Annotated in this window: 57 protein-coding genes (2 of these 57 cut by a window edge); 25 read left to right on the plus strand and 32 right to left on the minus strand. The window is 37.2% G+C overall.

The genetic code is table 11. The features are described 5' to 3' along the window. From ccoN to ACSV4D_RS15115, 3 genes are all read right to left on the minus strand, one after another. Positions 1 to 1,807, minus strand: the 5' portion of a protein-coding gene (ccoN, locus tag ACSV4D_RS15105) for a cytochrome-c oxidase, cbb3-type subunit I (protein WP_439228909.1). 371 nt of this gene lie to the left of the window's left edge; the window shows 1,807 of its 2,178 coding nt (coding positions 1–1,807); the start codon lies at positions 1,805 to 1,807; its stop codon lies off the left edge, out of view. A gap of 41 nt (positions 1,808 to 1,848) precedes the next feature. Beyond that, positions 1,849 to 2,052, minus strand: a complete 204-nt coding sequence (ccoS, locus tag ACSV4D_RS15110) for a cbb3-type cytochrome oxidase assembly protein CcoS (RefSeq protein ID WP_408082009.1) — start codon at positions 2,050 to 2,052, stop codon at positions 1,849 to 1,851. A gap of 106 nt (positions 2,053 to 2,158) precedes the next feature. Beyond that, the gene (locus ACSV4D_RS15115; RefSeq protein ID WP_439228910.1) at positions 2,159 to 4,567 is read right to left on the minus strand and encodes a heavy metal translocating P-type ATPase metal-binding domain-containing protein; all 2,409 of its coding nucleotides are present in this window, start codon (positions 4,565 to 4,567) and stop codon (positions 2,159 to 2,161) included. A 295-nt stretch (positions 4,568 to 4,862) separates the two neighbouring features. Here ACSV4D_RS15115 and ACSV4D_RS15120 point away from each other — a divergent pair, with 295 nt between their 5' ends. The 15 genes from ACSV4D_RS15120 to ACSV4D_RS15190 all read left to right on the plus strand — a co-directional run bounded on the left by ACSV4D_RS15120 (position 4,863) and on the right by ACSV4D_RS15190 (position 20,878). Then, complete coding sequence (locus tag ACSV4D_RS15120) at positions 4,863 to 5,540, plus strand: Crp/Fnr family transcriptional regulator (protein ID WP_439228911.1); 678 nt, start codon at positions 4,863 to 4,865, stop codon at positions 5,538 to 5,540. A gap of 510 nt (positions 5,541 to 6,050) precedes the next feature. Beyond that, positions 6,051 to 6,812 carry a DeoR/GlpR family DNA-binding transcription regulator gene (locus tag ACSV4D_RS15125; RefSeq protein WP_408082012.1) on the plus strand — a complete coding sequence of 254 codons (762 nt, stop codon included), beginning with the start codon at positions 6,051 to 6,053 and terminating at the stop codon, positions 6,810 to 6,812. 42 nt (positions 6,813 to 6,854) lie between these two features. Then, on the plus strand, positions 6,855 to 8,258 hold the full coding sequence (locus tag ACSV4D_RS15130; RefSeq protein WP_439228912.1) for an L-fucose/L-arabinose isomerase family protein: 1,404 nt from the start codon (positions 6,855 to 6,857) through the stop codon (positions 8,256 to 8,258). A gap of 11 nt (positions 8,259 to 8,269) precedes the next feature. Further along, a complete protein-coding gene (locus ACSV4D_RS15135; RefSeq protein WP_439228913.1) occupies positions 8,270 to 9,109 on the plus strand; it encodes a transketolase in 840 nt (279 codons plus the stop codon). After that, complete coding sequence (locus ACSV4D_RS15140) at positions 9,109 to 10,071, plus strand: transketolase family protein (protein WP_439228914.1); 963 nt, start codon at positions 9,109 to 9,111, stop codon at positions 10,069 to 10,071. The genes ACSV4D_RS15135 and ACSV4D_RS15140 overlap by 1 nt, the downstream gene beginning before the upstream one ends. After that, complete coding sequence (locus ACSV4D_RS15145) at positions 10,068 to 10,988, plus strand: D-ribose ABC transporter substrate-binding protein (protein WP_408082016.1); 921 nt, start codon at positions 10,068 to 10,070, stop codon at positions 10,986 to 10,988. Before ACSV4D_RS15140 ends, ACSV4D_RS15145 begins: the two co-directional genes overlap by 4 nt. A 2-nt stretch (positions 10,989 to 10,990) precedes the next feature. After that, the gene (locus ACSV4D_RS15150; protein WP_439228915.1) at positions 10,991 to 11,602 is read left to right on the plus strand and encodes a DUF2291 domain-containing protein; all 612 of its coding nucleotides are present in this window, start codon (positions 10,991 to 10,993) and stop codon (positions 11,600 to 11,602) included. Position 11,603: 1 nt separating this feature from the next. Further along, positions 11,604 to 13,094, plus strand: a complete 1,491-nt coding sequence (locus tag ACSV4D_RS15155) for a sugar ABC transporter ATP-binding protein (RefSeq protein ID WP_439228916.1) — start codon at positions 11,604 to 11,606, stop codon at positions 13,092 to 13,094. 2 nt (positions 13,095 to 13,096) lie between these two features. Then, positions 13,097 to 14,071: an ABC transporter permease gene (locus ACSV4D_RS15160; protein WP_439228917.1), complete on the plus strand. Its 975-nt coding sequence runs from the start codon at positions 13,097 to 13,099 to the stop codon at positions 14,069 to 14,071. Between the two features lie 217 nt (positions 14,072 to 14,288). After that, entirely contained in the window at positions 14,289 to 15,788 is a 1,500-nt protein-coding gene (locus ACSV4D_RS15165; RefSeq protein ID WP_439228918.1) for an FGGY family carbohydrate kinase, read from the plus strand. 256 nt (positions 15,789 to 16,044) lie between these two features. Further along, positions 16,045 to 16,749: a hypothetical protein gene (locus ACSV4D_RS15170; protein ID WP_439228920.1), complete on the plus strand. Its 705-nt coding sequence runs from the start codon at positions 16,045 to 16,047 to the stop codon at positions 16,747 to 16,749. Positions 16,750 to 17,167: 418 nt separating this feature from the next. After that, positions 17,168 to 17,725, plus strand: coding sequence for a hypothetical protein (locus ACSV4D_RS15175; protein ID WP_408082022.1), 558 nt, complete (start codon positions 17,168 to 17,170; stop codon positions 17,723 to 17,725). Between the two features lie 327 nt (positions 17,726 to 18,052). Then, positions 18,053 to 19,708, plus strand: a complete 1,656-nt coding sequence (locus ACSV4D_RS15180) for an ATP-binding protein (RefSeq protein ID WP_439228921.1) — start codon at positions 18,053 to 18,055, stop codon at positions 19,706 to 19,708. 103 nt (positions 19,709 to 19,811) lie between these two features. Then, positions 19,812 to 20,444 (plus strand): response regulator, encoded by a 633-nt coding sequence (locus ACSV4D_RS15185; RefSeq protein WP_439228922.1) that lies wholly within the window; start codon positions 19,812 to 19,814, stop codon positions 20,442 to 20,444. A gap of 113 nt (positions 20,445 to 20,557) precedes the next feature. Then, positions 20,558 to 20,878: a hypothetical protein gene (locus tag ACSV4D_RS15190; protein WP_439228923.1), complete on the plus strand. Its 321-nt coding sequence runs from the start codon at positions 20,558 to 20,560 to the stop codon at positions 20,876 to 20,878. A 94-nt stretch (positions 20,879 to 20,972) separates the two neighbouring features. Here the strand turns inward: ACSV4D_RS15190 and ACSV4D_RS15195 are convergent, their stop codons facing one another. Then, entirely contained in the window at positions 20,973 to 22,160 is a 1,188-nt protein-coding gene (locus ACSV4D_RS15195) for a transglutaminase-like domain-containing protein (protein WP_439228924.1), read from the minus strand. A gap of 621 nt (positions 22,161 to 22,781) precedes the next feature. Between ACSV4D_RS15195 and ACSV4D_RS15200 the strand changes: the two genes are divergently transcribed. The 6 genes from ACSV4D_RS15200 (at position 22,782) to ACSV4D_RS15225 (ending at position 29,080) form a co-directional block, all read left to right on the plus strand. Then, positions 22,782 to 23,621: an RteC domain-containing protein gene (locus ACSV4D_RS15200; protein WP_439228925.1), complete on the plus strand. Its 840-nt coding sequence runs from the start codon at positions 22,782 to 22,784 to the stop codon at positions 23,619 to 23,621. Positions 23,622 to 23,883: 262 nt separating this feature from the next. Further along, a complete protein-coding gene (locus tag ACSV4D_RS15205; RefSeq protein ID WP_439228926.1) occupies positions 23,884 to 24,237 on the plus strand; it encodes a helix-turn-helix domain-containing protein in 354 nt (117 codons plus the stop codon). Positions 24,238 to 24,259: 22 nt separating this feature from the next. Beyond that, the gene (locus ACSV4D_RS15210) at positions 24,260 to 24,553 is read left to right on the plus strand and encodes a helix-turn-helix domain-containing protein (RefSeq protein WP_439228928.1); all 294 of its coding nucleotides are present in this window, start codon (positions 24,260 to 24,262) and stop codon (positions 24,551 to 24,553) included. 97 nt (positions 24,554 to 24,650) lie between these two features. Further along, a complete protein-coding gene (locus tag ACSV4D_RS15215) occupies positions 24,651 to 26,111 on the plus strand; it encodes a DUF3945 domain-containing protein (protein ID WP_439228929.1) in 1,461 nt (486 codons plus the stop codon). Positions 26,112 to 26,117: 6 nt separating this feature from the next. Continuing rightward, on the plus strand, positions 26,118 to 28,202 hold the full coding sequence (locus ACSV4D_RS15220; protein WP_439228930.1) for a DNA topoisomerase 3: 2,085 nt from the start codon (positions 26,118 to 26,120) through the stop codon (positions 28,200 to 28,202). Further along, positions 28,202 to 29,080, plus strand: coding sequence for an ORF6N domain-containing protein (locus ACSV4D_RS15225; protein WP_439228931.1), 879 nt, complete (start codon positions 28,202 to 28,204; stop codon positions 29,078 to 29,080). The genes ACSV4D_RS15220 and ACSV4D_RS15225 overlap by 1 nt, the downstream gene beginning before the upstream one ends. A gap of 74 nt (positions 29,081 to 29,154) precedes the next feature. On the opposite strand, the gene ACSV4D_RS15230 is transcribed toward ACSV4D_RS15225, so the two are convergent. Genes ACSV4D_RS15230 through ACSV4D_RS15240 form a run of 3 tightly spaced genes read right to left on the minus strand, consistent with a single transcriptional unit; the run spans position 29,155 to position 32,670 of the window. Next, on the minus strand, positions 29,155 to 31,089 hold the full coding sequence (locus tag ACSV4D_RS15230) for a DUF3732 domain-containing protein (protein WP_439228932.1): 1,935 nt from the start codon (positions 31,087 to 31,089) through the stop codon (positions 29,155 to 29,157). Between the two features lie 4 nt (positions 31,090 to 31,093). Next, positions 31,094 to 31,549: a three component ABC system middle component gene (locus ACSV4D_RS15235; RefSeq protein ID WP_439228933.1), complete on the minus strand. Its 456-nt coding sequence runs from the start codon at positions 31,547 to 31,549 to the stop codon at positions 31,094 to 31,096. Further along, positions 31,546 to 32,670: a hypothetical protein gene (locus tag ACSV4D_RS15240; protein ID WP_439228934.1), complete on the minus strand. Its 1,125-nt coding sequence runs from the start codon at positions 32,668 to 32,670 to the stop codon at positions 31,546 to 31,548. Before ACSV4D_RS15240 ends, ACSV4D_RS15235 begins: the two co-directional genes overlap by 4 nt. Positions 32,671 to 32,933: 263 nt before the next feature. Here ACSV4D_RS15240 and ACSV4D_RS15245 point away from each other — a divergent pair, with 263 nt between their 5' ends. Next, positions 32,934 to 33,371, plus strand: a complete 438-nt coding sequence (locus ACSV4D_RS15245; protein ID WP_439228935.1) for a DUF1896 domain-containing protein — start codon at positions 32,934 to 32,936, stop codon at positions 33,369 to 33,371. Continuing rightward, positions 33,358 to 38,742 (plus strand): N-6 DNA methylase, encoded by a 5,385-nt coding sequence (locus tag ACSV4D_RS15250; protein ID WP_439228936.1) that lies wholly within the window; start codon positions 33,358 to 33,360, stop codon positions 38,740 to 38,742. Before ACSV4D_RS15245 ends, ACSV4D_RS15250 begins: the two co-directional genes overlap by 14 nt. 2 nt (positions 38,743 to 38,744) lie before the next feature. Here the strand turns inward: ACSV4D_RS15250 and ACSV4D_RS15255 are convergent, their stop codons facing one another. From ACSV4D_RS15255 to ACSV4D_RS15320, 14 genes are all read right to left on the minus strand, one after another. Continuing rightward, positions 38,745 to 39,584 carry an RteC domain-containing protein gene (locus ACSV4D_RS15255; protein ID WP_439228937.1) on the minus strand — a complete coding sequence of 280 codons (840 nt, stop codon included), beginning with the start codon at positions 39,582 to 39,584 and terminating at the stop codon, positions 38,745 to 38,747. A gap of 85 nt (positions 39,585 to 39,669) precedes the next feature. Beyond that, on the minus strand, positions 39,670 to 40,017 hold the full coding sequence (locus ACSV4D_RS15260; protein WP_439228938.1) for a cupin domain-containing protein: 348 nt from the start codon (positions 40,015 to 40,017) through the stop codon (positions 39,670 to 39,672). 11 nt (positions 40,018 to 40,028) lie between these two features. Beyond that, the gene (locus ACSV4D_RS15265; protein ID WP_439228939.1) at positions 40,029 to 40,580 is read right to left on the minus strand and encodes a DUF1572 domain-containing protein; all 552 of its coding nucleotides are present in this window, start codon (positions 40,578 to 40,580) and stop codon (positions 40,029 to 40,031) included. After that, on the minus strand, positions 40,565 to 41,128 hold the full coding sequence (locus ACSV4D_RS15270; RefSeq protein ID WP_439228940.1) for an AAA family ATPase: 564 nt from the start codon (positions 41,126 to 41,128) through the stop codon (positions 40,565 to 40,567). Before ACSV4D_RS15270 ends, ACSV4D_RS15265 begins: the two co-directional genes overlap by 16 nt. Further along, positions 41,118 to 41,753, minus strand: coding sequence for a cysteine hydrolase family protein (locus ACSV4D_RS15275; protein WP_439228941.1), 636 nt, complete (start codon positions 41,751 to 41,753; stop codon positions 41,118 to 41,120). The genes ACSV4D_RS15270 and ACSV4D_RS15275 overlap by 11 nt, the downstream gene beginning before the upstream one ends. Positions 41,754 to 41,764: 11 nt before the next feature. Beyond that, positions 41,765 to 42,115: a nuclear transport factor 2 family protein gene (locus ACSV4D_RS15280; protein ID WP_439228942.1), complete on the minus strand. Its 351-nt coding sequence runs from the start codon at positions 42,113 to 42,115 to the stop codon at positions 41,765 to 41,767. Between the two features lie 6 nt (positions 42,116 to 42,121). After that, a complete protein-coding gene (locus tag ACSV4D_RS15285; RefSeq protein WP_439228943.1) occupies positions 42,122 to 42,625 on the minus strand; it encodes a DinB family protein in 504 nt (167 codons plus the stop codon). 7 nt (positions 42,626 to 42,632) lie between these two features. Then, positions 42,633 to 43,079, minus strand: coding sequence for a PaaI family thioesterase (locus ACSV4D_RS15290; protein ID WP_439228944.1), 447 nt, complete (start codon positions 43,077 to 43,079; stop codon positions 42,633 to 42,635). 3 nt (positions 43,080 to 43,082) lie between these two features. Beyond that, positions 43,083 to 43,523 (minus strand): GNAT family N-acetyltransferase, encoded by a 441-nt coding sequence (locus tag ACSV4D_RS15295; RefSeq protein ID WP_439228945.1) that lies wholly within the window; start codon positions 43,521 to 43,523, stop codon positions 43,083 to 43,085. After that, positions 43,514 to 44,047, minus strand: coding sequence for a YfiT family bacillithiol transferase (locus ACSV4D_RS15300; protein ID WP_439228946.1), 534 nt, complete (start codon positions 44,045 to 44,047; stop codon positions 43,514 to 43,516). The genes ACSV4D_RS15295 and ACSV4D_RS15300 overlap by 10 nt, the downstream gene beginning before the upstream one ends. Before the next feature lie 10 nt (positions 44,048 to 44,057). Further along, the gene (locus tag ACSV4D_RS15305; RefSeq protein ID WP_439228947.1) at positions 44,058 to 45,104 is read right to left on the minus strand and encodes a branched-chain amino acid aminotransferase; all 1,047 of its coding nucleotides are present in this window, start codon (positions 45,102 to 45,104) and stop codon (positions 44,058 to 44,060) included. 13 nt (positions 45,105 to 45,117) lie between these two features. Next, positions 45,118 to 45,591 carry a GNAT family N-acetyltransferase gene (locus ACSV4D_RS15310; protein WP_439228948.1) on the minus strand — a complete coding sequence of 158 codons (474 nt, stop codon included), beginning with the start codon at positions 45,589 to 45,591 and terminating at the stop codon, positions 45,118 to 45,120. Then, positions 45,588 to 46,097: a GNAT family N-acetyltransferase gene (locus ACSV4D_RS15315; protein WP_439228949.1), complete on the minus strand. Its 510-nt coding sequence runs from the start codon at positions 46,095 to 46,097 to the stop codon at positions 45,588 to 45,590. The genes ACSV4D_RS15310 and ACSV4D_RS15315 overlap by 4 nt, the downstream gene beginning before the upstream one ends. Then, positions 46,094 to 47,002, minus strand: a complete 909-nt coding sequence (locus tag ACSV4D_RS15320; protein WP_439228950.1) for an EamA family transporter — start codon at positions 47,000 to 47,002, stop codon at positions 46,094 to 46,096. The genes ACSV4D_RS15315 and ACSV4D_RS15320 overlap by 4 nt, the downstream gene beginning before the upstream one ends. 93 nt (positions 47,003 to 47,095) lie before the next feature. On the opposite strand from ACSV4D_RS15320, the gene ACSV4D_RS15325 reads away from it, so the two are divergent. Further along, complete coding sequence (locus ACSV4D_RS15325) at positions 47,096 to 48,505, plus strand: PLP-dependent aminotransferase family protein (RefSeq protein WP_439228951.1); 1,410 nt, start codon at positions 47,096 to 47,098, stop codon at positions 48,503 to 48,505. Here ACSV4D_RS15325 and ACSV4D_RS15330 read toward each other — a convergent pair. From ACSV4D_RS15330 to ACSV4D_RS15360, 7 genes are all read right to left on the minus strand, one after another. Next, positions 48,502 to 49,206 (minus strand): type 1 glutamine amidotransferase, encoded by a 705-nt coding sequence (locus ACSV4D_RS15330; protein ID WP_439228952.1) that lies wholly within the window; start codon positions 49,204 to 49,206, stop codon positions 48,502 to 48,504. The two genes, ACSV4D_RS15325 and ACSV4D_RS15330, sit on opposite strands and share 4 nt — an antisense overlap. Further along, on the minus strand, positions 49,203 to 49,943 hold the full coding sequence (locus tag ACSV4D_RS15335) for a YggS family pyridoxal phosphate-dependent enzyme (protein WP_439228953.1): 741 nt from the start codon (positions 49,941 to 49,943) through the stop codon (positions 49,203 to 49,205). Before ACSV4D_RS15335 ends, ACSV4D_RS15330 begins: the two co-directional genes overlap by 4 nt. A 138-nt stretch (positions 49,944 to 50,081) precedes the next feature. Further along, positions 50,082 to 50,528: a GNAT family N-acetyltransferase gene (locus ACSV4D_RS15340; RefSeq protein ID WP_439228954.1), complete on the minus strand. Its 447-nt coding sequence runs from the start codon at positions 50,526 to 50,528 to the stop codon at positions 50,082 to 50,084. Between the two features lie 130 nt (positions 50,529 to 50,658). Continuing rightward, positions 50,659 to 50,991 (minus strand): 2Fe-2S iron-sulfur cluster-binding protein, encoded by a 333-nt coding sequence (locus ACSV4D_RS15345; RefSeq protein WP_439228955.1) that lies wholly within the window; start codon positions 50,989 to 50,991, stop codon positions 50,659 to 50,661. An 88-nt stretch (positions 50,992 to 51,079) separates the two neighbouring features. After that, positions 51,080 to 51,310, minus strand: a complete 231-nt coding sequence (locus ACSV4D_RS15350) for a thioredoxin family protein (RefSeq protein ID WP_407491485.1) — start codon at positions 51,308 to 51,310, stop codon at positions 51,080 to 51,082. Positions 51,311 to 51,330: 20 nt separating this feature from the next. Continuing rightward, positions 51,331 to 52,230 (minus strand): dihydrodipicolinate synthase family protein, encoded by a 900-nt coding sequence (locus tag ACSV4D_RS15355; protein ID WP_439228956.1) that lies wholly within the window; start codon positions 52,228 to 52,230, stop codon positions 51,331 to 51,333. A 21-nt stretch (positions 52,231 to 52,251) separates the two neighbouring features. Continuing rightward, complete coding sequence (locus tag ACSV4D_RS15360; RefSeq protein ID WP_159801853.1) at positions 52,252 to 52,752, minus strand: cupin domain-containing protein; 501 nt, start codon at positions 52,750 to 52,752, stop codon at positions 52,252 to 52,254. 99 nt (positions 52,753 to 52,851) lie between these two features. Between ACSV4D_RS15360 and ACSV4D_RS15365 the strand changes: the two genes are divergently transcribed. Then, complete coding sequence (locus tag ACSV4D_RS15365) at positions 52,852 to 54,273, plus strand: PLP-dependent aminotransferase family protein (RefSeq protein ID WP_275154676.1); 1,422 nt, start codon at positions 52,852 to 52,854, stop codon at positions 54,271 to 54,273. Positions 54,274 to 54,305: 32 nt separating this feature from the next. On the opposite strand, the gene ACSV4D_RS15370 is transcribed toward ACSV4D_RS15365, so the two are convergent. From ACSV4D_RS15370 to ACSV4D_RS15385, 4 genes are all read right to left on the minus strand, one after another. Next, positions 54,306 to 54,773 carry a nucleoside deaminase gene (locus tag ACSV4D_RS15370; RefSeq protein ID WP_439228957.1) on the minus strand — a complete coding sequence of 156 codons (468 nt, stop codon included), beginning with the start codon at positions 54,771 to 54,773 and terminating at the stop codon, positions 54,306 to 54,308. A 118-nt stretch (positions 54,774 to 54,891) separates the two neighbouring features. Continuing rightward, positions 54,892 to 56,892, minus strand: coding sequence for a conjugal transfer protein MobC (mobC, locus tag ACSV4D_RS15375; RefSeq protein WP_439228958.1), 2,001 nt, complete (start codon positions 56,890 to 56,892; stop codon positions 54,892 to 54,894). A gap of 159 nt (positions 56,893 to 57,051) precedes the next feature. Continuing rightward, the gene (locus tag ACSV4D_RS15380; protein WP_439228959.1) at positions 57,052 to 57,411 is read right to left on the minus strand and encodes a cupin domain-containing protein; all 360 of its coding nucleotides are present in this window, start codon (positions 57,409 to 57,411) and stop codon (positions 57,052 to 57,054) included. Between the two features lie 22 nt (positions 57,412 to 57,433). Next, a protein-coding gene (locus ACSV4D_RS15385; protein WP_439228960.1) for a tautomerase family protein crosses the window boundary here: on the minus strand, positions 57,434 to 57,671 show its 3' portion. The gene runs 155 nt beyond the window's last position; the window shows 238 of its 393 coding nt (coding positions 156–393); its start codon lies off the right edge, out of view; its stop codon occupies positions 57,434 to 57,436.

The raw sequence follows: 57,671 nt of genomic DNA on the forward strand, positions 1-57,671 counted from the left end.
TGTCGTTATACTTACCTCCCACTCTCAGCAAATCAGGACCGGTACGTTTAGACCCCCAAAGAAACGGATGATCGTAAACAAATTCACCTGCTTTAGATTGAGGACCATAACGTTCTACCTCACTTCTGAACGGACGAACCATCTGAGAGTGACATCCCACACAACCCTCACGGATGTATAAATCACGTCCTTCTAATTCCAATGGTGTATAAGGTTTTACACTTGTAATGGTAGGAATATTAGATTTTACCATAATAGTTGGAACAATTTGAATAATACCTCCAATCAAAATCGCTACCGTTGCCAGAATCGTCAATTGGATCGGCTTTCTTTCCAACCAAGGGTGGAATTTTTCTCCTTTGATTCTTCCTGCACTGATTTTTTGTAATTCGGGAGCTTCGGCTAATTCATCTTCAACAATATGATTTGCTCTAACTGTTTGATAGATATTATAAACTAAAATGAACATTCCGGCAACATACATTGTTCCGCCCACAGCTCTCATCCAGTACATTGGAATAATCTGAGTTACTGTTTCTAAGAAGTTCCCATAAGTCAAAGTTCCGTCAGGATTGAATTGTTTCCACATAGAAGCCTGAGTAAATCCGGCTACATACAATGGTAATGTGTACAGAATAATTCCTAAAGTACCCAGCCAGAAATGAGTATTAGCTAATTTTAAAGAGTACAAAGGCCCTTTAGTCATACGAGGAATCAACCAATAAATGATACCAAAAGCCATAAATCCGTTCCAGGCTAAAGCTCCTACGTGTACGTGAGCAATAATCCAATCGGTAAAGTGGGCAATAGCATTTACATTTTTAAGAGACAACATAGGTCCTTCAAAAGTAGCCATACCATAACCGGTTACTGCTACCACAAAGAATTTCAATACCGGTTCTTCACGAACTTTATCCCAGGCACCACGCAATGTCAGTAACCCGTTAATCATACCTCCCCAGGATGGCGCAATTAGCATAACAGAGAAAACCACTCCCAAATTCTGAGCCCAGTTAGGCAAAGCAGAATACAATAAATGGTGCGGACCAGCCCAGATGTATAAAAAGATTAAAGACCAAAAATGCACAATAGACAATCGGTAAGAATAGACCGGACGATTAGCCGCTTTAGGAATATAATAATACATCAATCCTAAAAAAGGCGTCGTTAAGAAAAAAGCAACTGCATTATGACCATACCACCATTGTACTAAAGCATCCTGAACTCCTGCATAAACAGAATAACTTTTCATGGCAGAAACCGGCAACGCCAAACTATTAAAAATGTGCAATACGGCTACTGTAACAAAAGTGGCAAGGTAAAACCAGATAGCCACATACAAATGACGCTCTCTTCTTTTTAAAATAGTTCCAATCATATTGATCCCAAAAACTACCCAAATCAGTGCAATTGCAACATCAATAGGCCATTCTAATTCAGCATATTCTTTAGAAGTGCTGTATCCTAAAGGAAGTGAAATAGCCGCTGCAACAATCATTAGCTGCCAGCCCCAGAAATTAAGATTACTCAAAAAATCAGAAAACATTCTTGCTTTCAGCAATCGTTGCAGAGAATAATAAATCCCGGCAAACATGGCATTTCCCACAAAGGCAAAAATAACAGCATTAGTATGCAAAGGTCTTAAGCGACCAAAACTCAGCCAGGAAATCCCGTCTGTTAAATTTGGGAATAAAAATAAAAGAGCTAACAAAAGTCCGACCGCCATACCAACTACTCCAAAAACAATGGTAGCGTAAATGAACTTTTTAACAATTTTGTTATCGTAATAAAACTGCTGCATTTCCATATATTAAAATTAAAATGTTTATGAATTGTAAAATGTTAGGGTTAAGAGTTAGAGGTTTGTTCATAGTCGCTTAACTTTTTTAGCTCCTCACTCTTAACTTTTTTGAGTTCATCATCAAAAAGCATCCGGACCGATGGTGTATAATCATCGTCAAATTGCCCATTTTTCACTGCCATAAAAAAAGCAATTAAAAAGGCGATAGCTACGAAAATGCTAATGGTGATTAATAAATAAATGACACTCATACCTTGTAAATTTATACCCCAAAAGTAGAATCCCTACTCCGGAGATTCTATGACATTTATCATGCTTTGGGATTTTATTAATGAGAAAAAATCAAATTTTCTTCCTCTATTTTCTTTTCTCTATTCTCTTGCTTCTTGCTTCTAACTTCCTTGCATAATAATTACTCATCAGCGTCACAAAACTCACAATAGTAATCGTACTCAAAGGCATTATAATAGCAGCTATCAGAGGGTCTAAGTTACCTGTTACAGCAAATGTTAATCCTACCACATTATAAAGTAAGGATAAACCAAAACTCAGCTTAATCACTAACATCGCTTTCTTAGAGAGTTTTAAGAAATAATCTAATTTTTGGAATTGCCCGGCTTCTAAAATAGCATCACAGGCCGGAGAAAAAACATTGACATTCTCCGAAATCGAAATCCCAACGTTGCTTTGTGCCAAAGCTCCCGCATCGTTTAGTCCGTCGCCTACCATCATCACATTTTTACCTGAATCCTGTAACTGTCTGATGAATTCCAGTTTTTGTTCCGGTTTTTGATTAAAAACCAATTCGGTTCCCTGCGGTAAAAGTTGTTTTAAAGCATATTTTTCCCCGGCATTATCGCCTGACAAAACTTTGATTTGGTATTTTTTATTCAATTTTTTAAATAAATTTTCTAATCCCTCCCGATATTGATTTTTAAAAACATATTTCCCCAAATACTCTCCATTAATTTGAATGTGAACGGAGGTTTGTGTTATCGAATTCTCTTCTGAATTTCCGGCAAAAGCTGCTGAACCAATTTTTATAAAATTACCTGCTGCTTCTGCCTGAATTCCTTTTCCTGCAATTTCCTCAAAATCGTTAATTTTCACTTTTCCTATTTCCGGTAAAAAATCATACAACATTCGGCTTAAAGGGTGATTCGATGCGCGAAGAATGGATTTTATCAGAATTAAATCAGGTTCAGAAAGTAACTTTCCTTCATAAGAGATATTCGACTTTTTATTGGTAGTAATTGTTCCGGTTTTATCAAAAACAAGGGTATCCACTTGTGCCAGTTGTTCGATAACTAAAACATTCTTAAGATAAAATTGCTGCTTTCCTGTAATTCGCAAAATATTTCCTAATGTAAAAGGAGCTGTTAATGCTAAAGCACAGGGACAAGCCACGATTAATACCGCCGTAAATACATTAAAAGCAGTATTCACATCTGTAAAAATCCAATAGCCAAATCCCAGAAAAGCGATCAATAATAATATAGGAGTAAAATATCTGGAAATACTGTCAGTGATGCTTTTGTGCTTCTGTTCCACTTTTTTCTGAAACACATCATTACTCCACAATTGGGTCAGATAACTTTGGGAAACCGAAAACAAGACTTCCATTTCGATCACTTTCCCTATTTGTTTTCCTCCGGCAAAAACTTTATCACCTGAAATCTTGCTGATTGGAATGGCTTCGCCTGTAACAAAACTGTAATCAATAGCGGCTTTTTCGCTAATTAAAATTCCGTCAACGGGAATTAATTCCTGATTTCGAATCAGTAGCCTGTCGCCTTTTTGAATATCATAAACCGCAACACTTTCTTCAGAAGCATCACTATTTATTCGGGTCACAGCCACCGGAAAATACGATTTAAAGTCTCTTTCGAAACTTAGAAAACTGTAGGTTTTAATCTGAAACATTTTGCCCAAAAGCATAAAGAAAATCAAGCCCGTCAGACTGTCAAAAAAACCTGAACCGTAATCCAATACAATATCAACCAGGCTGCGAATAAACATGACAATAATTCCTAAAGCGATAGGAACATCAATATTGAACATTTTAGACCTGATGCTTTTATATGCCGAAACATAATAACCACTTGCGGAATAAAAGAAAGAAGGTAAAGCCAAAGCAAAAATCAGCCACCTGAAAAACGGTTTGTAATTGTCCAGCCAGAATTCTCTGATCTCAAAATATTCGGGAAAAGAAAGCAGCATAATGTTGCCAAAACAGAAAAAAGCGACACCCAGTTTATAGGTCAGACTTCTGTCCATGTTTTGTTTTTGAGTTTCGTAATTATCTAAACTAATATACGGTTCGTAACCAATAGAACACAACAGACGAACAATTTCGCTCAGTGAAACTTCATTCGAATTATAAACAATACGTACTTTTTTCTCCGGAAAATTAACCTGAGAACTGCTTATTCCTTTTTGAAGGCGTTGTAAATTTTCCAGAATCCAAATACAAGAACTACAATGTATATGAGGAATGCTAAGTGAAACAATAGCGGTTGAATCCTCTTCAAATTCCAATAATTTTGAAACGATGTTTTCATTGTCTAAAAAATTATATTTACCCTTAATTTCCTGCGGAGTTGCTCCGGGTGATTTTTCAAAATCGTAATAGCAAGTCAAATCATTCAGACTAAAAATTTCGTACACGGTTTTACAGCCGTTGCAACAAAAAGTTTTTGCGTCAAAAATAATTTCAGCTTTTTTTACAATAGCTAAACCACAATGGAAACAGTTTTGTGTGTCCATAACTTTACTCATTTTACCTGATACAAAGCTCCTGAATGAATCTTAGGCAAAAAATGATATATATCATATAAATCATTAATTTTGTAACTCGTTGGATGGATTAATTTTGATGATTTTTTGTCAGTCCGAGTGATTCCACTTTTTGGGCGGGATCGTATTGAGAACAAGAAAAATTGCATTAAAAACGGTTCTCGATACATTTTTTGTTTCGTTTTTACTACACAAAAAAACACTCGAACTGACGTTTATTATTCCAACTAACAGTTTTTACAACGACAATTAAACTTCCTTTAAAATGAGTAAATGCGAACAATGTATCGTTAGAGAATTCAGCTCTTTAAAAGCACTAAACAAAGACGAATTAGTAAAACTTGCCGAGTGCAAGACGTCCCGTTTGGTGAAAAAAGGCGAAGTCATTTTTGAAGAAGGCGAAAATGTAAATGGTATTTTTTGTATTAAAGACGGTGTTTGTAAACTCACTAAACTAAGCCCAAACGGCAAAGACCATATTGTAAAATTAGTTACCAAAGGCGAACTTCTGGGACAACGCTCGATGATTAGTGACGAACCGGTAAACCTGAGTGCCGTAGCACTTGAGGACATGCAGGTATGTTTTGTTCCAAAAAGTGAAATCATGGGCTTTTTTGACAAAAACAATCAGTTTTCTATGAACGTGATGAGAACCATCTGCGGAGACCTGAAAGAAGCCGACAGCCAGATGGTGAATATGGCACAAAAAACCGTTAAAGAACGCCTTGCAGAAACCCTGCTCTATCTTCAGGATACTTTTGGTAAAAATGAAGATGACACACTTAAAATCCAACTCAGCCGCGACGAAATCGCCAGCATAATTGGTACCGCTACCGAAAGCTGTATCCGTTTATTATCTGAATTCAACAAATTAGGCTTAATCGAATTGAAAGGAAAAAAAATCACTCTTAAAAATATTCCTCAGCTGAAAAAGATGGCTTAAGTTTTTTATTGACTCTTTACCACAAATTATTATTTTTTTATCTTTTGCAATAAAAATAGTATTTCATAAAAAAATTGAAATTACTGGATATGATTGCTTCGTTCCTCGCAATAACATATTAAGCGGTTTAAGTCATTGCGAGCGATAGCGTAGCAATCTCACTAAACTAAGGCTATGAAAACCCGATTGCACGGATATACACCAAACGTTGATTGGAATTGACCTCTAGTGATTGCGAATTGACGAAGCAATCTGTACCCTTAACAATAAGAAAAATCGAATTTCCTTCATGAGATGCTTCCTTCGTCAGCATGACAAGTTTGCGGGAAATACTAAACAAAACCTGAAAGCTTTGCAATCTTGTAGACAATAAAAACCACTATTTTTTTCGAATAATACAATAGCTTCTTAAAATTAATATATTCTGTCAAAAATTAACGTTTATTTTCTTTTTCTTTCGTTTATTTTCTTTTATATTTGTTTTTACACTAACACTAAAGAAAACAAAACATGTTGCCAAATCAACGAAGGGAGAAAATTTTAGAACTGTTAAAAGAAGACGGATTTGCTAAAGTAATCGATCTCGCCCGCCTATTCAAAGTTACAGAAGTAACGGTACGTCAGGACCTTGAAAAATTAGAAAGTGAGGGACTCATTTTAAAAGAACACGGGGGAGCAAGTATCAAAAACGTTGAAGATCAGGTACGAAGCTTTTCATTACAACGTCAGGAAAATCTGGAACAAAAATCGGCAATTGCCCAAAAATGCTTAGAATTTATTGAAAACGGAGATACCATTATTCTGGATTCGGGTTCTACCACTACCGAAATAGCCAAAAAACTAAAAGGCTTTAAACAATTAACCGTAATTACCAATGCTTTAAATATTGCATTATTATTAGGAACTGATCCTGATATTGAAGTAATTATGACCGGAGGCGAATTCAAACCGCCAACATTGTCACTAACCGGTCAAAAAGCCGCTGATTTTTTCAAAGGTCTTAATGTACAGAAATTATTTTTGGCCACAGCCGGAATCTCATTAAAATCAGGACTTACCTATCCTAGCATCAGCGATTTAGTAGTAAAAAAAGCGATGATTGAAGCCGCAGAAGTTACTTATCTGGTTGCCGACAGTACTAAAATGGGCAAAAGTGCTTTAGCCAGTTTAGGTGCCTTATCCTTAATTGATTATATCATAACAGACAACAAGATTGAAGAAAAACACAAACAGGTATTCATGGATAACGAAATAGAAGTAATCGTATCCTAAACATAAAAATAAAAAAAGACAAAAAACCAAAGCAATAAAAAAATGACAACATCAACATTAGGAGTAATCATAGGAAACAGAGATTTTTTCCCGGACAGTTTAGTAGAAAAAGCAAGAACAGAAATTATTGAAGTTTTTGAAAAGTTAAACATCAAACCTATTTTATTAGACAGTAATGACACTAAACTGGGCGGTGTGGAAACCTATAAAGAAGCGCAAAAATGTGCCGATTTATTCAAAAAACACCAAAATGAAATCATGGGTGTGCTGGTCTTACTGCCAAATTTCGGAGATGAAAAAGGAGTAGCTGATACTTTAAAATTGGCTAATCTGAATGTTCCGGTATTAATTCAGGCGTATCCGGATGAGCTAACTAAAATGAACGTAGTAAACAGACGTGATTCCTGGTGCGGTAAAATTTCTGTTTGTAACAATTTATATCAATACGGAATTAAATATTCATTGACATCTCAACACGTAATGAGTCCGTCTAATCCAGTTTTTCATAAAGATTTACTGGATTTTACAGCCGTTTGCCGTGTAGTAAAAGGAATGCGTAATGTGCGTATCGGAGCTATCGGAGCAAGACCTGGAGCTTTTAACACCGTTCGTTATTCAGAAAAAATATTACAAAGACACGGAATTACAGTAACCACATTTGACTTATCAGAAATTTTAGGAAAAGCCAATAAATTAACAGCTGATGATGCTAAAGTAAAAGCGCATTTAGAATCTATCAATGCTTATGTGGCTCAAGGCAAAACCCCAAATGAAGCCATGATTCAAATTGCCAAACTGGATGTGGTTTTAAAAGAATACATGGAAGAATACGCGCTTGATGCTACTGCTATCCAATGTTGGACTTCCTTACAGCAAAATTATGGTTGTAATGTATGTACGAGCATGAGTATCATGAGCGAAAACATGTTACCAAGTGCCTGTGAGGTTGATGTTACCGGGACTTTGAGTATGTATGCCATGCAATTGGCTTCAGGTTCTCCAAGTGCCTTAGTAGACTGGAATAACAATTATGCCGACGATCCTGAAAAATGTGTTTTATTCCACTGTGGCAACTGGGCTAAATCATTCCTGCCGGACATTTCATTAAGCACCGCTCCTATTCTGGGAACTTCTGTGGGTGTAGAAAATACCTATGGTGCGCTGGACGGAAGAACACCTTCTATGCCACTTACTTACGGAAGAATCAGTACCGATGATCCTAAGGGAATCATCAAAGTATACATTGGCGAAGGTGAATTAACGAATGACGAACTCAATACTTTTGGGAACAGAGCCGTAGCTCAAATACCTGACTTACAAGGATTAATGCAATACGTTTGTAAAAACGGATTCGAACACCACGTAGTAATGAATGCTTCAAAAACAGCCGCTATTTTAGAGGAAGCACTTGGAAACTATATGGGTTGGGAAGTTTACAAACACTAAAAACTAAGAAAATGCAGCTAGAAGAATTAAAACGTAAATCGATCGAGAACAGAAAGAAAGTGCTCCAATACATCTACCATGCTAAGGCAGGACATACAGGAGGAAGTTTGTCTATTTTAGACATTCTGAATGTGCTGTACAATGATGTCATGAACGTTTCCCCTGAAAATTTTGATTCTAATGACAGAGACCGCTTCATTCAGAGTAAAGGTCATAGTGTGGAAGCTTTGTATGTTGTTTTAGCCGACAAAGGCTTTTTCCCTGAAGAAGATTTGCTGACTATGTGCCAATACAATTCTCCATACATAGGACATCCCACCAAATCTATTCCCGGAATTGAACAAAACACCGGCGGACTCGGACATGGTTTACCTATCTCATCCGGCGCCGCATTAGCAGCCAAAAAAGACAATTCGGCTATAAAAGTTTTTACTGTACTGGGAGATGGAGAAATGGCTGAAGGTTCTAACTGGGAAGCGATGATGTTTGCTGCTCACTATAAACTGGACAATCTGTGTACTATTTTAGATTATAATAAACTACAAATTACCGCTCCCAATGCTGATGTGATGGGCTTAGAGCCAATTGATCAAAAAATTGAAGCTTTTGGCTGGGCTGTAAAACATGTAGACGGACACAATCTGGAAGAGCTTTCAAAAACCCTTAACAGCTTGCCATTAGTAGAAGGAAAACCAACTTTTATCATTGCACATACTACAAAGGGAAAAGGAATCAGCTACATGGAAAATGTATTAAAATGGCATCATGGTGTACCTTCAGAAGAGCAATATGATTCGGCTATGAAAGAATTAGACCTGCAATTACAAGAACTAGAAACTGTCTTAAAATAATGGAAGAAACAAAAACAGCAGCTGCAGCAAATTTGGAAGTCTTTTCAGAAGTACTTCAAAATTTAGCCGCAACAGATAAAGATATTATGGTAGTTACGAGCGATTCTCGTGGCTCAGGAAAATTAGTGCCTTTTGGGCAAAAATATCCCGAACAGATTGTTGAAGTGGGTATTGCCGAACAAAACCTGGTAGGTGTTGCCGCAGGATTAGCCAGTATGGGCAAGAAAGCATTTGCGGTTTCTCCAGCCTGTTTTTTAACCGCCAGAGCCTTGGAACAAATCAAAAATGACGTGGCCTATTCTGATAATCCTGTAAAATTAATCGGGATTAGCGCCGGCGTAAGCTATGGTGCTTTAGGAACCACGCACCACAGTCTGCATGATTATGCGGTGCTCAGAGCCATCAATAATATTACCATTGTAGCTCCTGCCGATAATTTTGAAACTGCCGAAGCCATTAAAGCAGCTGCCCAAATGACAAGTCCGGTTTACATTCGTTTTGGAAAAAAAGGAATGCCGGAAAATTTGCAACAAAACCCCAATCCTTCTGATTTTAAAATCGGAAAAGGACGTGTCATTCAGGAAGGAAGTGATTTGGTATTTATTGCTACCGGAGAAGCCGTTCTGCCTTGTGTTGAAGCTGCAAAATCACTGCAAAAAGACCACCAAATCTCCTGTAAAATAATCAGTTTGCATACTATCAAGCCTTTGGATACCGAATTATTACTGGCCGCTGCTGCTACGGGAAAACCCATAATTACTGCCGAAGAACATTCTGTCAATGGCGGATTAGGCGAAGCAGTAGCATCTTTATTGTTCCAGAACAGCTGTACAAATACATTCAAAATTGTAGGCTTACCGGATGATCATACCGTTTCAGGTTCACAAATTGAAATTTTTAATCATTATGGCATTTCTGGCGAAGGATTAAAAAACACTGCTTTAAACCTAATTAAATTATGAAAATAAGATCGTTTGCTTTACTTGTTTTGACTGTAATTTTTGTTTTTGGATGTTCTTCGAAAGACAAGTCCGAAAAGCCTAAAATTGCGGTTGTGGTTTCTACTTTAAACAATCCGTGGTTTGTGATGCTCGCCGAATCAGCCGCTAAAAATGCTGAGAAACTGGGCTATGAAGCTAAAATATTCGATTCGCAAAATAACCCTGCGGTAGAATCAGACAATTTTGAAAACCTGATTTCCTCGGGTTATGATGCTATTTTGCTGAATCCAACCGATTCTGATGGTTCTATTTCGAATGTTCTAAAAGCCAAAACAGCCGGAATCCCTGTATTTTGTATGGACAGAGAAATTAATGCTGATGATGCGGCTACGAGCCAGATTCTTTCTGACAATTATTCGGGCTGCGTGGCTATAGGAATTGAATTTGTAAAAGAGCTGAAAGAAAAAGGAAATTATGTAGAAATTTTAGGTTTAGTGGGCGATAACAATACCTGGGCACGTTCGGGCGGTTTTCATTCAGTGGTGGACAAATTTCCCAATTTAAAAATGGTTGCACAGCAAAGCGGCAATTTCGACCGAAACAAAGCGATGGAAGTGCTGGAAACCATTATGCAGGCAAATCCTGATATCGATGCTGTTTTTTGTGGCAATGATGCTATGGCTATGGGTGCTTTTCAGGCTTTACAATCGGCGGGAAAAGCCTATAAAGTTAAAATATTTGGTTTTGACGGAGCCGGTGACGTAATTGAAAAAATTCGTGAAAAGAAAATTGTGGCAACAGGAATGCAGTTTCCGGTAGTAATGGCAGAAACTGCTGCTAAATACGCCGATGAATATTTTAAAGGCAGACGGGATTTTCCTCAAAGAGTACCTGTTGAAGTAGAATTAGTAAACGCAGCAAACATAAAAGACTATTAATTATGAAAAAAAGATATGCGTATATTTTAGGACTGCTGATTGTGCTCACTTTAGGATACAATTCGGTGTACTTTAAAAAACTGAGTGTGGTTAAAGCAGCAAAAAAAGAAAATTTTGACTTCAGAGCTTATGCTGATTCCATTTATTACAAAGGGATTCTGAAAAGCGAAAAAATTTCCCTGACAGATTTGAGTTCTATGATGAAAGTCAACCCTGAACCTACTTTTGAAAAGTATGGAAACCGTCTGGGAATAGGAAATTCGGCTTATTTTATGATTCAGAGTACCGGAAAAATTATCGATATTAAAGACGGACTTTACACTATTGCCGATGAAAAGAATGGTATTATTTACATTGATACCAAATACATTTTTGGAAATGCTATCCGCGATGCTTCGGGATTGGTAAAACTGACTGATTTTAAGACCAATTCAGAGTTTAATAAAGTTTCTGAATCTCTGAACGATATTATTCGAAACGAAGTCATTCCAAAAGAAATCAGCAAAGTTAAACTGGGTGACAGCATCCGCTTTAACGGAGCCATAAAACTAAGTAAAAATCAAAATTTACGAGAAAAAATAACCGTCATTCCGTCTCAAATAAAACTCCAATAAATTGTTAGAAGCAGTTAAAATATCAAAAGAATTCCCGGGTGTAAAAGTACTGAATCAGGTAAATTTCAAATTTTATCCTGCAAAAGTAAACGCTATACTGGGAGAAAATGGTGCGGGTAAATCGACCTTGCTGAAAATTTTGACAGGCGCTTACACTGAATACGATGGCGAAATAAAACTGAATGGTGAAACTGTTACTTTTTCAAGTATTAAAGAAGCTCAGCAGGCCGGAATTGCCATCATTCATCAGGAACTGAATTTAATTCCTGAGCTCAGTGTAACCGAAAATTTATTTTTAGGAAGAGAAATTTTAAACGCTTTTGGACTTCTGGATACCGCAAAAATGGAGGCAGAAGCCAGAATAATTTTCGAAAAAATTCAGCTGAATGTTTCTCCTAAAACTTTAGTTCAAAAACTAAAAGTAGGCGAACAGCAATTGGTCGAAATTGCCAAAGCTTTATTGTCGAATGCCGACATCATTCTGATGGACGAACCCACATCGGCTTTGAGTGATAAGGAAATTGAAAACCTGCACCGCATCATTGAACAATTAAAATCCGAAGGAAAAACGATTGTTTACATTTCGCATAAAATGGACGAATTATTCCGAATTGCAGAACATTACACGGTTTTAAGAGATGGAAATACCATTGATGCCGGCGAAATGAAAGCCACTACCGAACAGGATTTAATCCGCAAAATGGTAGGACGTGAAGTGCTTATTGAGAAAAAAGATACCAGCGCAGTATTCCATGATACAGTCTTAAAGGTTCAGGATTTGAATCTTAACAATCCAGTGGTCAAAAACAGAAAAATACTTGAAGACATTTCTTTCGAATTAAAAAAAGGAGAAATTCTGGGGATTTTTGGATTAATGGGAGCCGGAAGAACAGAACTTCTGGAAACTATTTTTGGCATGCATCCTAACCATAGCGAAAGTATTATCGAAATTAACGGAGTAAAAGCCATCCATAAACAACCTAAGAATGCCATTGAAAACGGATTGGCTTTTGTAACCGAAGACCGCAAAACAGAAGGATTGGTTTTAGGCATGGATATATCGTCAAATATCAGCCTTACGCAGCTTGCTTCTTTGGGACTTTTACATGCATCCAAGGAGAGGGCTTCGGCAAAAGATTATATCGAAAAATTAAGCATCAAAACGCCGTCAGAAACACAATTGTGCCAGAACCTGAGTGGCGGAAATCAACAAAAAGTAGTTTTAGCCAAATGGCTCGCAACCAATCCGCAGATTTTAATGATGGATGAGCCTACCCGAGGAATCGATATTAATGCTAAAAACGAAATTTACAACCTCATCAAAATACTTGCTGCCAACCAAATGAGTATTCTTTTAGTTTCCTCTGAAATTCCCGAAATCCTTGCGCTTTCGGATCGGATTTTAGTAATGGCCGAAGGAAAAATTAAAGCCTCCTATTTAGCCGCAGAAGCCAACGAAGATAAATTATTAAAATCAGCCTTACCTGAATAATTATGAACATCACCTTAAACCACCCCCTTGTTAAAAAATCGCAATCGTTAATTGCCTTATTCCTGCTGTGCTTATTTATTAGTCTGCTGTCTGATAAGTTCATGACGAGTACCAATCTGTGGAATGTATTACGACAGATTTCTGTCAATGTTTGCATTTCTGTAGGTATGACCTTAGTCGTTTTAATGGCAGGAATAGACCTTTCTGTAGGTTCTGTTTTAGGACTTTCAGCCGCTATTTGTGCAGGAGTATTAAAAAACGGACTCGTATTTGAATCCTTGGATTTATTTGTTGGATTTACCGTTCTGGGCGCTATTTTAGCGGCCATGCTCATCGGAATGGCGCTGGGCCTGTTCAATGGCTGGGTCATCACTAAATTTGCCATCCCGCCCTTTGTCGCCACACTCGCTATGCTGACAATTGCCCGCGGTTTGACCATGCTTTACACCGAAGGAATTCCTATTTCCAACTTAGGTCCTAAGTTTGAATTTATTGGTTCCGGCTGGATTTTAGGCATCCCCGTTCCGGTCTGGATTTCGCTCATTATGGTTTTAATTGTGGTTTTTCTAACCAATAAAACTACTTTTGGACGTTATATTTATGCTATTGGAGGGAATGAGAAAGCAGCTTTTTTATCCGGAATCAGCATCAACAAAATCAAACTGGCGGTTTATGGAATAGCCGGAATGATGGCTGCTGTAGGCGGTATTTTAGTTACTTCCAGACTGAATTCAGCACAGCCTAATGCCGGTATGAGTTATGAACTGGATTCGATTGCCGCAGTAGTAATTGGAGGAACTTCGCTTTCGGGCGGTGTAGGAACCGTAACCGGAACTGTTATTGGTGCCATCATCATCGGAGTTTTAAATAACGGATTAGTATTGCTTGATGTTTCACCTTTCTGGCAACAGGTAGTAAAAGGGATTGTGATTTTATTGGCAGTGATTATTGATAAAATGAATCAGAAAAATAAGTAACCTATTTTTTGATCTTAAGAAACTAACACTTAGAGCCTGTTTGAAATTATTAAAAAAAAGAAATTTTCTTTTTTTCCTTACGGGTGGAAAATTTATTAAAAATTCACGAACACCTATTTAAATAAGCACTTCGACAAGCTCAGTGTGACAATAATTCTAAAATTAATCCCTTGTCAGTCTGAGCCTGTCGAAGACCATTTTATACTAAATTATACAAATGAAAAAATACATTCTCGCCATAGACCAGGGTACCAGCAGTACCAAAACCATCATTTTTGACGAATTAGGTCAGGCTGCCGCCAAAGGCAGTGTGGACTTAAAAACCAATTATTTTGACAATGGTTTTGTGGAGCAAAATCCGGAAGATATTTATCAAAATGTACTGGATTCCGTAACTGAATGCCTGAATGATTTCACCGGAAAGGGACTGGATATTCACAATATTGTTTCCTGCGGGATTAGTAATCAAAGAGAAACTTTTGTGCTTTGGGACAAAGAAGGAAAAGCTTTGGCTCCGGCAGTCGTTTGGGCTTGTAAACGCTCCATTGGGATTTGTACGGATTTAATTGAAAAAGGACAAAATGACCTTATCAAACAAAAAACAGGTTTGCTGTTAGACCCTTATTTTTCGGGTACTAAATTGCTTTGGTTGCTTGAAAATGATATAGAATTAAAAGAAAAAGTAGTAAACGGCGAAGTTTATTTTGGAACTGTAGATTGTTGGATTTTATATAAATTAACCTATGGAACCGTTTTTAAAACTGATTATACCAATGCCTGCAGAACTTTACTTTTTAATATTCATAACTTACAATGGGATGCTGAAATTTTAGAAAAATGGAATCTTTCCAACTTAAATTTGCCGCAGCCCTGCCCTTCTTCGCATGATTTTGGGATAATTAAATGGGGAGAAATTTTAAACTTAGAAAATCAGTTTTCGATTCCCATGACTTCCCTTATTGGCGATTCGCATGCGGCTACTTTTGGAGAAGGTTGTTTCGAAAAAGGGACTGCTAAAGTTACGCTGGGAACAGGAAGTTCGATCATGATGAATATAGGCGATAAAGCCGTTTTATCCGATTCCGGGATGCTGACAACCATTTGCTGGAGTACCGAAAACCGTGTAGATTATGCGCTTGAAGGTGCTATCGTTTCCTGTGGTTCGACTATTGAATGGCTGAAAAACGAACTGCAATTGTTCTCCTCGCCTGCCGAAACAGCAGCTATGGCAACCGCAATTGCAGATAATGCAGGAGTGTATCTGATTCCGGCTTTTAGCGGACTGGGCGCGCCACACTGGCAAATGAGCCGAAAAGCATCTATTGAAGGAATGACATTTGGCACTACTAAAAATCATATTGTCAGAGCAGCACTGGAAAGTATTCCGTACCAAATCAAAGATGTGGTACAAGCCATGGAACAAGACATGCAGGCGGCTTTAAAATCCATTTCGGTAAACGGCGGTATGACGCAAAACCAGTTTGTGATTCATTTTCTGGCAGATTTACTAGGAATTCCATTGAACAAGCAACGCAATCCTGATGTTTCTGCTTTAGGCGCTGCTTATCTCTCCGGACTGAAAAGTGGCGTTTATGATAGCATTAAACAACTTGCAGCAATTAACAAAGCACAAACAGAACAGGTTTTGGCTAATGCTAATAACGATTTACCAAGTAAAGGTTATCAGGGTTGGAAAGAGAAAATAGCGAGATTATAGAAGGCAATCCCGAAGATTTGGGAAAGAAAATAGATATTCCCCATTTACAGCCGTTTATAAAGCGGCTGTTTTTGTGTATGTAAGAAATAATTTTATTTTTGTAAAGTGTATTAAAAAATAATGCGCAATAATAACAAAAACATGCGCATAACATGCCAATAAAGGATATAACTAGTCTTTTTTATTCGGATATATACTAGTTGTATGCTATTTTACAGAGAAACCTCGACAATAAAGAACATTTACTAAAACAAAAATGAATAAAACACTACTCATATTATTTAGCTTTTTATTACTTAGTTGTCATTTGAAATCTCAAAATAACATTGTGGTAAAAGAACCCGAAAAACATCAAGAAATAACCAAAACTAAACTAACTGGAAACCAAATTGTATCCGAATTAGAAAAACTCAATTTTTTCAATCTTACCGAAAAAAAAGATTTGAAAGAAACAAAAGCTGAATTTAAGAAATCGTATGATGAATTAAATTTCTTTGAAGGCAAAATGAAAGGCGAAAGCTTAATATTTACCGACAATAGGTTTTATTTTATTGATGCAGAAACTCTATTTGAAGGTGGTGGTTTAATTCAGTATTTAAAAACTGTAAAAAAATCATTTGACAAACTAAACTTGAAACTTGAAATTTCAGATGAATTTAATAATCAAACTGAAAAACACTGGACTCATACAATAAAACTCAACGGAAAAGAATACATTGCCTATGATGGTGACTTTGGAGACAAAGATTGGGGAATTTCGTATGTCAACTTTATAGAAATGCTGAACGAACAGCTAAAAACACAGAAAAGTAACGAAAAATTTTATCCAATTAGTTCTGGAAATGACGGCAGAATGGTTTTGCTAACAAAAGAACAATTTGAATTTGTAAAGACGAATTATCCAATTGACCAAGAACACCCGAAAGAAATAAATGAGTGGAAAAGTGGTTACGGATTATAAAAAACAGCATACAACAGCTACTACAACGGATTTAGGCAATTGGCTTAATGGGAAAATGGTTTTGTGCTTGAATGATTAGTGATAACCGAAAAATAAACCCCACACTGGCGCTCGTTTGCAACGAGTGCCTACTTATAATAAAACAACAAATCATAGCATTTGCAATGCGGAAATTAAAAACATTCCCTAATGAGATGCTTCCTTCGTCAACATGACAAGTTTGTGAGAAAATCTTAAGCTTAAAAATTTCTCCCCTTAACTGCAAGTAATCGCAAATTTGGCCTGGTGCTTATTTAAAGTTAGTTTTGTAATTGCATAATTACTGCTTAATGGAAAACTATTGTATTTTTATCCCAACCTGCGTACCAACTAAACCTTAGCTGCAAATTACTAAGACTTAATTGATAAATACTAACGAATGGAACAAATAAAAGTAATATTTTTTGCCTTAGCTTCTTTTTTTGGAATTGAAGACTCTAGAATTGCTGCTGATAAAACTACCATAACGATTTACCCTGAAAAAAAGGAAATTGAAATAATTCAAGAAGGTCTGTTTTCTATTGTACAAACAGAAAAAGACAGTGTATTGATTCTGGAAGAATGGAATAAGTTATCTGAATTAAAAAAAGGACATACAAATTGGTCCGGAGAATTAGATAGTTTTACTATGAAAAGTTTTGATTTTACGCCTGTAAAAAATGCAATTCAGCCACATTTAATACTTAAATATTCAAATGAAAAGGATTTAAGAAATTTAGGAATTTGGTATGATGAAAATAAAAATCAATTTTCTGTTAATCATAATGAACAAGACAACTTAACGACTAGCGATGGCAATCTTGAAGGAAATTATTGGGTTTTTAATGGAGATCACAAATTTAGTTTTACATTAGCACCTTTTCTTCAGATGCCGGAAAATTATCTAAAATTTAAACGACCTTTAAAAGAATTGATTTCCAGTGTAAAAAAGCAATGATACCAGCGGCTAACAAGGTTAGCATTTTCACAACCTCTTTTAAAAGCTAAATTTTAAAGATAATTATAAGTATCTGCGCACTGGAACCCGACCGCACGCATATCTCAACGCAACCATAGGCGGAAATATTTTCCGTGCCCACAACAGTGAGCAATCAAATACTTTATAGAGTTACTTGTTGAGATGTTTCCTTCGTCAGCAAAACAACTGTACGATTAAATTCTATCAAAAACTTACAATTTACAGAAAATTAAGCCGAACTATTGCTTTAAAATTTCTTTTAAAACGGTAAACGAAGTATATTTACATGAATTAAAAAAGGGAAATATGCATCTCAAAACACTGATACTGATTATCATTAATAGCCTGATCGCCTTAGTCATTGCTTTATTGTCTTTTTCTTCGTACCAACAGTTTTCCAACGTTTTGAATGATCGTATTTTGCTGCAATTGAATTCGATTAAAACACTGAAGCAAAACCAGATAGAACATTTATTAAAATCAGAATGGGAACGCTTTGAAACTTTAGGTGTGTTCAGTCAAAATAGTGACATCTCCTTATTAAAGCTTCCGGACAACATCAAAAAAGGCAATGGAATTTATGATTTGACTCCCTATCACATTGCTAAAAAAACGACAATCGCTTTTATCTCCAATTCGAAAAAAAGAACCAGGATTAAGGTTTTAGATTATAACAAAATAAAAAAAATACTGTTGGAGCGTACCGGAATGGGCGACAGTGGCGAATCCTATCTGGTAGGTCAGGATTTTAGAATGCGTTCGCAATCCCGTTTTTACCCAAATAAAACACCTTATACGATATTGGTAAAAACAAAAGGCGTAACCAATGCTATAAAAGGGAAAAACAGCAGAGGTGTTTTTGAGGATTACCGGGGCATTGATGTCTACAGTGTATACAGTCAGATTGTAGTAGGAAAGTTAAAGATGGTTATTCTTTCTGAAATAGATGTTGACGAGGTGACAATTCCCTTAAAAGAACTCCGGGAAAGACTTGCAGGTTTAACGCTTGCTATTTTTTTACTGGCGGTGATGCTTTCTCTGTTTCTGACAAAAATTATTACCAACCCGATTAAAAACATGCAAAAAAGCCTCCGGATTATGGCAGAAGGAGATTATAATCAGACCAATGAATTTATAAAAAATTCTAAGGAAATAAAAGAAATGTTTGATGCACTGGCCCATTTAAAAGCTTCTTTACAGGGTGCCGTAAAATTCTCAGATGATATTGGTAAAATGAATTTACATAGTGATTTTAAACCTAAAAGTCCGAATGATCTGCTGGGAAAAAGTCTTTTAGCAATGCGTGACAAACTTATCGAGTTTCGAAATAATGAAGAAAATACCCGGATAATATCCAAAAGAATGCTGGTAAACGGAATGGAAAATGAAAGACGCCGACTTGCCCGCGAGCTCCATGATGGGATAGGTCCGTATCTCACCTCTTTGAAACATTACATTGAAAACAGAGTGCAAAATGAAGTAAAAAAATCAGAAATGAAGAAAATAGTTGATGATACCATTTCTGAAATCCGATTGATGTCTAATGCGTTGATGCCTGCTTCTATAGATGACTTTGGAATTGGTGTTACGTTAACAAACTTTATCGAGAGTCTCAAAAAATCAACAACAGTAACTATTGAATATGAAGATTTGACCCAACAGGAAAATTCTAATATTACCAATCATCAGGCTATTAATCTTTTCAGAATAAGTCAGGAGCTGATTAATAATTCATTAAAACATGCTGATGCTAAAAATATCCGGATTACACTTTCAGAATTTGATGATTTTATTTCTCTTTTTTATTTTGATGATGGTATTGGGTTTGATTTAAACACGGTGAAATTAGGTCTGGGAATTATCAATATCAAAGAACGTGTGGAAATCTGTAATGGTACCATTACCATCAATGCAGCTCCCGGAAATTCTACCTTTGAAATTGAATTACCTATAGAATTATAAAATTATTTACAATTAAAAATCATTATACCAACAGGAATAACAGCAATAAACATTGATAAAAATGTTGAATTACTGAACCTATAAAAACAACAAACAGCTACCGATGAATGAGATTAGATTAATTATAGCCGACGATCATGAACTTTTCAGAAACGGACTTGCAGAGCTTTTAAGAAAGCATGACGACATCAAAATCGTTAAAAGTGTTGCTGATGGTCTGGAATTTATGGAGCTTATCAATAGCTCATTTGAAGCCGATATTGTACTGCTGGATATCACCATGCCTAATATGGATGGTTTTCAGGTTTTAAAAGAAATAAAAGACATCAATTATAACATCAAACCTATTGTTATTTCAATGCACAATGATGGTAATTATATTGCCAAATGTGCTAAAATGGGCGCTTACGGTTATTTATTAAAAAACACTGACGAATCAGAATTGATACTCGCCATAAGAAGCGTTGCTAAAGGTAAAAAATATTTCAGCGCCGAAATTTCTGAAAAGATGATCAACTTTATGTCAACGCAAAGTATCAGTGAAAATATTTTATCCAATAAAGAAACCGAAGTTTTAGGATTGATTGCCAAAGGATTAACTACTAAAGAAATCGCAGCGAAACTCTTTGTGAGTTCCCGCACCATTGAAACTCACCGCGCCAATATTTTAAAAAAACTGGAAGTAAAAAACACTGCTGAACTCATTAAAAAAGCGGCAAAAATGAATTTGATTTAACCCTTAAAAACCATAATATCCGTATTTATACGGATGCAAATTGAGTAGATTCCCATAATTCTGAAATGCTATTACTGAATGTATCTTTGCTAAGAACATAAAAAGTAACAGTCATGAAAAATATAGCATTAATTTTAGGAGTCTTATTAATTTCTTTTGGTGCCTTTGCACAGGAAAAAGACAATGTAAAACAGAGTGATTTAAAAGGTCCTGCTTACAAGAATTACAAGCATTGGATGCACAAAACAGTACCTACTAAAATATACTCTGAAAACAATAAAAAAGCACTGCAGGGACCAGCATATAAAAATCAACAAGTCTGGAAAGAAACTACAAATAAAGAACTGGTTGAAGTAAAAATTGGTGGTTCTGAAAGACAAAAATTAACAGGACCGGCATACAAAAATTTTGGTCCATGGAGTAAAAACTGGTAGTATTTCCAAAAATCAGATTCCACATAGAATATCTAAGAAGGCTGTCCGAAATTATTTTTCGGACAGCCTCATTTTTTTTTATTCTAAAAAAGCTCTAATCTTTATATAAAGTAAATAGTTCCTCTTTATCTTTTACAGTAATATCACTGTGTTTTTCTTTACCGCTATTATCTAAATAAACAAATTGGTAAGTGGTATTCTTTGTTACTTTAAATTTTAGAAACTTATTTAAATCGTCAATAGGCGAAGGAGAAAATCCAAAATCCAATTCCTTCCCGTCTCTTTCTATAGCAATTTTCTCTGACACACGTTTTAAATCTTTATCCGATTTATAAAGTTGTAAGCTAATCCATACTTCATCAGGTTTTAAGTTTTCTAAGACTTTCTCTTTTTCATACAAATCAATGTATCTTTTAGTAACATTTTCGGCATGAATAGCTGTAGAAAGTGTATCCCATTCTAATCTGAAATAAGTTTCTTTTGGCTTATAAGAAGAGGCATAAATCCAGTGTCTCGGATTGGATATATCAGCTCTTCCGGCATCAGCTAAAAACCAGGCTTTGTTCAAATCTTCCGGATAATATTCGGTAAAATACCATTGACCATCCACCCACACTTCTACCCAGCTGTGATTTCCTTTCATATTGGTCCACATAGGAGTACCCGCCATGCGGGCAGGAATCCCAACCGACCTGAAAGCATCCACCAATAGAAAAGAAAGTCCGGTACAGGTAGCCATTTTTTCCTTTATAGATTGAAACGGACTAATATTTACAATACTGCGATTTACATTATAATCAACTGATAAAACATTTCGAATGTTAGTGGCAACAGCTTTAATCGCTTCCCTAACGTTTTTACTGTCTTTAACTAGTGGTGAAAACTTTAAATAAAAATCATTTCTCCAGTTATCCCTGTTTTCATCAAAACAATAATAGGCTAACACTTCATTAAAAAAAATAGAATCCGGTAATTTAGCACACCATGAAAATTCTTTTTTAACCTTATAAGCGCCATCAATCTGATCTTTTATATAAGGAATAGATAAGGATTTCAAATCACGTTCGGGCATATAAGCAATAAGAAAAGAAGCTGCTTCGTAATGCTTTTTGGGCACGGTGTTTAAAAAATATTGTAAGGAGTCTTTTCTGTCTCCGGATTTCTCTAAAGCTGTATGCAATAAAGCTTCGTATTTAGGTAAAAAAACGCGATTTTTAATTTGGCTGAACGCCAAAAAAGGAATAATTGTAAAAACGAGAACGAGGCAATTAATTTTTTTCATGGATTTAAAAAGAGTATTTTAGATATAAAAAAACGCTACTTCATTTAAGTTTATTTTTATATCTGATTATAGTATTTACGGGCAATTGTTAGCTCTAAAAACTAAAGTTAGCAAAAAACAATACTATAATTCAAGAGAAAATTAAAAACGGTGTTCTATTTAACAGACAGTAATTTTCTTTTTGAGAAGTGATAAGAATCTAGTATAACCGGCTGTCTTGGGAAATTAGTAATTATTCCCCACTTATTTTTTTTTATAAAAAACATTAGAAAACTCTAAGCGAGTTAATACAGAGTAGATTACGTTAAGGAGGTTTGTTATAGGTAACGATTTAGTAATGGTGCTCATTGCACTCACTTTCAGTGGTTTTCTCCTTGTAACTCAGCGCAAATTTACAAAATATGAATAACATCTTTTGTGCTAAGCAGATTTTTTTGCTTTTTAAATTTGATATAAAACAAATAACATTCAGTAGTATATAGATAAAAGTAAACCCGAATAAGAAAAAAAATCTTACCCAACTTGGGTGTAACTTGGGAAAAAGAGCCATTGATAATCCTAATCTTTGTAAAGAGCAATTCATTCAATTGCAATTAGTATTCTAACAAAAACTATATTGCCATGAAATACTCTTTACATAAAATCATTGACGATGTAAGTCAATACGAAAGCAAGATTGTGAATGAGGCATCTGGGTCTTTGGACGAGGCACTCAAAATGATTAGCTATTTACAAGAAGTCCTTACCTCATTAAAAGCATCTGTCGTCAAAGAAGGTTTCGAGAGCGAATGGGAAGAAATCAATTTTTTCAGGAACGTCAAACCTGGTATTCTTGGTAAACTGATTTATTATAACAAGGTTTATCGAATTGAATGTGCCTGTCCTCTAGGTAGCGGAAAAATATACAGGAACTATTTTTCTAACCAAATAAAAGAACTCAAGCAGGAATTTGAAGAGCACATTTTTAATTCCGAATTCTACAGATACTATCGGTCGGGAAGAAATGACCGAGACCAAACCTTTTTCAGATTGGGCAATATTAATCTCTATGATGGGTTGAACAGCTTTGTTTTTGAAATTGACCATCACTTTTCCACTTATTATGATTATAAAGTTGCACGCATCATAGCCAACGATCTGCTCCAAAATTATTTGCATCTTAAAATAGATTCAATCGAGGACAGTAACTTTAAGGATGAAGAAGCCACTAAAGACATTTTTTGGACGAGTAGTAAAAACGCCCTTGTAGAACTCATTTATGCAATGTATGCTTCAGGAGCTGTGTCACATGGAAAAGTGGGCATAAGAAAACTAAGCATGGTAGCGCAGATAGTTTTTAGTGTTTCGTTGGGTGATCTTCATCATGCGTTTCACCGTATGAAAACAAGAGCAGGTTCCCGGACAGCATTTTTAGACCAACTCAAAATTTCTCTAGAAGAATACATGGATAAAGATCTTTAGTCATTTTATACAACTTACATTCAAATAAGTTAAAAGCAGTACCAAAAACGTACTGCTTTTTCTTTTACCCATATCTGCCAATTGGCAAATGTTAGCAAAACTCCTTTCTAAAACTCCTCTAATGCCTTGAAATCACTGTAAAACAAGGACTTTTCCTAATTGTGAAAATTTTAAAAAAACAGACTAACCAATTGGTAAGGCTTGGCAGACAAACCCTGCCACACTTCTCAATTTTGCATAAGCGACATTAAAGAGTTGTAAAATGAAAATTATAACAATTGAAGAAGAGGCATGGAAACAGTTGAACAACCGTATCAATGCCATTGCCGATTACCTTAAAAGACAGGAGGAAAATAGCTACGACGACCTATGGTTGAATAACCATGAGATATGCCAATATCTGCATATCAGCGAAAAAACCCTATGGCGAATGCGTACCAAGGGTGAGATAGCTTATTCAAAGCTTTATGGACAATATTTCTATACCATAGGGGCTATCAAGGATATGCTAAATGCCAATGCTGTACAAACCAGTGACGAGTATGTAAAAGAGCTGATGGCAAGAGGCAAAAGCTATATCGAGAAAGGCAGAAAGTTGAATACTGGCAAGCAATAAGACTACCATTAAACATATGAATATGAATATCGACAGAATTGAATTTATAGCGTGGATGGAGCGTATTTTAGAACGTCTTGATCTATTAAAAGAGCATATAGATGAAAGCAAGAGAAGCCGTAACAGTATAGACGGTGAAGAATTATTGGATAATCAGGATTTGCTACAGATGTTGAAAATAAGTAACCGCTCATTACAACGGTATCGCTCCATCGGTAAGTTGCCTTACTATACAATTAGCGGAAAACTTTACTACAAATTATCGGATGTACACCAGTTTATCAGGGAAAGTTTCAATCCTCCCCTAAATAAATAACGCCAAACAGCGACAAATACTGCCTTTGACTGCCAATTGTCCTAAACCAATGAACGCTTCTTATACATTCGGCAATGAATAATAAATATTTGATAGTATGAGTGAGGAAACAACAACACAAAAAATGCCCGAACAATTTTCAGACATACTGCTAGTATTGGATAAAGAGAAAAAGAAAATTCAGGCTGTAAAGAGTATTGATGAAAACGGGAATATGGAAACCGTTGATCCTACGAAAAAAAATCAGAACCAGTTTATGCGGGTGGACAAACATGCAGACTTCTTTTCCAACTTCTTCTCCAATTTTTTTAGCCAGCTAAAGAACCCTAGTAATTTTTCATTCTTCAAGGTACCTGCACCTCTTGCGGTTGAGAAAGCACAGGAAATGCAGCAACAAATAAACAATCCAACTCCCGAGGGAGAAAAAGTGATGAAAGATCAAGAATTAAAACCAGAGTTAAACCAGGATAATAAACAAGAAAATCAAGACAATATGGAAACAACACAAACAACACCAGAAACAAGCGAATACCGCTACAAACCGGAACAGATAGATTGGGAGACGATGAACAATCTTGGGTTGAGTAAAGAAAAACTTGAAAAAATGAACCTTCTTGACCCGCTGCTAAAAGGCTACAAAACCAATGAACTGGTTACTGTGAGCCTGAACCTCGGGACAGCTGTTACCCGTATGGATGCTCGTTTGTCGCTACAGCCGAATGATAACGGACAAATCGTGGTTGCCATTCACGGTATCCGTAAAGAGCCCAACCTCAACTTTGAATTTTTCGGACATAAATTCAATCAAGATGACAAGGATAACTTGCTAAATACCGGAAATATGGGGCGTGTAGTCAACCTGACAAATCCGAAAACAGGAGAAACCATTCCATCAATCATTAGTGTGGACAGACTGACAAATGAATTGGTTGCCCTAAAAACCGATTTCATTAAGATACCTGACGAAATAAAAGGAATAAAGCTTGATGAAACCCAAAAGCAAACTTTAATGGAGGGTAAACCGCTTCAATTAGAGGGTATGATTTCTAAAAAAGGAACAGAATTTTCGGCAACGGTACAGTTCAATGCAGACAAACGTTATGTAGAATTCCTGTTTGACAGATCGGGCAACAATCAGCTGTCGCAAAATAACCAACAAAAAAGTCAGCAAAATCAGTCGCAGGAAGCACCAAGAACTTTTAGAGGTAAAGAATTGGATGATGAACAATACAATAAGTTCAAAGCAGGTCAGACTGTTTATGTAGATGGGCTGATAGATAAAAAAGGTCAGAAATACCAAGGATATATCACACTGAACAAAGAAACTGGTAAAACTGGTTTTTCCTTCCAAAACCCTGACAAGCTCAAAGAACAGGCAAAACCTACGGAAGCCCACAAAACTCAAACCGCTGTCAATTCGGAGGGTAAAACCAATGAAGCGACCAAAAAGATTAAAGAACCTCTACAGAAAGGACAGCAAGCTCCGAAAAATAAAAAGCAACATGAGGAACAAGAGAGACCCGAAACACCTGCCAAATCAAAAGGCAGAAAAATGTAATAAAGTATGAAGACAATTATTGCAGAAAAACCAAGCGTAGCAAGGGAAATAGCCGGACTTGTAGGTGCATCCGATAAAAAGGATGGCTATCTCACAGGCAACGGCTATTTTGTTACGTGGGCATTCGGACATTTAGTAGGCTTGGCAATGCCGGAAGATTACGGGATTTCGGGATTTGATAAAGCGGTTTTACCTATACTGCCTAACCCTTTTTTATTAACAGTTCGGAAAGTGAAAAAAGACAAAGCTTACACTACCGATGCTGGTGCATTAAAGCAACTGAAAGTAATCAAAGAACTATTCAATAAAAGCGATAGCATTATTGTAGCAACAGATGCAGGCCGTGAGGGCGAATTGATATTTCGCTATATATACGAATACCTCAAATGCAACAAGCCATTTGAACGTCTATGGATCAGCTCGCTTACCGAAAAAGCCATTAAGCAGGGTTTTGATAAATTAAAAGATGGGTCAGAATTTGACGGACTGTATAAGGCAGCACAAGGAAGAAGTCGTGCCGATTGGATCGTCGGTATTAATGCTACCCAGGCGTTAAGCATTGCCGCAGGAAATGGTATCTATTCTCTTGGGAGAGTTCAAACACCTACGCTGGCTTTGATATGTAAGCGTTATCTCGAAAACAGGGATTTTAAAGTGAAGAAATATTGGCAAATACAATTACAGCATAACAAAGAATTTATTGATTTCAATAGCCTTTCCAAAACCAAATGGGATGACCTAAAGTTGGCAGGAGATACGTTGAAATCTATTGAAAGAGTTAAGAGCGTTACTGTTACTTCTGTCGAGAGTAAAAGGATTACAGAGCAACCTCCTTTATTGTTCGACCTTACGGGATTACAAAAGGAAGCCAATAAGAAACTCAATCTTTCTGCTGAAGAAACCCTCAATATTGCCCAAGGTTTGTACGAAAAGAAATTCATTACTTATCCACGCACGGGAAGCAAATACATTCCCGAAGATATGTGGGCAGAGATCCCCGGCCTTGTGAGAGCCTTGCAGGACAGGGAAAGCTGTAAACAAGCCACCTCAAAAATGAAATGGGGACGTTTCAATAAGCGTATTGTAAATGACCTGCGGGTTACCGACCACCATGGTTTATTGATCACTGAGAAAATCCCATCAGCTCTGAACGCAAAGGAAAACGCGATTTATGACATGATTGCTTTTCGATTGCTAGAAGCACTTTCCGGGGTCTGTATAAAAGAGATTACCGATATAGGTTTACAGGCATTGCATTATGATTTCACGGCGAAAGGCTGTAAGATAACGGAAGCAGGCTGGCGTTCTATTAAAGGCACTTTCTTCGATGCCGATACCGAAACTGTACAGGATCTTCCTGAATTAAAAAAAGGCAATGAACTCAAAATAAAAAAAGCCTCCGTTCTCGAAAATAAAACTAAACCACCTGTACTTTATACCGAAGCTGGGCTTTTGTCGGCTATGGAAAGTGCTGGAAAGGAAATTGAAAATGAGGACGAACGCAAGGCTTTACAAAATATTGGTATCGGTACACCTGCCACAAGAGCAGCGATTATTGAAACTATATTTACCCGCAATTATATTCAACGGGAAAAGAAGTCCTTAATCCCTACTGAAAAAGGATTACAGGTATATGAACTCGTCAAAAACAAAAAAATTGCAGACGTAGCCATGACTGCCGAATGGGAACTTGCCTTGCAGAAAATCGAAAATGATGAAGCCAATGCCGGAGAGTTTCAGAAGGAAATGAAAGCCTACGCTTCAACCATTACCAATGAATTATTGCAAACTACCATTGCCATAAAGAACCTGCCTAATTTGATTTGCCCAAAATGTAGAAGCCAACATGTAATTATCCGTGATAAGATTGTCAAATGTCCAGATGAAGCTTGTAATTGGTTGCAGTTCCGTAATGTGTGTGGTGTGCAAATCAGTATTGTCGATATTGAAAGCCTTGTAAGTAAAGGAAAAACTTCACTCCTCAAAGGAATGACTAGTAAAACTGGAAAGAAATTCGATGCCTATATCGTATTGAATGAAAAAGCAGAAAGTTCATTCGAATTTGAGAAAATTAAAAGCTACAAAAAATAATGGAAAATAAACCTGTCATTAGTCCAATGGAAATCAAAAACCTGATTTATACTATACGTGGAAAACAAGTGATGCTGGATAGTGACCTTGCTATCTTATATCAGGTGGAAACCAAGAACCTTAACAAAGCAGTAAAACGAAATATTGAAAGGTTTCCAGTTTCGTTCTGCTTTCAACTGACCGAAGCGGAAGTTCAAAACTTGAGGTTCCAATCTGGAACCTCAAGTGTAAGTTACGGTGGAAGACGTTATTTGCCCTATGTTTTTACCGAACAAGGGATTGCAATGGCTTCCGCAATACTTCGTTCAGATATTGCTGTTAAAGTAAGTGTTGAAATTATGGAAGCCTTTGTAGAAATGAGACGAATGCTTATTAACAACGCTTCTTTGTTTCATCGTTTGGATAAGATTGAATTGAAGCAGTTAGAAGCCGACCAGAAATTTGAAGATATTTTTAAGGCACTGGAAAGCGATAAACTCCACACGGAAAAAGGTATTTTCTACGATGGACAAATATTTGATGCTTATACCTTTATTTCTGATATTATCCGAAGTGCCAAAATTTCCATTATACTCATTGATAATTATGTTGACGATACAGTCCTCACATTGCTCGGAAAGCGTGAGCAGTCAGTAACTGCCAAGATTTACACCAAAAATATCAATAACCAATTACAGCTTGATTTGCAACGATACAACAGCCAATATCCAGCTATTGAAATTAAGCTCTTCTCTGATGCTCACGACCGTTTTCTGATTGTTGACAATACAGAACTCTACCATATCGGAGCATCCCTTAAAGATTTGGGAAAGAAGTGGTTTGCCTTTTCAAGAATGGATATTGAGGTTGGCAGGATGCTTAATATTTTGAATAAATAAAAAACAATACCTAGAACCTCGGAGGAGTTGTTGTTATGCTTTAAAGGCTTTGCAAAGAAATCTTTATTAACATCTTAAATCAATTTATTACCATCTTTACTCCATCGATATTTTATAAATTGTGCAAACTCATCTTCATCAGCGTGTTCTAAAACGATTACTTGTGGTTTATAACCACATTCTTTATCAATATTAGCGATTTCTTCCGAGATTACTTTGAATATATTTTTCACTTGAATAATATTATCATCCACTTTCTTTTGTTCATTTTCAACGTTTTCATCCAACTCTTTGTAAACTTTTGGAAAATATACTTGACTTGGTTGATCCAAAACTAAAATTGATGGTATTTTGGATGTCGGAGTAATGCTATGTAAATATAAAAATCCTAAAAATGCGGATAAATGAATAGCTAACCAGTTTGAGCCACTTCCCATCTCCGAAAGAAGAATGTTTTCTTGCTCCTTTAAATTGTATTTTAAGGTAAATTTTTCCAAATCGAAAAGTATTTTGCCCGGTTTAAACTCTTCCTCAAAATCTAGTAAGTCACAAATAGCACTCATCTTTTCACTTAATATTACTTGCGCCTTTTGTAATTCTTCTTTCAGATTGAAGCCAGCAAGTTTATTTTTGAGATCTTCAATTTCTGCTTCTAATTCTGTATAATCGCTTTTACTATTTGATAAAAGTTTATTTCTTTCGATAAGGTTTTGAGCATTTGCTTCAGTTCGACCTTTCAATAATAAGTTTTTTTCGTACTCATTCTTGGTGTTGAATTCTTTTAAGATTTGATTGTTTAAGTTATCAGCCTTAATTTTTAAATCTTTCAATTCTTTTTTTAGAATATCTCTGTCTTTTCGAAGCGAGGCATTTTGACTTGAAGTATCATTTACATAAGTGCCTATTTTTTCAAATTCATCCTCCAATACTTCATTAGATTCTTTTATAATCGAAATTTTATCCTTTATCGCTTTTACTTCTTGATCACAAAGAGGACAATGAACATCACTAATATTTACCTCAATAGAAGCTAGTGACTTTAATCGATTAATATTTTGGGAATAATTTTTAGAAATATCATTATTCGATTTAATAGTAGATAACAAGTCTAGCACGACATCTAATTCTTTCTTCTTTTGGAATATGGAATTATCTATCTTTCTCAATTCCTCGTTAAGATTTTGATCACCTACTGAATTCGCATTAGAATTGGGCAAATCTTTTACAAGTTTTTTAAGATCGGACAATGTAATTTCCTGAGGTAGTTCTTTACCTATAGAAGTATAATACAGTGATACGATGCCAGAAAGATCCTCTCTTAATTGCTCGTTACTTATTTTTAATTTCTCGTCTAGCTTTTTCTTCTGACTCAATTCTTTTTGTTTACTTTCTAAACTTCTTTGTAAATCAAAAAAATCAGCATTTCCCCATCCCATTAATATAGGATAATCATCAATAGTTTTTTTTCTCTTATAGAAATCATCAAATCTATAAAAAAGGCTATGCTTATTAGCAATTAGATTTTGATGCTGAAATAGAAATGGTATAAAGCTCCGCATTGTTACCTTTCCTCCAGACTTTCTTTTATCTTCCTCTTCATCAGTTCTTGTATCTAAAACAGAGATTCCTATATGTTTCTCAAATTCTTTTTTAGCATCATCTAAATCGATTTGCTTTTTGTCGCTGAAATATTCTATTGAAAAATTGGTAATAACCTCTGAATTAATTTCAATACTGAAATACATTTGATTACTGTTTTTTAATCTTCCAATAATCATATGTTTGTCTTTAACTCTAAAAATCACGCAATAAAGATCTGTCCAGTCTGTTATAATCCCTTTTGGTATAGTAGACCGGCTTGCAAATAAACAGTAGTCAATAATTTCAATGATTGCACTTTTACCTGTTTTAGAATCTCCAGAAATAATATTTAGACCTTCATCGAATTTCAGTGTACGTGTTTCCTTGTTATTCTTAAAAAGAAATATATGTGAAATTGCTGCTTGCATAATTTTATAAATTAAAAAAAATTGTCTTATGGTCTTCTTTAGAAAGAATTAAACCTAAATTAAACGCTGCTTTATAATATTCTCTTAGGATAGGGTCTTTCTCTCCTGTATAACTTTCATTCTGCCCTTGTACCAATATTAAGTAATCTGAAATTTCGATATTGTAGATATTTGATAATGTAATCAAAGCTTCTTTAGTCTTCTTCTTATAATTAGTTAGTAGAGTTTCGATGACGATTAGTTCCATCTTAACTTCAGAATTTAAAAACGTATTAAATGTACTCTTTGCATTACTTTTTACAAGTTTACTTTTAATTGTATCGTTGTATATCAGTGGGAGAATATAATAGATAAGTTCTACTTTTAGTTTATTATTATTTGCACCGACTAAAGCCATCAGTAATAATTTTGATGTAAATAATGGACTAAAAAGGATTTTTTCTGTTTGAGCTATATTCATAAATCAGTTTCTTTATATAACCATTCAAAATCACTGGTTTCATTAATATTTTGAATTCTACCATTTCGAAAAAATCTTTGAGTTCCATTAAAACCGGAAATTTCACTATGAGTATTTGTAATACACTTAAAATAAACTTCTTGTGACTTTTTAATATGAGAGTTATCTTTAAATGACTCGTCTGATAAATGATAAGAGGCAGCACTTTTTTCTGTTTGAATAGCAGAACTGATCTCTGCCTCATAAACTATTATATTGTCTTTTAGAGTAGGATTTATTTTTAGAATTTCTTCGTAAGCCTCTTCCGATCTAACGTAATCTTGAAATGCCTGATGTAAATCGTTTTTCTTTATTGATATAGCATTCAATTTTTCAATAAATTTATAGCCCTTAGTCAAATCTGAATCATGTTGACCTAGTACTTTAATAGATGGAAAGGGAATATAGTCTTTGGTGAATTTTGACAGACTAAACTGCAAATCTGAATTAAAATCAGTAATGTTTACTTCCCATTTATTTGAGTTTTCAATAGCTTTCTCAATAATCCATTGCTGAAGAGCACCTATTGCAGAACTTCTTAAATTATCTTTTATTAACTTAAACGTGGAATGTTCTTTTAGGAGAGCTAATTTTTCATCAACTTTAGGCTCACCACTATTAATAACAAACCGATCTAAAAGTCCCATCAAATCAGTTTTGGATATATTTTGAGTGTCGAAAATTTCGTCTTTAAATGGTTTTGAAGTAGCTGAGATAGAATGATCATTAAGTTTTTTATATTTTGCAACTTTACCAAGTTGATTCCAGTTGTGAAAAATACTTTCACTTGGCACATTTTGGGTAGTATGGAGAATAAATCTGTCGTTCGACTTTAGTTTGTCATATTCTACAACAAGGTTTTTCAATGTCTTCCAGAGGTCCACAGAATTACTGGTAAGATTCGATTCTCCTTCATGATGCTTAACTTCAATAGATTCAGTTCCATATTGAACATCTCCGAAGCATTCAATATAGACATGTTCACCATTTTTAGCATTTAAGCAATACTCTAATGCAACTAACTTTTGGTATTCAAATCCTAATTGCTTTTTCGTTGAGTCATTATCTAAAGTTTCATTCATTTCACAGTTTATGTTTTTATCAGCCCATTTTGTATTTGTTCAGTTTTTTAAGTTTACAACTACCTACCCAAATACATATCCTGCGTGTTATGATTTAATTGTTAGAGTATACTTGTATTACAAAAATACAAAATAAATCCCTCTCTCTTAATATACTTACGCCAAATCCTGCCATTCAACGCCAAACCATTCCACTTCCATAAACGCTTCTGCGATCGGCCCTAAATTTATGGTTCAGGTAACAATTCTAAATAAAATTCTATATGGATATACAGCAAAAAGACCTATCGTATTTCAGATTACGACTACAGGAACTACTATATACCAGCTTCCCCGAAAAGGCACACGACCACAAGTTTATAGAACAACGTTCATCATGGGCTGCCAATGCTTATGAAGGTGCTTTTCGCTCAGGAAATCCAATCGACCAATGTGATGAGATCGCCAACTATATCCTGTTTGAAGGCTTACGCTTCTCCAAATTGGACACCATTTTTCAGGTAGTCTGCAATGAGTTTGACACCATAATGGCAGACGAGGAACTGCGACCGTTCACGCTTAAAATGTTCCCTGTTTGTGAGCCTGTTTTCTCAGGCTATGAACTAACCGATGGCTTCGCAAACGGTCCTGAGTTTGACCTGCTCTATACCGAAATAACCGGAACCATCGCAATCTGGATAGAGGAAAATGGGCTTCAATAAACGCCAACATCTCCAACTGAATATTGATGCCTTACGAATTGCTTTTAAACTGGAAAAGGAGAAACGACAAGCCACCGTAGGCGAAAGACTGCTAATGATGCAATACAGCGGATTTGGTGGTCTAAAATTCGTGCTGAACCCCATAGAGAATGTAATAGACATCAATCACTGGAGAAAGACGGAACACGACCTGTTTCCGCTCACGCAGGAACTCCACACACTACTCAAAGAAAATTCTGAAGACGATAAGCAATACCGCAGGTATGTGGATAGCATGAAAAGCTCCGTACTGACGGCTTTCTATACACCGCCACAAATCATAGATGCGGTTTCCGCAACCTTACGTGAAAGCGGCCTGGAGATTCAGAAATTCCTTGAACCCTCCGCAGGCATTGGCTCATTCATACAATCCTTTTCAGAAAACCAGAAAGCAAGCACTACCGCTTATGAAAAGGATCTGCTCACAGGCAAAATTCTAAAACAATTCTATCCCGAAAGCAATATCCGTGTAAGCGGCTTTGAAGAAATTTCAGAAAAGGAACATAACAGCTACGATGTTGTCGCCAGTAACATACCGTTCGGCGACACATCCGTATTTGACCTTTCTTATTCCCGAAGTAAAGACACAGCCAAAGTACAGGCTGCCCGAAGCGTACACAATTACTTCTTCCTGAAAGGTACTGATATGCTCCGTGAGGGCGGCTTACTGGCTTACATCACTTCACAGGGCATCCTTAATAGCCCGAAAAATGAACCGATACGCAGGACGTTAATGCGGGAAAATAATTTGGTTTCAGTTGTACGATTACCAAACAACCTGTTTACAGAATACGCAGGCACAGAGGTTGGCAGCGACCTGATTATCCTGCAAAAGAATACGTCAAAACAAGGTTTGACGGAAGCTGAAGAACTTTTTTGCCAAAGCAGGCAAACGGAATACAATACGCCGGGCAATGCACTTTTTCAGGATAGCACAAGGATTGTGCATACCGACCGTAAATTAGATACCGACCCTTATGGGCAGCCTGCTCTGATCTACACGCATAAAGATGGAGTTGCCGGAATAGCAAAAGACCTGCAACGGATGCTTTCAGAAGATTTTGGAAAGCATTTGGATTTCAATTTATATAAAGGAGAGCGGAACGATGAACCTGTTATACAGATTCCCGTAACACCGCAACCGCCGGTTATAGAACCTGTAGTCATCAGTCAGGAACGACAGTCATTAGCTACACCAGCAGTTATTCAGGAAAATCAACAGGAATTAAAGCAGCTAAGCATTTTCGACCTGTTTGAAAATATAAATGAACCGGTAGCGGTTCTTGCTTCACCCAAAAGAACAACGCAAGTCAAAAGGCAAAGCACTAAAGCAAACCGCCGTGCCATAGGTCGCCAGACCGATCTATTCAGTGAGATGCAGCAACCTTACACACCGCCGGTTTCCAATAAGGCTGGCAATCAAAATACATCAACCAACGGCATAAAACAGGAAGCTATCGGCGACCTGTTTTCGGGCATCAATGATAATGGCCAGGCTGCTCAACCTGCCCTCCTGAATACTATTCCCGAACCTGCTCCGTATAGTGGTGAACTGCAATCATTCCACCGGAACGATTGTCTTGTGACTGAAAATGGTTGGATTGGTCATTTGCAAGATGTAGATACATCAGGTGGTACGGCTGTTTTCCATCCTTTGCAATTACCTCCTTTACAAAAAGCAAGAGCCGAGGCGTACATTGCTGTGCGTAATAATTACCAGGGGCTTTACAACAACGAGGCAACCTTTCAAACCGAATACAAAGAAGAACGGGAAACCCTTAACCGCTTATACGATGCCTTTGTCAAAAGGTATGGCAATCTCAATAGCGCTGATAATATCAAGCTAATAAAAACGGATAGTGCCGGTAAAGAAATCCCTTATCTGGAACGTGTTATTGGAGGCGTGGTTCACAAAGCGGATATTTTCAGCCATCCTGTAAGTTTTTCTACCGTAACCATCGCAACGGACAATCCTGAAGAAGCATTAGCAGCTTCGCTCAACAAATACGGAAGCGTTGATTTGAGTTATATGTCCGAAATCAGCGGTATGACCGATGATGCTTTGAAAGAAGCATTGCACGGGCGCATTTTCTACAATCCACTGCAAAAGGAATACGAAATATCCGAACGTTGGGTTGCGGGTAACGTAGTGGAAAAGGCGGAGGAAGTCAGAACCTATATTGAAAGCAATCCGGATGATGTGCAAGCCAAAGAAAGCCTTACGGTCCTGGAAGATGCCAGACCGGGGCGTATCGAATTTGAAGAGCTGGATTTCAACCTGGGTGAACGCTGGATACCTACAGGTATTTATGCCCGTTTTGCTTCGCACCTTTTCGATACGGACGTACTGGTTCATTACTCTGAAAGCTCCGATGACTTTTCGGTAAAATGCGACCAGAAGAATGTACATATATGGGATAAATATGCCGTCAAAGCTGAAAGCCGGACGTTTGATGGAATTGCCCTGCTTAAACACGCACTGGTTAATACCACACCGGATATTACCAAAAAAGTGATGGTTGGCGATCAGGAGGTCAAGGTACGGGATATGGAAGCCATACAAATGGCAAATACCAAGATTGATGAAATTCGCACAGCCTTCAGCGACTGGCTTCACGGACAGAACGATGAGTTTAAGAAGCGGCTGACCGACCAGTATAACGATACCTTTAATTGCTTTGTGCGTCCGAACTATGACGGAAGCCATCAGAAGTTCCCCGGACTGGATAGAAAAGGCTTGAACATTCAAGACCTGTATTCCAGCCAAAAGGACACCGTTTGGATGATAAAGCTGAACAACGGTGCTATCTGCGACCACGAAGTAGGTGCAGGAAAAACATTGGTAATGTGTACCGCAGCACAGGAAATGAAGCGGTTGGGCTTAGCTCATAAGCCTATGATTATCGGGTTAAAAAGCAACGTTCACGAAATAGCCGAAGCCTACCGGACTGCCTACCCACACGCCAAGATCCTGTATCCGGGTAAGGAAGACTTCACTCCCAAAAAACGGCTACGGATTTTCGGTGATATTAAAAACAATGATTGGGACTGTATAATCCTAACGCATGACCAGTTCGGAATGATACCGCAGTCGCCCGAAATACAAAAGGAAATACTCGAAATAGAACTGGACAGCGTGGAGCGTAACCTTGATGCCCTGCAATCCCAGGGCAAGGAAGTTACAAGGGGTATGCTTGCCGGAGTAATCAAGCGGAAGGAAAACCTCGAAGTCAAGCTCAAAACGCTGCAACACGATATTGAGAAGCGCAAGGATGATGTCGTGGATTTTAAGATGATGGGGATAGACCACTTGTTTGTGGACGAAAGCCACCAGTTCAAAAACCTGATGTTCAATACAAGGCACACACGGGTTGCCGGATTAGGGAATGTGGACGGAAGCCTGAAGGCTATGAACCTGCTTTTTGCTATCCGTACTATTCAGGAACGTATCAATGCCGATATGGGAGCAACCTTTCTTTCGGGAACAACCATCAGCAACTCGTTAACAGAGCTATACCTGCTATTCAAATACCTGCGCCCACGGGCAATGGAAAAACAGGGTATCAACTCTTTTGATGCCTGGGCAGCCATCTATGCAAGGAAAACCACCGATTATGAGTTTTCGGTGGCTAACAACATCGTAGCTAAAGAGCGTTTCCGATACTTTATTAAAGTGCCGGAACTGGCACAGTTCTACTCGGAAATCACAGACTACAGAACGGCAAAGGATATAGGTATAGACCGTCCTAATAAAAATGAGGTATTGTACAACATACCTCCCACACCGGATCAGGATGTATTTATCAAAAAACTAATGGAGTTTGCCAAAACAGGAAATGCAGAACTCTTAGGCAGATCTCCGCTCACAGACCGAGAGGAAAAAGCAAAGATGCTCATCGCTACAGATTATGCCCGTAAGATGTCACTCGATATGCGAATGGTAAGCGGTAGGTACGAAGATCACCCCGACAATAAAGCCTCCCATTGTGCTGCCAATATTGCGAAGTACTACAACCAATACAAGGCACAGAAAGGCACACAGTTCGTTTTCTCTGATTTGGGAACATACAAGCCCGGTGAATGGAATGTGTACGCCGAAATAAAACGAAAGCTCGTGGAAGATCACGGCCTTCCGGCTCATGAAGTCCGCTTTATACAGGAAGCCAAAAATGATAAGCAACGTAAGGAGCTTATCAACGGGATGAACGAGGGAAAAATACGAGTGCTGTTCGGTTCTACAAGTATGCTCGGCACTGGTGTAAACGCACAGAAAAGAGCCGTAGTGGTTCATCACCTGGATACACCGTGGCGGCCAAGCGATCTTGCCCAACGTGATGGAAGGGCAATCCGAAAAGGAAATGAAATAGCTAAATTCTTTGCAGACAACAAAGTGGACGTCATCATCTATGCGGTAGAAAAATCATTGGATAGCTACAAGTTTAACCTGTTGTATAATAAGCAACTCTTCATAGACCAGCTAAAATCTAATAATCTCGGAAAGCGAACCATTGATGAGGGAAGCATGGATGAAAAATCAGACATGAACTTTTCGGAATACGTGGCAATCCTTTCAGGGAATACCGACCTTTTGGATAAAGCGAAATTAGAAAAACAGATTGCAGGACTGGAAAGCGAAAAGCAGGCTTTCAACCGTTCCAAATTCAGTTCTAAATACAAACTGGAAGACACTACTGCAATGCTTGAAAGTGCCGGTTCCCGTCTGGACAAGTTTAAGCTCGATTGGGATGACTTACAAGGGCGCATACAAAAGCGTTCGGATGGTACTATTGCAAATCCATTGCAGCTCGATGGCTTATCCTCAAACTCAGATGTGAAGCAGATAGGAGCCAAACTTAACCAGATTGCGGACACAGCCCGTACCGGAGGTGACTATCAGGAAATAGGTAGCCTGTATGGATTTCAGTTATTGGTTAAAACAGAAGTGTCGGAAAAAGAAGGTGTGGACATTCGTGTAAATCGTTTCTTGGTACAGGGAGAAGGGAACATAAAATACACATACAACAACGGCATTATGGCTAAAGATCCTGAAACGGCAGCAATGAATTTTTTGAAAGCACTGGAAAAGCTACCGGGCTATATCGAGCAGGAACAAAAGAAAATCGCCGAACTTCAAAAGGACCTCCCCGTACTTCAGGAAGTGGTTAATGGTACATGGGCAAAGGAAAGCAAGCTAAGTGAACTGAAAACGGGACTTGCTGCCGTTGAACGGAAGATACAACTATCCATAACACCGGAAACGAAAGTTATTGAAATTCAAACAAGTACCAACAAAATACAAAACAAGGAACGTTCCCCATCTATGCGCTTGTAAGATCACTTTTCGTCCTGCTCGTCCATTTTCTTTATTAAACCATCACGAAGCGTATCGATGAATTTTGTCCGGTTAATTTTTCTATTTCGGATTTCAAGATAGGTGTGATAAAAATCTCCTAGATCTATATGAAATTCCCTTTCAAAGAATTTACATAAAAATTTGATATCCACCTTTCCGTTATCAAAGGTCCCATGTATCTGTAATGCGTAAATTAGCTCAATTAACCCTGCTTTGCTTCCTGTCCACGTTAAATGAGGTCTTTCATTGTCTTTATTTTCTATCTTGTTTTTACTCAGTTTTGCTAACTGATCCTCAATATAAAGTTGTATCAGGTCATTGGCAATAATTTTTGCAACCTTATAATCATGGGATGTAGAAAAATTATGATCCGTTTCAAAATAATATGTATCTAAGCATAATTTTACATCATATTTGCCACGGATAAAGTATTTATGGTCCAGATAGGTGCTGTTGGTTCTGTAATACTTATAAAATTCCCTGTTGTTATCAAAAAACAGTTTTAATCTTTGCAACTCATTGTTTAGTGAGATTCTAACCGCTTCTTCGCCCCCGAACGGCATTTTTGTTTCAATTTTATAGATTGCATTGTAGTAAATCAACTTAGAAACTATTTTTGGCTTTAGGTTTTTAAAAAAATACACCTCCTCTTCCTCATTCCTAAATTTTCTTTCCAAAATAAACTTCCTCAACTCTGTTAAACTGTCGAGAATTATTTTGATTGCTGTTTCGTACAAAAAAATAGGATCGTCTATTTCAAGCGATATTTCATTTAATTTTTCCTCTAATTGAAAAAGTTTTTCATTGTAATATTTCTTCATTAAAATCAATCCAACGTTGTGAAATGTGCATCAGGCAAAAAAGGTTAGTATATATCCGCTCAATAAAGATCATAAAGCGAATAGGTTATGGATTATTCGAATTAACTCTATCGTTTACATTTCCAGGAAAGGACATTACCAGAAATCTTAAGTCAGCGGAAGTTTCATTACTAATTTTATGTACTACTTTAACGGGGATATTAATCCCTTCGTTTTCCGGCACATAAATAATATCGTTCGCTATGTAAAAAGAAGCCTTACCATGCAAGACATAGAAAAATTGCGTTGTTTCATTATGGTAGTGAAATTGTTCTTCTGTATTTGGAGGCATTTTTTCTTCTTTAATAATCACATTTTCAGACTGTAGTAAAGTCCAGGCATCACAATGGTTGCCCCATTGATAATGAGTGCTATTTTGTTTACTTATAATCATAATGGAGTTCTTTATAAATCATCGGTATAGTGTCGTCTGTTTTTCTCTTGCGAAAATTTTTGGTTATTATAATCTGCCGATTTGTTACGGGCAATGGATAAAGTATGCCAGTCTTCATTTTTCAGCATTTTGGCTATAAAAACCATTTGTCCGATATGATAAGGATAATGAGCCAATTGCCTGTTAATCGCTTCGGTAACCGTATGACCGTCATTTCGGATATAAATTATTTTCTCTAAATCCGCTTCCGTAAGCTGGTTTAAAGCATTCATCAGGCAATCCCAGCCGTAATTCCAATGCGCCATTAATTCAGCTTTATTCTGAAACGGGTTGGTAAATTCCGCATCACGATTTCGCCAGGGCTTTTCTCCGTCTGTGGTCAGGAAATCCGTAAATCGTGACAACATATTTCCTGTAATATGATTGACCAAAATGGCAATACTGTTGCTTTCCTCGTTATACTGCCAGAATAATTGTTCTTCCTGTAATTGTTCCATTGCTTTTTCTCCAAGCATTTTGTAATACAGGAATTGCTTTTTGATGCTTTCTAAATAGCTGTCCATTTCTCTATATTTATTTGGTTTAATACAAATTCTTTTCTTTCATCAATGTTTCCTATCGGCACGGTTATTACTTCATAACCGTACTTTTCATAAGTACTTTTCATTTGGAAATAAGTGTGTTCTGCCTCCTGCCAATCCTGTTTTCTTTCATTATCTGTTTGATAAATTTCTTTCCAGGGTGGCAGGATAAATACCTTAGTATTATATGGGCAATTCAACACTTTTTCCATGGTTTCCGTTGAAAGTACATAGCCAATCATATCCGCATAACAAACGGCATCCAAAATACCTCGGTCGAAAAAGCAAACTTCATTTGACTGGCTTGCTGTTGCTATGTTGTAATCTAAAATGGATGCCGCTATCATTCTATCTGTATAAAGAGGTTTGTTTTTCCACGGCAAAGACTCTCCGTCCGTTTCTGTTTCTTCACGAATAATGCCTCTGGCGGCTTCCGGAATGGTTTTATATCCATTTGCTGACAGAGCATCTAATAAGGTTGTTTTTCCTGCTCCGGGTCCACCGGTTATAACGAATAGCTTATTTTCCATATTCCAATTCTTTTTTCAAAACACGGTGGTCCAATACATTTACTCCAATTCCTTTTAATTCATCTATCCCTTTGGGATATATTTGCGAAATCGCTTCGGGAACAATAGCTAAACGATAATCTCTTTCACTTGCTTCAAATATTGTTGTGCGAGGACAGTTCGGGAAATTACAACCTGTAATTACCAATGAATTAATCTTGCTGTTTTTCAGCCAAGCCTCTAAGTTTGTCTTATAAAATGCACCCCAGCGTGGTTTGTAGGCCACAAAGTCAAAAGGAGCAAGCTGTAGAATATTGCCGATTAATAATTTTTTATCCTCATACATTTCGGCATTTTTAGGCAAAAGCTCTTGTACGATTTTAGCTCCGAAACTACCCGGAATAACCATTGCCTTACCTTGTTGGATGACTTCTTTCCTGCAAAGGTCGGCATTGCTTCCGTCCTCAAGATATAATCGTACAATATGAATTACAGCTAATTGATTTTTCCTAAATAAATCGGCTATAATTGAAATATTTTTTATTACTTCTTCGGTACCATTGATATAGGCTTTTCCTCCAGTTTTTGCAAAATCATTTTGCATATCGATAATCATTAAAGCCGAACGGTTCCAATTCATTTCCATAGACAACGTTTTTATTCATCAAACTTATAATGTGCTCTTACTTTACTTACTTTTCCTTCATTATTCAATTCCATATATTCTGCCGAAAAGGAGTTATTTACACTTCGGTAAAACAAAACGGTTGAATTGGCTCCTTTGAGTTCATGGTAAAGCTCGAAATGCAGGTCGGGATATTTTTGCAGGGCTTTTGAAAAGTAATCCTTTAAATCACTTTTATTGGAAATTTTACCTTCTGCGTTTATTCCCATTTGTTGAATAATTGGAGAAACAAAATCAATATTTTCGCTGTAATGCTCCATTATCTTATCTAAATCGTGGCTGTTCCAGGCATCAAGCCATTCTTTTGCAAATTCTGTATTCATATCCTTTTATTTTGATTGGCTGTTTTGAATAACTTCTTCTGAACTCAACCCAAACATGGGCGGTGTTTTTACGTCCAACAGGTTCAGGTAAATATAAAGCTGTGCCCTGTGGTGAATTTCGTGTTCGGTCATCGCTCGAAGCCACTTCCAAACTGTAATTGGAGCATTGCCGGGTGTCAGGCATTTTCGTTGTAAATCTTCATCGCTCAGGCTTTTGAAAATGGCTAACGCTTCTTCGTGTTTGTCGTTAAAATAATGGATTACATTATCGTAACCGTCTGCGAGTTCTTTACCACACCCATTGTAAGTACAAGGATTTCCTAAAATAGTTTCGGCAAACATATACCGCTCAATGGCCGCAATGTGTCTTATCTGGTCGGCAATGGTAAATTTGCCGGGCTTGTATGACCAGTCCATATATTCCGCAGGAATAACGGCAATCGGGCGGTTGGTACCTTGCCTGATTTTCTCGTAATATTCCAAAAAAGATTTAATATTAGTGATTTCCATATCCGATTTAATCTATCTGTTTGTCGGGTGATTTTTTTGATAACTGCATCAGCGTAACCAATGATGTAGCTGCAATGAGTTCCTTTCCTTCGGCACTAACCGCAAATACGTCTGAACGAACTACCGTCAATACTTTTCCGTTTTTGATAACCTGTGCTTTAGCCACAAGTTGTTCACCAATGGCAGGATTTAGATAGTTCACTTTTAGTTCGACCGTTGTTAAATAACTGTCTTCGGATTTGGCGGACGCTCCGGCATAGCCCGAAGAAACATCTACCAATGAAGCGATGGTACTGCCGTTGAACATTCCTGCAGGACGAGCCATAAAATCCTGTTTGGGAACTGTGATTTCAAAATATCCGACTGATAGACCTGTTACTTCCGCACCGAATAATTGCATAATTTTGGAACGTCCGAAACTTTCCAATAATTGTGCTTTTCTTTCATCGTTCATAGTCTAAACATCTTTATAAAGATTATTTCTTTTTATTTCCATCAATCTTTCCGGGTTTTCAGGAGATTCAAATCCAAGCTGACGATAAAGTGAATGAGCATCTAATGTTGCCAATAGTGTTCTTCGCAAACCTTGTACAAATTCCAGTTTAATGATGTACTTTATCATCATTTTTGATAATCCTTTTTCTCTGTATTCTTTCAAAATATAAACATCTGCCAAGTAACCAAAAGTGGCATAATCCGTTACCAATCGGGCAAAACCAATCTGTTTTTCATCTTCAAATAATCCTACGCAAAAAGAATTTTTCAATGCAACACTTACCATTTCCATTGGAATACCTTTTGCCCAATAACTTTCCTTACTCAAAAACTGATGGACGGCATTAATATCCATATTTTCAAAGCCCGTTTTTATTTCAATTACCTGATTGCTTATTTCCATTGCATTTGTTTTTTCAGATTTTTGATTTGTGCCAAATGGTGATTGCAATGCCAACTGTATTTTGCCATAGCCTCAGCAACTGTTTGACTTTTATTCAAGTCCGGATGAAAGAAAGTTCTGTTCCAATCTTTTTTCCCTAAACCTTTTAAAAGGATTACCCAACGTTCGTGAATACCTTCTAAAATGATTAATGACGGCAAAATGGATATATGTTTCGCATCCGATAATTCTGCCCAATTTTCTTCTGCAAACGGTTTGATAATCGGATTATCTTCCGTCAATGCAAATTTGATGCGGGCAAAACAATTGATATTGCTATCCGCTAAATGATGAACAACCTGCCTGACAGTCCAACTTCCATTCCTGTAGGGTCTGTCTAACTGTTTATCGTTCAAACTCATTATTGCTGACTTTAGATTTGCAGGGAATGAAGCAATAATATCAATGAATGATATACATATTTCTTCGGTGATTACTTCCGGCTCTTTGTACTTCCCAATCGGATATTGATTAATCTGTTCCATTTTCTAATGTTTATATAAACCAGTTCCAATTATATTTATCTGAACTTCGCCCTTTTCTGATGTCATCAAGTTGTCCTTTTAGTTTAAACATTACTGCATCATTAGCGGTATATGGATAATATTCTGTTCCCAAGATATTTATACACTTAACAGGTGAGATAACCGCAGCTGTGCCCACACCAAATATTTCTATCTTTTTATCGGATTGGAATTTATCAATAAGCTCTTGAAGTTGCACTTTCCTTTCTTCGACAATCATTCCCATGTCTTTTGTAATTTGCATAATTGAACTTCTGGTAACTCCGTCAAGAATTGAGGTACTCAACTTAGGTGTGATCAATCTATTGTCTATTACAATAGCAATATTCATTGTGCCGGCTTCTTCGATATATTCGTGAGTTTTAGCATCTGTCCAAATTACCTGGTCATATCCCTGTATTTTGGCTTGCTGTGCCGGATAAAATGCAGCACCATAATTTCCTCCACATTTGGCATAACCTACTCCGCCTTCTGCTGCACGTACAAATTCTGTTTCTGCTTTTAAACGTACAGGTTCAGGATAATATAACCCCATTGGTGTACATACTATGCAGAATAAATATTCATCCGAAACTTTAACTCCTAATCGAGGTTCTGTGGCAATCATAAACGGGCGTATGTATAAGCTTATTTCTTGTTCTTCCGGAAGCCAATGTTCTTCCAGACGAACCAATTCTTTTATTCCTTCAATAAATAAATCTTGCCCCACAGCAGGCATACACATTCTTTCCAATGAAGCATTAAATCTTCTAAAATGCTTGTCAGGACGAAATATGATAACTTGCCCATTATCTTGACGAAATGCTTTCATTCCTTCAAATACGGTTTGCCCGTAATGTAAACACAGTGACATCGGGCTCATTTTAATATCGGTATGTGGCACTATCCGAGGTGATTGCCAAGTACCATCTTTGTAATTACATAGTAAAATATGGTCTGTTGGCTGAACGCCAAATACAAAATCATTATAATTAAAATTCGATCTCATACTTATTTCAGACCTTTGAATGTTTATCATTTTTTCACTCTATTTAATAGTTATCGTTTAAAATCATTTCCATTTTAGTGTCTGCTCGTTTGTATTTTCCCTGTTCAATAGGGACTTCGATAAAGCCTAATTTTCTATAAATACCCAATGCTGGTTTCAATGCTGTTTGGGTGTATAGTACCAGTCTTTTTACGCTCAAATCTTTTGCTTTATTAATAACAGCCTGACACAGCATTTTTCCTGCTCCGATGCCCTGATAATTTTCATCCACCGCCATTTTGGTCAGTTCCATTGTTTCATCATCCGTTTTTTTCAAAGCGACAGTTCCGATCACTTTACCGTCATAAACAGCGAACAGGATTTTCCCACCACCTTTTAAAATAGCTTCTTCGGGATTGGAAAGAACATATTTGTCAATATCTTCCAACACAAAATATTTTTCAATCCACGCCCGGTTGAATTGCTCAAAATAGGATTTCCATTCGGGACGGTAACTTTCAATGTTTATCGCTTTCATAATCTTATCTCGAATAAATTGACCTCTATATTGTTATAGTGTTCCGGCAAATCGCTTGTCGGTGGTAACTGTTTTTTACCTACCCATTCAAATCCTAATTTTCGGTAATAGTCGGTCAATACATCATTGTTTGCCCAAGTATCAACTCGTATAAATTTTTTCTTGTGTTTCCACGCTTCGGTCATCGCCCAGTTCACTACCTCTTTTGCAATATTGTTCCCTCTGTACCGGTTGTGTATTGCCATACGGTGTAAATAAAGGGCTTGCTTTCCGTCTTTGTCATTCCAAATAATAGGCTCGGCTTTTACTATGGAAAATACACCTGCCATTTCATCATCCTTATCTAAGACTTTAAAGTGTCTTTTCTCTATAATTTCCTTTTGAAGAAATGACTTACTGAAAACCGGCCAACCGTATCCGGTTTGCTGAAATTGATAGGCTCTTGCTTCGCCATATATCATTTCTACCGTCAGAATATCTGCTATGATGGTTCGCTCTATTCTCATTTCTTAGCCATTTTCTGATAACCTCTATTGACACAATACACTCCGCCCAAAGTAGCGACCAATGCCCATAAGGTGATACCGGTTAGTTTTTCATTCAGGAAGAGAAATCCGAGCATAATCGCAATGAACGGATTGATATAAGCATACAGGGATGAAATGCCTATCGGCAAATGTTTCAGGGCGTACACAAAAGCGGAATACGCAATGATGGAACCTACTATAATCAGGTAAACCAATGCCCAGATACTGGACGATGTAACTGTTTTCAATTCGGTATAATCATCTAAAAAAGTGCTGAAGGCAAAGAGGGCAATACCTCCGGAAAAAAGTTGTAAAGCTGCATTTTGCAATACATTCTTGCTGTTGGGGATTTTGTATTTAGCATATACGCTCCCCGAAGCCCAGGCCAAACAAGCCCCGAAAGCTATCAGCATCCCCATAAAATATTCAGGGTTGGCAATGTCTTTCAGGTTATCCCTGAAAATAAGCGTTATTCCCAAACAACCTAATACCAAGCCTGTAACGATTAGCCAATGAGGTTTTCTTCTGTCAAACCCGAACAAATAACTGATCACTACCACAAAAACCGGAATGAGCGACAAAATCAATGCTGCCAGTCCGCTCGAAATGTAACGTTCGCACCAACCAATCACGCCGTTTCCTAATGCTACCATCAAAACGCCCGGAACGGACTGGTGCACAAAATCCTTTTTGCTTAGTTTTAGGTTGCCCGTGAGCTGAAGCACCAGCAATAATATACCTCCGGCGATGACTTGTCTTACCGCTGCAAACAAAAAGGGCGGAAAGGTTTCTACCCCAATGCGAATAGCAAAATAAGTGGTTCCCCAAACTAAACAAACGACAGCCAGAGCAGCAAATGCCAGCCAATTTTTATGATTGCCCATAGTAAACTGATAAATTACAAAGCAAAATAACGCATAAAAAAGATACAAGTACAGATACAATTTTAGTAAATTTGCAGAGTACAGTTTAAAAAGATGAAAGAAAGCCTATACCAAAAAATCGCTTGTGCGTTAGAAGAAAAAATAAGAAACGGCACACTGAAAACAGGAGATAAGATACCCTCACTGCGTATGTTGCACCGTGAATATGGTGTGAGTATGACAACGGCTGTACAGGCTTATCTTGAACTGGAAGCAAAAGGACTGATTATTTCCCGGCCACAGTCCGGCTACTATGTCAGTTACCAACCTGCTTATTTATCGGTTCCTTCAGTCAGTAAACCTTCCGGGGGAACTGAACCAATAGGCGTAGAAACACTTATTTCCAAAGTATATTCAACGTTAAGCAATAAAGATGTTACCCGATTTTCTCTTGGCGTTCCCGAAAACGAATTATTGCCTATCGCTAAGCTCAATAAAGAGTTGGTCAATGCTACGCGTAACCTTCAAGGAAGTGGTACGGAATACGAAGAAATTCAGGGAAACCGAAAATTACGCAGGGATATTGCCAGATTGACTTATACCTGGAATGGAAATTTGAATGAAGACGACATTGTTACCACTGCCGGAGCGATGAATGCCATTTCATTCGGGTTGATGGCACTTACACAAAAAGGCGATACGATTGCTGTTGAAAGTCCTGTTTATTTCGGCATATTGCAACTGGCAAAAAGTTTGGGATTAAAAGTTATTGAATTACCAACTCATCCTGTTACCGGAATTGAGCCTGATGCTCTAAAAAAAGTCCTGTTCAAAATAAAAGTATGTATTCTGGTTTCTAATTTCAACAATCCGTTAGGAAGCTGTATGCCCGATGAGCATAAAATGGAAGTGGTGAAAATGCTTTCGGAACGAGGTATTCCGCTCATAGAAGATGATTTGTATGGCGATGTATATTTCGGGAACAGCCGCCCTAAACCTTGTAAAGTATTTGATGAGGAAGGTTTGGTTCTTTGGAGTGGTTCTGTATCCAAAACATTAGCTCCGGGGTATCGTGTGGGCTGGTTAGCTCCGGGAAAGTTTAAAGATAAAATCGTTCATCAGAAGCTCATTCATACTGTTTCCTCTACCACTATAACACAGGAAGCTATAGCTAATTTCCTTGAAAAAGGCAGGTATGAACATCATCTTCGGAAATTAAGAAGTGAGTTGCACGCCAATAGCCTGCAATTTGCCAGAGCAGTTGCCGAGTATTTTCCAGAAGGAAGCAAAATAAGCCAACCGCAAGGTGGATTTATGCTTTGGGTGGAACTGGACAAAAGAATTGATACTACGGAATTGTATGATCTGGCTATCCGTCAAAAAATAAGTATTGCTCCGGGCAGGATGTTTTCATTGCAAAACCAGTTTACTAACTGTATGCGGTTGAGCTACGGACAACGCTGGTCGGAACAGATAGATAACAAACTGAAACAGTTGGGGAGAATTGGTAAAGGGTTGATTTAATCTATTAGCCAATTTGAAAGAATTTTGTCCATCAATCCATTACATTGGAGAATATGATTGTTGTTGGTCAATAATTCATTTTTACTTTGTATATAAGGAGAGTTATGAAAAAGTTCTTCTTTCCCGTTTTCAATCATTAGTATCAAGTTTTCTACGGTTACTTCCAAATGAAATTGTAAACCGATAATATTTTGATTGTAGTAAAATGCTTGGTTAACATTTGCCTCTGAATACAGTAAATTTAAACAGCTGTTTTGAGGAATTTCAAATTGGTCTCCGTGCCAATGGAATACGACAGGATTATATTTGAACAGTCTATAAAACCAAGCAATTTTCTTACATTCTTCCGTAGGAATAACAGGAAACCAACCGATTTCTTTGTTTTTTGCCAAAACCACTTTTGCTTCCAAACACTCAGCAATCAATTGAGCACCTAAACAAATTCCTAAGACCTTTTTACCTGATTGGATACACAATTTTATAAATGCTTTTTCGTGTCTCAACCAAGGAAATAGTATTTCATCATACACGCTCATCGGACCACCCATTACAATCAATGCATCTATCTCTGAAATCTCAGGCAATAGAAAATCTGCTTCAAAAAATTTTGTAGCTGAAATGTTATAACGATGCTCTTTTAACCAAGTTTCAATATATCCTAAGCCTTCAAATGGTACGTGTTGAAAATAATGTACATTCATTGTTTATATTTTTGTTCATTCCAATAATAACTGTCCGGATAAATCCGCTTCCCGAAAATAGCCGTACCTACTCTTATAATCGTTGCTCCCTCTTCTATGGCTGTTTCCAAATCTCCGCTCATTCCCATAGATAATTCTTTCATTTCTACTTCAGGAATATTTAAAGCAATAATTTTCTGTTGAATACTTTTTAATAATTTAAAACATAGCCTTACTTTCTCGGTTTCAGCACTAAATAAACCAATGGTCATTAATCCTTTTATTTTTAGTCTGTTCAATTGGGCAACCTGCTGAACCAATTCAATGGCATCATCGGGGCTAACTCCAAATTTACTTTCTTCAAAAGACGTATTTACCTGTATCAAAACTTCTATTGTCTTGCTTTCAAACCCTAAGCGTTGGTGCAGTTTTTCTGCTAACTCCAAGCGATCAAGCGACTGAATGCAGGAGACACCGTACTTTAGAATATCTTTGATTTTATTGGTTTGCAAATGCCCGATGAAATGATTGGTATGTGGAATTTCTTTTAGGACTTCGTATTTTTCTTTCAATTCCTGAACTTTGTTTTCAGCTATAAGCGTTTGTCCTGCTTTTAATGCAACCTTTATACGTTCAGCAGATACGGTTTTGGTTGCCAATAGCAATTTTACTTCATCAGGACTTCTGTTGCTGTTTATACAGACTTTGTTTATCCGTTCCTGTATAACTGCCATATTTCGCAAGATTTCTTCTTTCATATGTGGATGTGTTCTTGGAATATTTGAGGTCGGGAATGGATTTGAACTACTTTGAAAGGTGTAGCATACACTTGTCTAACCACTCGACCACCTGACCATTTTTATAACAAGGCGAACCAATTTAGTCCACCTTGTCCGTTACTTCCACCAATAGTAATAATTGTGGTTGCCGTCATACTCAAAACCGCAGCGAGGATAGAGTTTGTTACCGATGTCGTTTGTCTTTTCGGTTTCAAGCATCAATCCGCAGGCTCCTGTTTCATCACACCATTGCTTTGCTCTGTCTATTAATGCTACCGAAAGCCCGTGTCCCCTGTAATCAGGATGCACAAACAAATCGCTCAACAACCACTGTTTTTGTAATTTAATGTAATGATAGAGTTTGTACAACTGGACAAACCCCACCGCTTTGCCGTCTGCGTACACGACAAAAATATTCGATTGGTCGTTGTCTAATCGTTCTTTGATAAATTGTTTACATTTTTCTAAATAGTCTGCTTGGCGATAAAAAATGCGATAAAGGTTAAATAATTCTGCTGTTGTGTCTAACTCTTTCAGACCTGCTTTCTTAATATTGAACTCCATTTTTTGAATTTTATTGATGAAACAAAAGTATCGGATCACAGGACGAGCCTGATGGTACAGTTTTCAGATAAAATGATGGTCCAAGAGGATGGTTTATAACCATGAAAACCTATGATTATCTCCGTGTAAATCAAAACTCGTCATAGTTTATTTTAATGCGGTCACTTACAGGAACAGAAACGCAAGCTAAAATCAAACCTTGCTGAATATGGGCTTCAGATAAAACAAAATTCCGCTTTAAACGTACTTCGCCCTCTTCTAATTTGCACACGCAAGTGCCACACGTACCTCTGCAACAAGAATATCGGGCTTCAATCCCTGCGTTAAGCAGTGCATCAAGTAAAGGCATCTGTTTGTTCCATAAAATATGCTGTGTTATACCATTCAATGTCAATGTTACTTCCACGCTTTCCGATTGTCCGTCTTGAATTTCTGCAAGTTTAGTTTTTTCTTTAAGAGACATATTTATTCGCTTGTTTTAAACTGATCACTAAAACAATATTTATAAAAGCCCGAAAGTTCTTTATCACTTTCGGGCTTTTGAAAGATGGCTACTTCAAATCTTCAATCGAAGCTCCAAAGTTGATGTGCAATACATTTCCGTTGGATAATACCAATGCCGGAACAGATTGCACACCTGCTTCTTCTGCATCCTTTACTTTGGCTTTATCTTCTCCCAAATGAATTACTTCTACCTGGTTCTCTGGAATGAAACTTAAAATATCCTGTTCTGCACTTACACATACAGGGCAACCTGCGTGATAAAAAATTGCTTTTGTCATTTTACTTTGTTTTTAGCTATTTAATTTTGATAAACTTCGTTTTCTATGGCGGAAAGGATGCGATCCAGTTCCGCTATTTCATTTTGACTAAGTGGTTGAATGGGACTTTTAAAGCCTCCACCGCCTACACCCAACAAATCCAGACCTGCTTTAATAGAACGTGGCAATCCTTTGGCTACAATGAATTTCAACAGATCAACTTGTTTGTAGAATACGGTTCTCGCTTTTTCCAGATCATTTTCCTGTATGGCATCATAGAGTGCCGAATTCAGCTCAGGTATCAGATTGGGAGCAGCTGTGCACCAGCCTCTCGCTCCGGCAGAAAATGCGGCTAATGCCAGCGGATTGGAGCCGTTGAAAAATGCAACCTCTTCGCCCAATTCCTTTCTCAGGTAGTGCATACGCTGAATATCGCCTGTACTTTCCTTTATCATCGTTACGTTCGGGATTTCCAGTAAACGCTTCAGCAATGCAGGTGACATATCCACACCTCCTGTAGCCGGATTGTTGTACGCCATAATAGGAATAGCAATTTTGGAGGCTACTGTATCATAGTGTTTCACAATTTCATCATCGGTTAGTTTCCAATAACTCATCGGGATGATCATTACGGCTGTAGCACCTGCTTTTTCAGCAGATTTTGCGTGATAAACGGTTCGCTCGGTTGTAAGGTTTGAAACGCCTACCAATGTCGGTACTCTTCCTGCCACCTGTTGCATCGTTGCCTCGGTGATGGTCTCTTTTTCGGTATCATTCAGGTAAGGCATTACACCTGTACTTCCAAGCGGGGCAATACCGTGGGCACCGGTGGCGACCAATCGTTCCACTTGTTTTTTGAATAAGGGAATATCTATCTGCTCATTGTTGTCAAAGGGTGTAATCGGATAGGCAATCACACCTTTAAATGGTACGTTATTCATTTTGTAATCTTATTTTAAAGGTTAAAAATCTCTGCCCTCTTCCTCACGTAACGCTACGCCAAGGTTTTGAAGCTGCGGAGCATTTTCGCAAGCGATGTATTTGGCCGGTTCGCTGTCGCTCAAATTCTGGTGCTGATGCCATGCCCAGGACGGAATATAAACTGCATCACCCGCTTCCCATTCTACGATTTCATCTTCTACTTTTGTCCAGCCCTTACCTTCGAGTACATACAAAACAGTTTCATAGGTGTGGCGGTGCAGGTGTGTTTTTTGTCCGGGCAATAAACCACCGATGGTCATACTTACATTTTTACTCGGCAGGTCAACGAAGAACACTGGGTGTTTTCTTTCCTCCGAAAACTGGTTGTGTACACCTGCATTTTCAACGTTCTTGTGAATAACGTGAGAAGGCTTTACGTAGGTTGGCCTGGCAAAGGTCTGATGAAAATCTTTTGAGCTAAATTGCTTTTGCTCAACGTGGATTGATTTCTTTACGGCTTCTGCTGTTTCTAATTTTGACATAACTGATTTTTTATAGTTCTGTTGCATTATTGCACTACAAAAGTATCGTATCTTTGGACTGTCATAGTGATACAGTTTTTATAAAAATAGATAGTCCAGATGTTACGAGATTGGAAGTTTGAAATACAGTTAGATGAAAAATCAGATAAAGCCATTTATCTGCAAATTGCCGATGCCCTTATAAAAGATATCCACTCGGGTAGGCTAAAGACCGGAGACGCTTTACCAGGGAGCAGAAATCTTGCCCAACTTTTAAAAGTCAATCGGAACACGGTTGTAGAAGCCCTTAATGTCTTGCTGATTGAAGGTTGGCTGGTTTCCACAGAAAGGCGGGGTACGTTTGTTGCCGATACATTACCCGGTTTTAAAGAAGTGCAATATAACCAGCACATACCTGCGAGCTCAGATAGTATAAAGAGTAAGCATTATTATTTACAGTTTGACGACGGGCATCCAGACAGTAAAATTGCACCTATTACGGAACTGGCAAGGGCTTACCGTCAAATTTTCAACCAAAAAGCAAAATGGCAGATGATGGGTTATGGCAATGAATATGGTGATCTTGAATTTCGAAAAGCCATTGTTCAAATGCTCAATCATCAAAGAGGGATGCAGATAAACGAACAAAATATCTGTATCACTCGGGGGAGTCAAATGGCCATGTATCTGACCGCTCAATGTCTGTTTACCAAAGGGGATTATGTGATGATAGAGAACCCGGGATACAAACCCGCATGGAAAGCATTTGAATATGCAGGGGCAAAACTGTTACCTGTAAGTGTGGACAAGGACGGATTGCTGATCGACGATGTGATAACTTATCTAAAATCCGGTAAAAAAATAAAGGCAATTTATGTTACACCTCATCATCAATATCCAACTACAGTAACATTGAGCCTAAAAAGAAGACTGGAACTGATAAAACTTTCCAACAAATACAGTTTCACGATTATAGAAGATGATTACGATAATGAGTTTCATTTCGGGTATCGCCCAGTATTGCCTTTGTCGAGCTTTACAGAACTAAAAAACTACGTTTACATTGGAACAATGAGCAAAGTGGTTGCACCTGCTCTACGTATCGGCTATTTGGCAAGCAACGACATCACTTTGATTGAAAAGGTAGGCAGTTTACGAAAAATTATTGATGTACAGGGCGATAGCATCATGGAACAGGCTGTTTTGCAACTGATTAAAGACGGCATAATTAAAAGACATATCAAAAAAGCAACAAATTACTATAGAGCCAAAAGAGATTTGGCAACTAACCTGCTGAAAAAACACCTTAAAGACAAAGCTACATATACCATTCCGGAAGGCGGTTTGGCATTTTGGGTTGTTCCTAATAAGAAAATGGATTGGCTACAGATTTCCAAGAAACTAGAAAATAAGGGCATTAAAATCATTTCGCCCGATACGTATAGCTTTAATGAGTGTATAAACGGTATTAGATTGGGCTATGGCTCGCTTTCTGAAAAGGATTTGGAAGAAGGGATTATGGCATTAGCAAAAATGCTATGATCTTCAGATTGGATTATCAAGATTGATTAGCATTACTTATCATTCCACGGCTGGGCAGATGTTAAGTCTTTGGATTTCCATTCTTCCAAAATGGTCATTGCACTTTTATCGGGAACGTATAAGAAATTAATCTTACGTTCGTTGGCATTTTTTCGCAATTCATCAAATATAAAAGTGTCATCAAATCCAACTTTAGAAGCATCCGCATTGGTATTTGCGTAATACACTTTATTGATTTTTGCCCAATAAATAGCACCTAAACACATAGGGCAGGGCTCTAGCGTAGTGTACATTTGACATTCAGACAATTGAAGATTATTGATGTTCCTGCAAGCTCTTTCAATAGCAACCATTTCGCCGTGTGATGTAGGATTGACCCGCTCAAATATTTCATTATGTCCCTCTCCGATAATTTCGCCATTTCTGACAATCACGCAACCAATAGGAAGCCCTTTACCACTTTCGTATGCAATTTCTGAAAGCTCAATTGCTTTCAACATAAATTTAGGGTTATAGTCTGAGTCGATTTTTTCATTCATTGTTTCATCATTTGAATGGCAAATTTATTCAATCTATCCGGTTAATCTATATATTTATCAACGCTATTATCATTTAAAACTATCCTTGCGGTATCAAATGCTGTAAATCAGGATCGTTCTTGATACGCTCTAATTCATTTTTGACAATGTTCAGGATATCTGATTTTATCTGTTTGTAGTTACCCTCAATTTCCTGTTTCATCTTATCCTCGCCCTGCTCATTTACAAAAGATAGGATTTGCGGTATCTGCTGATAGGCTTTGGTTTCAGCTGCTACCTTTTCGTTATCCACTACGATTTCAGCGTGGAAAATCTTCTGTTCGATGCGTTCATCAAAATTATCTGATACAGAACCGACAAACATACCCTGTGTCAATGTTGAGATTTTGGAAGCCGGAATAAGGCTGTCTAACTGTGTGGAGATAGATGTAGATTTATCGTTGCGGTTAATGGTCATACTTTGGCGTTTCTGCAACACTTTACCAAAGCGTTCCGAAAGGTTTTTTGCCGTTTCTCCAACTACTTGACCACTGAATATATTGCCGACGGTATTTTGTATTACCTTACTCTCTTTGTCGCCGTAATCCCTTGTTAATTGCGAAAAGTCCTGAAAACCCAAGCATACAGCCACCTTATTACTTCTCGCCGTTGCGATAAGGTTGTCCAGTCCCCTGAAATAAATCGTAGGTAACTCATCTATGATAACAGAACTCTTTAGCTGTCCCGTTTTATTAATCAGTTTTACAATCCTTGAATTGTATAAGCCTAAAGCTGCGGAATAGATATTTTGACGGTCGGGGTTATTACCCACACATAATATTTTTGGTTCTTTGGGATTGTTGATGTCCAGCGAAAAATCATCACCTGTCATTACCCAATACAATTGTGGGCTAATCATTCTTGATAAAGGAATCTTAGCCGATGCAATTTGTCCTTGCAATTGGTCTTGTGCTCCACTTTTCCACGCATCCATAAATGGTGAAAGATAATTTTCCAAATCAGGATATGAAGTAAGAATAGTGAACACATCCGAATATTTCTTGTTCAGTAATTCAATGGCGTGTGGAAAAGTGCAATATTTACCATCGTTATAAATTTTGAGATACCAAATAATGGCTGCTAATAATATAATCGGACTTTCCACAAAGAAATCGCCCTGCTTTTGTATCCAGCTTCGGTTGAGGTTCAGCATAATTGTATATGCCGCTTCGTAAGCATCTGATATGTCCGTCATAAAATCGGGATTGAGTGGATTACATCGATGGCTCTTTCTTGGGTCATCAAAATTTATCACGTAAAATTTAGGTTTAACTTTGTACTTATTCTGATGCTTCAACAAATGATTGTAGGCAATTGTAGAAAGGTCATCAAACTTAAAATCGTAGATGTACATCGAAAAACCCTTTTCGATTTGTTGCTTGATGTAATTGTTTATAATGGCATAGGATTTTCCAGAACCTGGTGTTCCTAGAACAATGGTTGCCCGAAAAGGATTGACGATGTTAATCCAGCCATCATTCCATTTGTTTTTGTAATAAAACTTGGTGGGGAGATTGACAGAATATTCGTTTTTCATCAATTTAGTTTCCTGTTGGAAGCTCTCATTTTCATTATTGAAAACATCATCCATCAGATTGGTTCGAAGCAAACGGCTCATCCAAACGCCAGCTACCATCAAAGCGATGTAGCCCAAACCCGTGGTAAGAATGTAAAGAAATGTAGCTGTGTTGAGTGATAATTTTAGGAAAATTGCGTTTAGGAAAAATAGAACAAAACCAATTGCCAATGCCACATAAATTTTTGCCCAAGTTACTTTTTCATTCTTAACGCCTTTGCTTCCCAAACAGCTCAATGCCAGCAATACCAATGCGAATACTTTGGTGTAAAGCGGATGATAAAACAAACCTGCCTTCCGTTGGAAATTGCCTAATATTTTGTTGATAATTTCTAATGTCCAACCACGTTCTATAAAAAAACCATAGCAGAACCAATAAAGATGCATCAGTACCAAAAGAATACTGACTGCCCGCATAAAAGCCATAATCTTGGCAAGTCCTCTTAAATCATCTTCTCCCTGCATTATTTTAATTTTTAATGTTCGGGCGTGAATTTAAAGGCTCAAAAGAGAGGCTATAAAAATGTGGCAGTCAATGGCTGTACGTGGTCGTAATTGGCTGAATACGCTAGGTATGTTTCAGAACTAGCTAAGGTAGTTATAATAAATATATAGCTTATGATGTTACACAAAAAAACGGTCTTCATCAGTGCTGTGTGCCAACGGAGCAGTGGCGATAAGTCTTAATTTTTCATTAGAATTATTTTCAAGTTTATGAACCTGATTGGCTTCAATAGAAAAACTATCCCCATCCATAACCTTTATTTGATGTTCCCAAATCAATTGCTCATTAGTTATATGTCCTAAATGGATAACCCCTTCACCTGAAAGTATAAAATATGTTTCGATACCAACCTTATGATAATGAGCTGGAATAATTTGAATTGGAGCTAACTCTATGGCAAAAACAGACGTGCCCTCGTCTCCCGTAAGTCGTATTAATTTTACACCAATATTTTGGTCACTTTGGATAGTGTTTAACACATTAATATTATTAACTTTCATCTTAAATATGCTTGATAGTTTGTATTGCTCCGTTTCCGAAAGACCAGTTTTCTTTTCCTTCTATCTCCGTTAAGAGAATGATTACTTCATTTTGCGGAATGTCTGTTCTTGATTTTATTTTATCCGTTATGGCTTTGTATAGAAATTGCTTTTGTTCTGTATTTCGACCTTTTGCTGCAAAAATTTGGATATAGACAATTTTTGAGGAGTGCTTAATTCCCAAATATTCTTTTGGATAT

This window comes from Flavobacterium sp. ARAG 55.4, assembly GCF_051846875.1.
Classification (GTDB): domain Bacteria; phylum Bacteroidota; class Bacteroidia; order Flavobacteriales; family Flavobacteriaceae; genus Flavobacterium; species Flavobacterium plantiphilum.

What these genes read in the sequence shown, in the direction of transcription:
- ccoS (WP_408082009.1), bottom strand. Translation starts at nt 2,052, where the DNA reads ATGAGTGTCATTTATTTATTAATCACCATTAGCATTTTCGTAGCTATC.
- ACSV4D_RS15115 (WP_439228910.1), bottom strand. Translation starts at nt 4,567, where the DNA reads ATGGACACACAAAACTGTTTCCATTGTGGTTTAGCTATTGTAAAAAAA.
- ACSV4D_RS15120 (WP_439228911.1), top strand. Translation starts at nt 4,863, where the DNA reads ATGAGTAAATGCGAACAATGTATCGTTAGAGAATTCAGCTCTTTAAAA.
- ACSV4D_RS15125 (WP_408082012.1), top strand. Translation starts at nt 6,051, where the DNA reads ATGTTGCCAAATCAACGAAGGGAGAAAATTTTAGAACTGTTAAAAGAA.
- ACSV4D_RS15130 (WP_439228912.1), top strand. Translation starts at nt 6,855, where the DNA reads ATGACAACATCAACATTAGGAGTAATCATAGGAAACAGAGATTTTTTC.
- ACSV4D_RS15135 (WP_439228913.1), top strand. Translation starts at nt 8,270, where the DNA reads ATGCAGCTAGAAGAATTAAAACGTAAATCGATCGAGAACAGAAAGAAA.
- ACSV4D_RS15140 (WP_439228914.1), top strand. Translation starts at nt 9,109, where the DNA reads ATGGAAGAAACAAAAACAGCAGCTGCAGCAAATTTGGAAGTCTTTTCA.
- ACSV4D_RS15145 (WP_408082016.1), top strand. Translation starts at nt 10,068, where the DNA reads ATGAAAATAAGATCGTTTGCTTTACTTGTTTTGACTGTAATTTTTGTT.
- ACSV4D_RS15150 (WP_439228915.1), top strand. Translation starts at nt 10,991, where the DNA reads ATGAAAAAAAGATATGCGTATATTTTAGGACTGCTGATTGTGCTCACT.
- ACSV4D_RS15160 (WP_439228917.1), top strand. Translation starts at nt 13,097, where the DNA reads ATGAACATCACCTTAAACCACCCCCTTGTTAAAAAATCGCAATCGTTA.
- ACSV4D_RS15165 (WP_439228918.1), top strand. Translation starts at nt 14,289, where the DNA reads ATGAAAAAATACATTCTCGCCATAGACCAGGGTACCAGCAGTACCAAA.
- ACSV4D_RS15170 (WP_439228920.1), top strand. Translation starts at nt 16,045, where the DNA reads ATGAATAAAACACTACTCATATTATTTAGCTTTTTATTACTTAGTTGT.
- ACSV4D_RS15175 (WP_408082022.1), top strand. Translation starts at nt 17,168, where the DNA reads ATGGAACAAATAAAAGTAATATTTTTTGCCTTAGCTTCTTTTTTTGGA.
- ACSV4D_RS15180 (WP_439228921.1), top strand. Translation starts at nt 18,053, where the DNA reads ATGCATCTCAAAACACTGATACTGATTATCATTAATAGCCTGATCGCC.
- ACSV4D_RS15185 (WP_439228922.1), top strand. Translation starts at nt 19,812, where the DNA reads ATGAATGAGATTAGATTAATTATAGCCGACGATCATGAACTTTTCAGA.
- ACSV4D_RS15190 (WP_439228923.1), top strand. Translation starts at nt 20,558, where the DNA reads ATGAAAAATATAGCATTAATTTTAGGAGTCTTATTAATTTCTTTTGGT.
- ACSV4D_RS15195 (WP_439228924.1), bottom strand. Translation starts at nt 22,160, where the DNA reads ATGAAAAAAATTAATTGCCTCGTTCTCGTTTTTACAATTATTCCTTTT.
- ACSV4D_RS15200 (WP_439228925.1), top strand. Translation starts at nt 22,782, where the DNA reads ATGAAATACTCTTTACATAAAATCATTGACGATGTAAGTCAATACGAA.
- ACSV4D_RS15205 (WP_439228926.1), top strand. Translation starts at nt 23,884, where the DNA reads ATGAAAATTATAACAATTGAAGAAGAGGCATGGAAACAGTTGAACAAC.
- ACSV4D_RS15210 (WP_439228928.1), top strand. Translation starts at nt 24,260, where the DNA reads ATGAATATCGACAGAATTGAATTTATAGCGTGGATGGAGCGTATTTTA.
- ACSV4D_RS15215 (WP_439228929.1), top strand. Translation starts at nt 24,651, where the DNA reads ATGAGTGAGGAAACAACAACACAAAAAATGCCCGAACAATTTTCAGAC.
- ACSV4D_RS15220 (WP_439228930.1), top strand. Translation starts at nt 26,118, where the DNA reads ATGAAGACAATTATTGCAGAAAAACCAAGCGTAGCAAGGGAAATAGCC.
- ACSV4D_RS15225 (WP_439228931.1), top strand. Translation starts at nt 28,202, where the DNA reads ATGGAAAATAAACCTGTCATTAGTCCAATGGAAATCAAAAACCTGATT.
- ACSV4D_RS15230 (WP_439228932.1), bottom strand. Translation starts at nt 31,089, where the DNA reads ATGCAAGCAGCAATTTCACATATATTTCTTTTTAAGAATAACAAGGAA.
- ACSV4D_RS15235 (WP_439228933.1), bottom strand. Translation starts at nt 31,549, where the DNA reads ATGAATATAGCTCAAACAGAAAAAATCCTTTTTAGTCCATTATTTACA.
- ACSV4D_RS15240 (WP_439228934.1), bottom strand. Translation starts at nt 32,670, where the DNA reads ATGAATGAAACTTTAGATAATGACTCAACGAAAAAGCAATTAGGATTT.
- ACSV4D_RS15245 (WP_439228935.1), top strand. Translation starts at nt 32,934, where the DNA reads ATGGATATACAGCAAAAAGACCTATCGTATTTCAGATTACGACTACAG.
- ACSV4D_RS15250 (WP_439228936.1), top strand. Translation starts at nt 33,358, where the DNA reads ATGGGCTTCAATAAACGCCAACATCTCCAACTGAATATTGATGCCTTA.
- ACSV4D_RS15255 (WP_439228937.1), bottom strand. Translation starts at nt 39,584, where the DNA reads ATGAAGAAATATTACAATGAAAAACTTTTTCAATTAGAGGAAAAATTA.
- ACSV4D_RS15260 (WP_439228938.1), bottom strand. Translation starts at nt 40,017, where the DNA reads ATGATTATAAGTAAACAAAATAGCACTCATTATCAATGGGGCAACCAT.
- ACSV4D_RS15265 (WP_439228939.1), bottom strand. Translation starts at nt 40,580, where the DNA reads ATGGACAGCTATTTAGAAAGCATCAAAAAGCAATTCCTGTATTACAAA.
- ACSV4D_RS15270 (WP_439228940.1), bottom strand. Translation starts at nt 41,128, where the DNA reads ATGGAAAATAAGCTATTCGTTATAACCGGTGGACCCGGAGCAGGAAAA.
- ACSV4D_RS15275 (WP_439228941.1), bottom strand. Translation starts at nt 41,753, where the DNA reads ATGGAAATGAATTGGAACCGTTCGGCTTTAATGATTATCGATATGCAA.
- ACSV4D_RS15280 (WP_439228942.1), bottom strand. Translation starts at nt 42,115, where the DNA reads ATGAATACAGAATTTGCAAAAGAATGGCTTGATGCCTGGAACAGCCAC.
- ACSV4D_RS15285 (WP_439228943.1), bottom strand. Translation starts at nt 42,625, where the DNA reads ATGGAAATCACTAATATTAAATCTTTTTTGGAATATTACGAGAAAATC.
- ACSV4D_RS15290 (WP_439228944.1), bottom strand. Translation starts at nt 43,079, where the DNA reads ATGAACGATGAAAGAAAAGCACAATTATTGGAAAGTTTCGGACGTTCC.
- ACSV4D_RS15295 (WP_439228945.1), bottom strand. Translation starts at nt 43,523, where the DNA reads ATGGAAATAAGCAATCAGGTAATTGAAATAAAAACGGGCTTTGAAAAT.
- ACSV4D_RS15300 (WP_439228946.1), bottom strand. Translation starts at nt 44,047, where the DNA reads ATGGAACAGATTAATCAATATCCGATTGGGAAGTACAAAGAGCCGGAA.
- ACSV4D_RS15305 (WP_439228947.1), bottom strand. Translation starts at nt 45,104, where the DNA reads ATGATAAACATTCAAAGGTCTGAAATAAGTATGAGATCGAATTTTAAT.
- ACSV4D_RS15310 (WP_439228948.1), bottom strand. Translation starts at nt 45,591, where the DNA reads ATGAAAGCGATAAACATTGAAAGTTACCGTCCCGAATGGAAATCCTAT.
- ACSV4D_RS15315 (WP_439228949.1), bottom strand. Translation starts at nt 46,097, where the DNA reads ATGAGAATAGAGCGAACCATCATAGCAGATATTCTGACGGTAGAAATG.
- ACSV4D_RS15320 (WP_439228950.1), bottom strand. Translation starts at nt 47,002, where the DNA reads ATGGGCAATCATAAAAATTGGCTGGCATTTGCTGCTCTGGCTGTCGTT.
- ACSV4D_RS15325 (WP_439228951.1), top strand. Translation starts at nt 47,096, where the DNA reads ATGAAAGAAAGCCTATACCAAAAAATCGCTTGTGCGTTAGAAGAAAAA.
- ACSV4D_RS15330 (WP_439228952.1), bottom strand. Translation starts at nt 49,206, where the DNA reads ATGAATGTACATTATTTTCAACACGTACCATTTGAAGGCTTAGGATAT.
- ACSV4D_RS15335 (WP_439228953.1), bottom strand. Translation starts at nt 49,943, where the DNA reads ATGAAAGAAGAAATCTTGCGAAATATGGCAGTTATACAGGAACGGATA.
- ACSV4D_RS15340 (WP_439228954.1), bottom strand. Translation starts at nt 50,528, where the DNA reads ATGGAGTTCAATATTAAGAAAGCAGGTCTGAAAGAGTTAGACACAACA.
- ACSV4D_RS15345 (WP_439228955.1), bottom strand. Translation starts at nt 50,991, where the DNA reads ATGTCTCTTAAAGAAAAAACTAAACTTGCAGAAATTCAAGACGGACAA.
- ACSV4D_RS15350 (WP_407491485.1), bottom strand. Translation starts at nt 51,310, where the DNA reads ATGACAAAAGCAATTTTTTATCACGCAGGTTGCCCTGTATGTGTAAGT.
- ACSV4D_RS15355 (WP_439228956.1), bottom strand. Translation starts at nt 52,230, where the DNA reads ATGAATAACGTACCATTTAAAGGTGTGATTGCCTATCCGATTACACCC.
- ACSV4D_RS15360 (WP_159801853.1), bottom strand. Translation starts at nt 52,752, where the DNA reads ATGTCAAAATTAGAAACAGCAGAAGCCGTAAAGAAATCAATCCACGTT.
- ACSV4D_RS15365 (WP_275154676.1), top strand. Translation starts at nt 52,852, where the DNA reads ATGTTACGAGATTGGAAGTTTGAAATACAGTTAGATGAAAAATCAGAT.
- ACSV4D_RS15370 (WP_439228957.1), bottom strand. Translation starts at nt 54,773, where the DNA reads ATGTTGAAAGCAATTGAGCTTTCAGAAATTGCATACGAAAGTGGTAAA.
- mobC (WP_439228958.1), bottom strand. Translation starts at nt 56,892, where the DNA reads ATGCAGGGAGAAGATGATTTAAGAGGACTTGCCAAGATTATGGCTTTT.